The 57,671-nt window shown below is 70.3% G+C and carries 52 protein-coding genes, 2 rRNA genes and 1 pseudogene (2 of these 55 cut by a window edge); 46 read left to right on the top strand and 9 right to left on the bottom strand.

The genetic code is table 11. The features are described from left to right. On the bottom strand, positions 1-231 hold the 5' end (the start) of the coding sequence (gene panB / locus ASG91_RS14830; protein WP_056923419.1) for a 3-methyl-2-oxobutanoate hydroxymethyltransferase. Its footprint begins 669 nt before the window's first position; 231 of the gene's 900 nt are visible here — the first part of the coding sequence; the start codon lies at positions 229-231; its stop codon lies beyond the left edge, outside the window. A 288-nt stretch (positions 232-519) separates the two neighbouring features. On the opposite strand from panB, the gene ASG91_RS14825 reads away from it, so the two are divergent. Then, positions 520-2,832, top strand: a complete 2,313-nt coding sequence (locus tag ASG91_RS14825; protein WP_056923418.1) for an immune inhibitor A domain-containing protein — start codon at positions 520-522, stop codon at positions 2,830-2,832. A 218-nt stretch (positions 2,833-3,050) separates the two neighbouring features. After that, a complete protein-coding gene (locus tag ASG91_RS14820) occupies positions 3,051-3,434 on the top strand; it encodes a hypothetical protein (RefSeq protein ID WP_056923417.1) in 384 nt (127 codons plus the stop codon). Positions 3,435-3,508: 74 nt separating this feature from the next. Here the strand turns inward: ASG91_RS14820 and ASG91_RS14815 are convergent, their stop codons facing one another. After that, on the bottom strand, positions 3,509-5,857 hold the full coding sequence (locus ASG91_RS14815; RefSeq protein ID WP_056923416.1) for an immune inhibitor A domain-containing protein: 2,349 nt from the start codon (positions 5,855-5,857) through the stop codon (positions 3,509-3,511). Between the two features lie 355 nt (positions 5,858-6,212). Between ASG91_RS14815 and ASG91_RS14810 the strand changes: the two genes are divergently transcribed. Beyond that, complete coding sequence (locus ASG91_RS14810; protein ID WP_056923415.1) at positions 6,213-7,763, top strand: NAD(P)/FAD-dependent oxidoreductase; 1,551 nt, start codon at positions 6,213-6,215, stop codon at positions 7,761-7,763. 7 nt (positions 7,764-7,770) lie between these two features. Here the strand turns inward: ASG91_RS14810 and ASG91_RS14805 are convergent, their stop codons facing one another. Next, complete coding sequence (locus ASG91_RS14805) at positions 7,771-8,280, bottom strand: hypothetical protein (RefSeq protein WP_157606373.1); 510 nt, start codon at positions 8,278-8,280, stop codon at positions 7,771-7,773. A 1,832-nt stretch (positions 8,281-10,112) separates the two neighbouring features. On the opposite strand from ASG91_RS14805, the pseudogene ASG91_RS21260 reads away from it, so the two are divergent. From ASG91_RS21260 to ASG91_RS14790, 3 genes and pseudogenes are all read left to right on the top strand, one after another. Further along, positions 10,113-10,307, top strand: a pseudogene (locus tag ASG91_RS21260) (HNH endonuclease); the annotation flags it as partial. Positions 10,308-10,375: 68 nt separating this feature from the next. Then, complete coding sequence (locus ASG91_RS20730) at positions 10,376-10,708, top strand: hypothetical protein (protein ID WP_157606372.1); 333 nt, start codon at positions 10,376-10,378, stop codon at positions 10,706-10,708. Between the two features lie 113 nt (positions 10,709-10,821). Beyond that, on the top strand, positions 10,822-11,142 hold the full coding sequence (locus tag ASG91_RS14790) for a hypothetical protein (RefSeq protein ID WP_056923411.1): 321 nt from the start codon (positions 10,822-10,824) through the stop codon (positions 11,140-11,142). A 52-nt stretch (positions 11,143-11,194) separates the two neighbouring features. On the opposite strand, the gene ASG91_RS14785 is transcribed toward ASG91_RS14790, so the two are convergent. Then, positions 11,195-11,515 (bottom strand): hypothetical protein, encoded by a 321-nt coding sequence (locus ASG91_RS14785; RefSeq protein ID WP_056923410.1) that lies wholly within the window; start codon positions 11,513-11,515, stop codon positions 11,195-11,197. 1,756 nt (positions 11,516-13,271) lie between these two features. Between ASG91_RS14785 and ASG91_RS14775 the strand changes: the two genes are divergently transcribed. Further along, positions 13,272-13,757: a hypothetical protein gene (locus ASG91_RS14775; protein ID WP_157606371.1), complete on the top strand. Its 486-nt coding sequence runs from the start codon at positions 13,272-13,274 to the stop codon at positions 13,755-13,757. A gap of 66 nt (positions 13,758-13,823) precedes the next feature. Here the strand turns inward: ASG91_RS14775 and ASG91_RS20725 are convergent, their stop codons facing one another. Beyond that, on the bottom strand, positions 13,824-14,354 hold the full coding sequence (locus tag ASG91_RS20725) for a hypothetical protein (protein ID WP_157606370.1): 531 nt from the start codon (positions 14,352-14,354) through the stop codon (positions 13,824-13,826). A 173-nt stretch (positions 14,355-14,527) separates the two neighbouring features. Continuing rightward, on the bottom strand, positions 14,528-15,133 hold the full coding sequence (locus ASG91_RS14770; RefSeq protein WP_056923407.1) for a TetR/AcrR family transcriptional regulator: 606 nt from the start codon (positions 15,131-15,133) through the stop codon (positions 14,528-14,530). A gap of 53 nt (positions 15,134-15,186) precedes the next feature. Between ASG91_RS14770 and ASG91_RS14765 the strand changes: the two genes are divergently transcribed. Next, positions 15,187-15,657, top strand: a complete 471-nt coding sequence (locus ASG91_RS14765) for a cupin domain-containing protein (protein WP_082594215.1) — start codon at positions 15,187-15,189, stop codon at positions 15,655-15,657. A 312-nt stretch (positions 15,658-15,969) separates the two neighbouring features. On the opposite strand, the gene ASG91_RS14760 is transcribed toward ASG91_RS14765, so the two are convergent. Then, positions 15,970-16,239 carry a hypothetical protein gene (locus ASG91_RS14760; RefSeq protein WP_056923405.1) on the bottom strand — a complete coding sequence of 90 codons (270 nt, stop codon included), beginning with the start codon at positions 16,237-16,239 and terminating at the stop codon, positions 15,970-15,972. A 284-nt stretch (positions 16,240-16,523) separates the two neighbouring features. On the opposite strand from ASG91_RS14760, the gene glnA reads away from it, so the two are divergent. The 11 genes from glnA (at position 16,524) to ASG91_RS14705 (ending at position 28,461) form a co-directional block, all read left to right on the top strand. Then, positions 16,524-17,861 carry a type I glutamate--ammonia ligase gene (glnA, locus tag ASG91_RS14755; protein WP_056923404.1) on the top strand — a complete coding sequence of 446 codons (1,338 nt, stop codon included), beginning with the start codon at positions 16,524-16,526 and terminating at the stop codon, positions 17,859-17,861. 75 nt (positions 17,862-17,936) lie between these two features. Further along, entirely contained in the window at positions 17,937-20,966 is a 3,030-nt protein-coding gene (locus tag ASG91_RS14750) for a bifunctional [glutamine synthetase] adenylyltransferase/[glutamine synthetase]-adenylyl-L-tyrosine phosphorylase (protein ID WP_056923403.1), read from the top strand. Between the two features lie 18 nt (positions 20,967-20,984). Then, positions 20,985-22,274 carry an MFS transporter gene (locus tag ASG91_RS14745; protein ID WP_056923402.1) on the top strand — a complete coding sequence of 430 codons (1,290 nt, stop codon included), beginning with the start codon at positions 20,985-20,987 and terminating at the stop codon, positions 22,272-22,274. A 9-nt stretch (positions 22,275-22,283) separates the two neighbouring features. Further along, entirely contained in the window at positions 22,284-23,630 is a 1,347-nt protein-coding gene (hisD, locus tag ASG91_RS14740) for a histidinol dehydrogenase (RefSeq protein ID WP_056923401.1), read from the top strand. A 7-nt stretch (positions 23,631-23,637) separates the two neighbouring features. Next, positions 23,638-24,774 (top strand): histidinol-phosphate transaminase, encoded by a 1,137-nt coding sequence (locus tag ASG91_RS14735; protein WP_056923400.1) that lies wholly within the window; start codon positions 23,638-23,640, stop codon positions 24,772-24,774. Then, a complete protein-coding gene (gene hisB, locus ASG91_RS14730; RefSeq protein WP_235543654.1) occupies positions 24,771-25,412 on the top strand; it encodes an imidazoleglycerol-phosphate dehydratase HisB in 642 nt (213 codons plus the stop codon). The genes ASG91_RS14735 and hisB overlap by 4 nt, the downstream gene beginning before the upstream one ends. After that, positions 25,409-26,035 (top strand): hypothetical protein, encoded by a 627-nt coding sequence (locus ASG91_RS14725; RefSeq protein ID WP_157581868.1) that lies wholly within the window; start codon positions 25,409-25,411, stop codon positions 26,033-26,035. The genes hisB and ASG91_RS14725 overlap by 4 nt, the downstream gene beginning before the upstream one ends. Continuing rightward, complete coding sequence (gene hisH / locus ASG91_RS14720) at positions 26,032-26,670, top strand: imidazole glycerol phosphate synthase subunit HisH (RefSeq protein WP_056923398.1); 639 nt, start codon at positions 26,032-26,034, stop codon at positions 26,668-26,670. Before ASG91_RS14725 ends, hisH begins: the two co-directional genes overlap by 4 nt. Further along, a complete protein-coding gene (locus ASG91_RS14715) occupies positions 26,667-26,990 on the top strand; it encodes a hypothetical protein (RefSeq protein WP_056923397.1) in 324 nt (107 codons plus the stop codon). The genes hisH and ASG91_RS14715 overlap by 4 nt, the downstream gene beginning before the upstream one ends. Continuing rightward, entirely contained in the window at positions 26,987-27,721 is a 735-nt protein-coding gene (gene priA, locus ASG91_RS14710) for a bifunctional 1-(5-phosphoribosyl)-5-((5-phosphoribosylamino)methylideneamino)imidazole-4-carboxamide isomerase/phosphoribosylanthranilate isomerase PriA (protein ID WP_056923396.1), read from the top strand. Before ASG91_RS14715 ends, priA begins: the two co-directional genes overlap by 4 nt. Continuing rightward, the gene (locus tag ASG91_RS14705; RefSeq protein WP_056923395.1) at positions 27,718-28,461 is read left to right on the top strand and encodes an SseB family protein; all 744 of its coding nucleotides are present in this window, start codon (positions 27,718-27,720) and stop codon (positions 28,459-28,461) included. The genes priA and ASG91_RS14705 overlap by 4 nt, the downstream gene beginning before the upstream one ends. A 16-nt stretch (positions 28,462-28,477) precedes the next feature. Here the strand turns inward: ASG91_RS14705 and ASG91_RS14700 are convergent, their stop codons facing one another. Next, complete coding sequence (locus ASG91_RS14700; protein WP_056923394.1) at positions 28,478-28,810, bottom strand: DUF952 domain-containing protein; 333 nt, start codon at positions 28,808-28,810, stop codon at positions 28,478-28,480. Positions 28,811-28,921: 111 nt separating this feature from the next. On the opposite strand from ASG91_RS14700, the gene ASG91_RS14695 reads away from it, so the two are divergent. Together ASG91_RS14695 and ASG91_RS14690 are read left to right on the top strand one after the other, a co-directional pair. Beyond that, positions 28,922-30,154, top strand: a complete 1,233-nt coding sequence (locus ASG91_RS14695) for an MFS transporter (RefSeq protein ID WP_235545661.1) — start codon at positions 28,922-28,924, stop codon at positions 30,152-30,154. Between the two features lie 90 nt (positions 30,155-30,244). After that, positions 30,245-31,339, top strand: a complete 1,095-nt coding sequence (locus tag ASG91_RS14690) for a hypothetical protein (protein ID WP_056923393.1) — start codon at positions 30,245-30,247, stop codon at positions 31,337-31,339. Positions 31,340-31,439: 100 nt separating this feature from the next. Here ASG91_RS14690 and ASG91_RS14685 read toward each other — a convergent pair whose 3' ends face one another. Then, complete coding sequence (locus ASG91_RS14685) at positions 31,440-31,748, bottom strand: DUF1844 domain-containing protein (RefSeq protein ID WP_157582461.1); 309 nt, start codon at positions 31,746-31,748, stop codon at positions 31,440-31,442. A gap of 383 nt (positions 31,749-32,131) precedes the next feature. Here ASG91_RS14685 and infC point away from each other — a divergent pair, with 383 nt between their 5' ends. The 25 genes from infC to ASG91_RS14560 form a co-directional block, all read left to right on the top strand. Then, the gene (infC, locus tag ASG91_RS14680; protein WP_235545660.1) at positions 32,132-32,857 is read left to right on the top strand and encodes a translation initiation factor IF-3; all 726 of its coding nucleotides are present in this window, start codon (positions 32,132-32,134) and stop codon (positions 32,855-32,857) included. Positions 32,858-32,948: 91 nt separating this feature from the next. Next, complete coding sequence (rpmI, locus tag ASG91_RS14675) at positions 32,949-33,143, top strand: 50S ribosomal protein L35 (RefSeq protein ID WP_056923390.1); 195 nt, start codon at positions 32,949-32,951, stop codon at positions 33,141-33,143. An 80-nt stretch (positions 33,144-33,223) separates the two neighbouring features. Next, positions 33,224-33,610 (top strand): 50S ribosomal protein L20, encoded by a 387-nt coding sequence (gene rplT, locus ASG91_RS14670; RefSeq protein WP_056923389.1) that lies wholly within the window; start codon positions 33,224-33,226, stop codon positions 33,608-33,610. Positions 33,611-33,668: 58 nt separating this feature from the next. Further along, on the top strand, positions 33,669-34,460 hold the full coding sequence (locus ASG91_RS14665) for an RNA methyltransferase (RefSeq protein ID WP_235545721.1): 792 nt from the start codon (positions 33,669-33,671) through the stop codon (positions 34,458-34,460). A 10-nt stretch (positions 34,461-34,470) separates the two neighbouring features. Next, positions 34,471-35,589: an ATP-binding protein gene (locus tag ASG91_RS14660; RefSeq protein ID WP_056923387.1), complete on the top strand. Its 1,119-nt coding sequence runs from the start codon at positions 34,471-34,473 to the stop codon at positions 35,587-35,589. Between the two features lie 346 nt (positions 35,590-35,935). Next, a complete protein-coding gene (gene pheS, locus ASG91_RS14655) occupies positions 35,936-37,042 on the top strand; it encodes a phenylalanine--tRNA ligase subunit alpha (RefSeq protein WP_056923386.1) in 1,107 nt (368 codons plus the stop codon). After that, on the top strand, positions 37,042-39,603 hold the full coding sequence (pheT, locus tag ASG91_RS14650) for a phenylalanine--tRNA ligase subunit beta (RefSeq protein WP_056923385.1): 2,562 nt from the start codon (positions 37,042-37,044) through the stop codon (positions 39,601-39,603). The genes pheS and pheT overlap by 1 nt, the downstream gene beginning before the upstream one ends. Then, positions 39,600-40,334 carry an SDR family NAD(P)-dependent oxidoreductase gene (locus ASG91_RS14645; RefSeq protein ID WP_056923384.1) on the top strand — a complete coding sequence of 245 codons (735 nt, stop codon included), beginning with the start codon at positions 39,600-39,602 and terminating at the stop codon, positions 40,332-40,334. The genes pheT and ASG91_RS14645 overlap by 4 nt, the downstream gene beginning before the upstream one ends. Before the next feature lie 77 nt (positions 40,335-40,411). After that, positions 40,412-41,197, top strand: coding sequence for a trans-aconitate 2-methyltransferase (locus ASG91_RS14640; RefSeq protein ID WP_056923383.1), 786 nt, complete (start codon positions 40,412-40,414; stop codon positions 41,195-41,197). Positions 41,198-41,263: 66 nt separating this feature from the next. Beyond that, a complete protein-coding gene (gene argC / locus ASG91_RS14635) occupies positions 41,264-42,334 on the top strand; it encodes an N-acetyl-gamma-glutamyl-phosphate reductase (protein ID WP_056923778.1) in 1,071 nt (356 codons plus the stop codon). Then, a complete protein-coding gene (locus ASG91_RS14630; RefSeq protein ID WP_157581876.1) occupies positions 42,331-42,741 on the top strand; it encodes an ACT domain-containing protein in 411 nt (136 codons plus the stop codon). Before argC ends, ASG91_RS14630 begins: the two co-directional genes overlap by 4 nt. Next, positions 42,738-43,889, top strand: a complete 1,152-nt coding sequence (gene argJ / locus ASG91_RS14625; protein ID WP_056923382.1) for a bifunctional glutamate N-acetyltransferase/amino-acid acetyltransferase ArgJ — start codon at positions 42,738-42,740, stop codon at positions 43,887-43,889. Before ASG91_RS14630 ends, argJ begins: the two co-directional genes overlap by 4 nt. Beyond that, positions 43,886-44,875, top strand: a complete 990-nt coding sequence (argB, locus tag ASG91_RS14620) for an acetylglutamate kinase (RefSeq protein ID WP_082594214.1) — start codon at positions 43,886-43,888, stop codon at positions 44,873-44,875. Before argJ ends, argB begins: the two co-directional genes overlap by 4 nt. Then, positions 44,875-46,140, top strand: coding sequence for an acetylornithine transaminase (locus tag ASG91_RS14615; protein WP_056923381.1), 1,266 nt, complete (start codon positions 44,875-44,877; stop codon positions 46,138-46,140). The genes argB and ASG91_RS14615 overlap by 1 nt, the downstream gene beginning before the upstream one ends. Further along, positions 46,137-47,072, top strand: coding sequence for an ornithine carbamoyltransferase (gene argF / locus ASG91_RS14610; RefSeq protein WP_056923380.1), 936 nt, complete (start codon positions 46,137-46,139; stop codon positions 47,070-47,072). The genes ASG91_RS14615 and argF overlap by 4 nt, the downstream gene beginning before the upstream one ends. Positions 47,073-47,076: 4 nt before the next feature. Beyond that, positions 47,077-47,589, top strand: coding sequence for an arginine repressor (locus tag ASG91_RS14605; RefSeq protein ID WP_056923379.1), 513 nt, complete (start codon positions 47,077-47,079; stop codon positions 47,587-47,589). Beyond that, positions 47,586-49,037, top strand: coding sequence for an argininosuccinate lyase (gene argH / locus ASG91_RS14600; protein WP_235543662.1), 1,452 nt, complete (start codon positions 47,586-47,588; stop codon positions 49,035-49,037). The genes ASG91_RS14605 and argH overlap by 4 nt, the downstream gene beginning before the upstream one ends. A gap of 104 nt (positions 49,038-49,141) precedes the next feature. Continuing rightward, complete coding sequence (locus tag ASG91_RS14595; protein ID WP_056923377.1) at positions 49,142-49,432, top strand: hypothetical protein; 291 nt, start codon at positions 49,142-49,144, stop codon at positions 49,430-49,432. Between the two features lies 1 nt (position 49,433). Beyond that, positions 49,434-50,249, top strand: coding sequence for a hypothetical protein (locus ASG91_RS14590; protein ID WP_157581879.1), 816 nt, complete (start codon positions 49,434-49,436; stop codon positions 50,247-50,249). Between the two features lie 66 nt (positions 50,250-50,315). After that, on the top strand, positions 50,316-52,247 hold the full coding sequence (locus ASG91_RS14585) for a fumarate reductase/succinate dehydrogenase flavoprotein subunit (protein ID WP_056923375.1): 1,932 nt from the start codon (positions 50,316-50,318) through the stop codon (positions 52,245-52,247). After that, positions 52,244-52,996, top strand: a complete 753-nt coding sequence (locus ASG91_RS14580) for a succinate dehydrogenase/fumarate reductase iron-sulfur subunit (RefSeq protein ID WP_056923374.1) — start codon at positions 52,244-52,246, stop codon at positions 52,994-52,996. The genes ASG91_RS14585 and ASG91_RS14580 overlap by 4 nt, the downstream gene beginning before the upstream one ends. Next, entirely contained in the window at positions 52,960-53,619 is a 660-nt protein-coding gene (locus ASG91_RS14575; protein ID WP_056923373.1) for a DNA-3-methyladenine glycosylase, read from the top strand. Before ASG91_RS14580 ends, ASG91_RS14575 begins: the two co-directional genes overlap by 37 nt. A 62-nt stretch (positions 53,620-53,681) precedes the next feature. Then, complete coding sequence (gene tyrS, locus ASG91_RS14570) at positions 53,682-54,944, top strand: tyrosine--tRNA ligase (RefSeq protein ID WP_056923775.1); 1,263 nt, start codon at positions 53,682-53,684, stop codon at positions 54,942-54,944. Positions 54,945-55,649: 705 nt separating this feature from the next. Continuing rightward, positions 55,650-57,175: ribosomal RNA gene (locus tag ASG91_RS14565) — 16S ribosomal RNA — on the top strand. 363 nt (positions 57,176-57,538) lie between these two features. After that, positions 57,539-57,671, top strand: a 23S ribosomal RNA gene (locus ASG91_RS14560) (it continues 2,981 nt past the right edge of the window). Together the 16S and 23S rRNA genes form the textbook arrangement of a ribosomal RNA operon.

Here is a 57,671-nt window from a genome sequence, read left to right as displayed (position 1 = left end):
GCCGACGAGCAGCACGGGGATCCCGGCCTCGTCGAAGATCTCGGCGGAGTACATGTCGTAGGCCGTGAGCATGGCCCACTTCTCGCCCCGCTCCTTCATCGCGCGCAGGTGGGGGATGCGCACGCGGCGCTGCGGCGCGGCCTGGGCCCCGGTGCCGTAGGGCGCGGTGACCTCCCCGGCTGCGACGGTGGAGCCGGGGACCGGCGCTGAACTCGGAGGCTGCTCGCTCATGCAAGGACCCTATCGACGGGTCGGGCCGCCGGGAGGGACCGCCCGAGCGACCCCACGCTGGGAAACCCCACCCTTTCCCGGCGAGCGGGACAGTTGCGGCCTTGTCGGGCACCGGTTCGCTGGGGCGCTGATTTTGCGGGGCTCGTGCGTGCAGGGTGAGCCTTCTCCATCGTTCGGGGGTTTCTTTACCAAGTTCTTAACCGTCGAACCATTGGTCTGTTAGCGCAACCGTGTTTGGGTCGCCCTTGTGTGTCCGAACAAGGACCGCCAATTTCAACTGGAGGATTTGTGAAGAGACGTCATCTGAGCGCTCTCTCGGGTGCGGCCATCGCCGCCGTCACCCTGAGCCTCGTTTCCGCTCCGGCGCAGGCGACCCCCGCGCCGAAGGACTCGGAGCCCAAGGCTGCCAACCGGGAGCACGACCTGCCGAACCCCCTGGGCGACGCTGCTCGCGCCCTCCGCAAGGAGGCCGTCGACAAGCTCGTCAAGGGCGAAGCCACCACCGAGATGCGTGGGGGCCAGCGGGTCATCAAGCTCGCGGGCAACGCCAAGGCTCCGAAGGGGAGCAAGGAGGCGAGGGACCGTTTCGTGTCCTACCCGGTCGAGCGCGAGGAGGACATCTTCACCGTCCTCACCGACTTCGGCACCCAGACCAAGACCGGCTTCGACGCCACGCCCGGCCCGGTGCACAACAACATCCCGGCGCCCGACCGCGTCTGGGACGGCAACGCGACGGACGACAACTCGACGTACTGGACCGCGGACTTCAACCGCGCCCACTACGAGGACATGATGTTCGGCGACGGTGAGTCGTTCAAGGACTTCTACCTCAAGCAGTCGAACGGTCGTTTCGTGGCCAAGGGTGACGTCTCCGACTGGGTGACCGTGCCCTTCAACGAGGCCCGCTACGGCAAGAACAACAACGCCGACGGCTACTGGAACTACGTCAAGGACACCGCGACCGCTTGGTACAACGCCCAGAAGGCGGCCGGCAAGAGCGACGCCGAGATCACGACGTACCTCAAGCAGTTCGACAAGGTCGACCGCTACGACGCGGACCAGGACGGCAACTTCAACGAGCCCGACGGTTACATCGACCACTTCCAGGCCATCCACGCCGGTGAGGGCGAGGAGGCCGGCGGTGGTGCCCAGGGCACCAACGCCATCTGGTCGCACCGCTGGTACGCCTACTCCACCGACGCCGGCAAGACCGGCCCGGAGGGCGCGAAGCTCGGCGGTGTGCCGCTGGGCAACTCCGGCATCTGGATCGGTGACTACACCACCGAGCCCGAGAACGGTGGCCTCGGTGTCTTCACCCACGAGTTCGGCCACGACCTCGGTCTGCCGGACTACTACGACACCGCGGGTGGCGACAACGGCACCGGCTTCTGGACGCTGATGTCCGGTGGCTCGTGGCTCAACCACGGCACCGACTCGATCGGCACCACGCCGGGCTACATGGGCCCGCTCGAGAAGCTGCAGCTCGGCTGGCTCGACTACAAGACCGTGCCCTACGGCACGGACATGACGGTCAAGCTCAACCCGGCCGACCAGCCCAAGGGCACGGCGTCCTACCAGGCGCTCGCGGTCACGCTGCCGGACAAGACGGTCAAGACCGACTACAACACCCCGCACGGTGGCTCCTACGAGTGGTGGGGCGGGGCGAACGACAGCCTCAACAACACCCTCACCCGCACGGTGGACCTCACCAACGCGACCACCGGTTCGGTCTCGGCCTGGCTGCAGTACAACATCGAGCAGGACTACGACTACCTGTACGCCGAGGTGAGCACCGACGGTGGCGCGACCTGGAAGGACGCGGCAGCGCCGATCTCCGGTCCGTCCGACAACGCCGGCCTCACCCCGTGGGCGCAGAAGTCGTGGGACCTCACGCCGTACGCCGGCAAGAGCGTCCAGTTCCGCTTCCGCTACGCCACCGACGGCGGTCTGCACTTCGAGGGCCCGTTCCTCGACGACCTGGCCATCACCGTCGGCGGCACCACCGTCACCGACGACGTCGAGGGCGGCACCAACGGCTGGACGGCCGACGGGTTCACCCGCATGACCGGTTCCACGTCCGAGGTCGTCAGCCACTACTACCTGGCTGAGAACCGCACCTACACCGGGTACGACAACACCCTCAAGACCGGCCCGTACAACTTCGGCTGGGCCAACACCAAGCCCGACTGGGTGGAGCGGTTCCCGTACCAGAACGGCCTGCTGGTCTGGTACGTCGACGGTGAGTTCACCGACAACAACACCTCGGGTCACCCCGGTGGCGGCCAGTCGCTGCCAGTGGACGCACGTCCCGCCCCGTTGACGTTCGCCGACGGCGTGAAGCTGGGCAACCGGCGTCAGCCGTGGGACGCCACGTTCGGTCTCGAGCGGACCGACGCGGTGACCTTCCACCGCAACGGCACCGCGCTGAACGTCCCGTCGCAGCCGGCCATCCCGGTCTTCGACGACAGCGACCCGAACAAGTACTGGTCCGCAGCCAACCCCTGGTCCTCGGTCAAGGTTGCTGGCTCCGGCACGGTCATGAAGGTCAACAAGTCGGAGGACGGCGGCAACCAGCTGCAGGTCCAGGTCAGCTTCAAGTGACCTGACGCGCTGACCGAGGTCAGTGCGCACGACACGGCAGGGCCCCGGGATCCACGATCCCGGGGCCCTGCTTCGTCGCTCCACTGGTGCGATCCGCCGCGCGGGGACAAACTCGAAGGAGGTCGCCGACCTGCGGCGACACGACAGAGCTCGACTACACCCAGCTCGACAAACCCAGTTCGACAAACCCAGTTCGACAAACCCAGGAGGACTGACTGATGGCAGACAGCTTCGAGGTGGTGCAGAGCGGCTCGGAGGACGAGCTGACCGAGGAACAACGGCACGAGGTCGTGGCGGCCCAGCTGCGCGGCGAGGCGAAGGCGGCTGGCCAGGGCCCCGAGGCCGTGGTCGCCGCCGTGGCGTCCGAGCTGGAGGAGATCGGCCTGGAGCCGGACGCCTCCGAGCTGCATCGGCGCTACGAGGAGATCGACCCCGAGATCCCCGAGCTGACCGATGCCGACGACGACGTCCCACCGGCCGACCAGGGGACCGGCGCGGCCACGGCGGCAGCGTCCGACGACCCGACCACGGACGGTCCCGTCGCGGCCGGGGTCGACGCCGGCCGCGAGCACGGACCGGTCGACGACCACACACCGCGCTAGCCCCGGCCACGGGGAAGGGCCCCGTCAGCCGGCTGGCTGACGGGGCCCTTCGTGGTGCTGGCGGACCAGCAGACCTACTTGGGGGCCACCGTGATGTTGAGGTGACCACCGCTGGCGACGCCGTTGACCGTGACGGTCGTGCCTGTCTCGGGGACGTCCACGCCGTACCAGCCGGGCTGGTAGCGACCGGCGTGCGCGCCGGTGGCGGCGTGCTCGTCGGCGTTGAACCACCAGGTCTTGGTGTCGTCGAACCTCGGCACCGCCGGCTTGGAGGCGATCGTCCCGGCGACGCTGTTGTTGTGCAGCGTGATCGCGTCGGTGCGCTCGAGCCCGAAGGTCGAGTCGTACGCCGCGATCCGCGGGCGCATCAGCGTGCCGTCCGGCCAGTGGCTGAACTGCGGGTGGGCATCCACCGGCAGGATCAGTCCACCGCCCGGGTGCTCGCCGACGTTGTTGTCGCCGAACGACTCATCCCAGTAGTTGATGAGCATCCCGTTCTGGTACCGGTAGGTCTCCACCCAGTCGGGCTTGGTGTTGAGGAACCCGAAGTTGTAGGCCGTCTTGAGCGACGCGTCGTAGCCGTCGTACTGGCGGTTCTCCAGCACGTAGGCGTTGAAGTGGAAGCTCTCGGCCTTTCCGGTGGTGCGGATGAAGCCGTCGAGGACCCAGCCCTCGTCGGTCTCGGCGTTGCCCACGGTGGTCCCGTTGATGGCGACGTCGTCCACGGCGATGCCGTAGCCGATGACCGCGGGGTCCGTGGTGTAGCGCCACCGCAGGGCGTTGGTGCCGGCCGGCAGGGTGGCCGTCAGGTCGACATAGGCACCCGTGGCGAAACCGGTCGACGTGCCGGTGATCCCGGTGTGCGACGGGTTGTTGCTGTTCGGGTCGGTGGTGCTGGACCGGTTGGTCAGCACTGGCGTCCACGAGGTGCCACCGTTGCTCGAGGCCTCGAGGAAGGCGTAGTCGAAGTCGTCCTCGGTGCTGTAGCGGACCTTGGCCGTGAGCGACCCGGCGGTGATCCCGGTCGTCTTGGTCATGGTGTGCGTGAAGTCGTTGCCCTGTCCGCTGTAGAAGAACTGCGTCCCGGACGCGGGCACACCCACGTCGTCGACCCGCTTCTTGTCCGGCAGCACCACGAAGACCGCTTGCGGTGACTTGGACGCCGGGGTGTTCGGGCCGAGCTTGTGGGTCGACTTCACCCCGGCATGGGCCACCTCGTAGAACGGGCCCTTGGTGCCCTGGGCACTCAGCCAGCCGAGCTGGAACTTCTCCCAGTTGCCGAGGTCGGTCGGGGCGTCGCCGATGCCGTCGGGGCTGCCGTCACCGATGTTGGCGCCCGAGGACATCAGGCTCCAGAACGCGGTGTTGTTCTCGGCGCCACCGGTGTTGCCCGAGGTGTCGTACAGGTCCGGCAGGCCGAGGTCGTGGCCGAACTCGTGCGCGAACACGCCGAGGCCACCGTTCTCGGGCTGGATCGTGTAGTCGTAGACCCACACGCCCGTCGGGTTGTTGGGGACCAGCGCGCTGGACACGATGCCGCCGTTGGAGCCGACGTTGACACCGACACCGAGCGGGCCGCCAGCCTGGATGTTGGCCCCGGAGCGGTGGCTCCAGATCGCGTCAGAACCCTGGTTCGGGTCACCGGCGGCCTGGTCGCCACCGGCGTGGACGATCTGGAAGTGGTCGATCACCCCGTCGGGCTCGGCGAAGTTGCCGTCACCGTCGATGTCGTAGCGGTCCTGGTGGTCGAAGGTCTTCAGGTAGTCCTGGATCTGCGCCATCGTCTGGCCACTGTCCAGCTGCGCCTTCACCCACACGGCGAGCGCGTCGCGGACCAGCGCCTTGCTGGTGTTGCAGACGATGTCGCCGCAGTAGTCCCGGCCGTAGAGGGCCTCGTTGAACGGGACCTTCACCCACTCGGTGACGGTGCCGTCGACGGAGTAGCGGCCCGAGGACTGCGTCTCGTAGTACTTCTTCATCCGGTTGAAGTACATGTCCTGGTAGTGGGCCTGGTCGTAGTTCGCCTGCCACAGGGTGGAGTTGTCGACGCTGCGATCCGGCTCGGGGATCTCGTTGTGCAGCGGGCCGGTCACGTCCGTGGTGCTGCCGTCCGGCGGCGGGCCCTGGAAGATCGGGTTCGGGAACTGCTGGTTTCCGAACTCGGCGATGACGACGAAGATCTTGTCGGTGCCCTCGTTGGTGAGCTCGACGTACTGACCCTTGCCGAGCTTGGCGACCGATCCCTGCATCGCCTTGTCGCCCTTGAGCTTGCGCTGGAGGGCGGTCTGTCGCAGGGCATCCTGCTTGATCGCCAACGGCGTGCGCAGGTTGTCGCTGCCGTGCTTGATCTTTCCGCCAGCCTTGTCCGTGGGTGGAACGGCTGCGGCAGAGCCGGTGCTGGCGACGAAGCCGGCGAGCACCATGCTGCCAATGGCGACCAGGCTGTAAGCCCTGCGCCTTCCTGAGTGGACCGTGTGTGTCACGTGGACCCTGCCTTCTATCGGTGGGAACTCCTCCTGGTGCCCGGTCGCGACGCTCCTCAAGAACGCGGGGTGGCCCGGACTTTCACAGTGAAGACCTGCCTGTCCGAAATGTGATCACCCCACAACCGGTTTGTTATCCATTCGTGATCTCACGCTCCCGACCACCGTGTCGCCGTGCGGCGGCTGGGGCCGCTCCGCGGGCCCTGGTGACAGATGTCATGGCGCTCGCGGCGTGCATCCGCCGCCGACGCAGGGTGGCGTGCAGGCCGACCACGCCGGCCCGTAGGCTCGCCCGGTGGACTACGACGACGTCGTCATCGGTGCGGGGCACAACGGGCTCACCGCCGCGGCATACCTCGCCCGTGCAGGCAGGCGCGTGCTGGTGCTGGAGGCGGCCGACCACGTCGGCGGCGCCGCCGTGTCGGCCCGGGCGTTCCCGGGAGTGGACGCGCGGCTGTCGCGCTACTCGTACCTCGTCTCACTGCTGCCGCAGCAGGTCATCAGCGACCTCGATCTCGACGTCCGGCTGATCCGGCGACGGTTCTCGTCGTTCACCCCCGTCCCGTCGCAGCCCAGTCGGGGGCTGCTCGTCGACCACGGGGACACCGAGGCGACCGCGGCCGGCTTCGCGCAGCTCACCGGCAGCCCGCGGGAGTATGCCGCGTGGCAGCAGTTCTACGGGCGCGTCCAGCAGCTGGCCGAGCGGGTCTTCCCAACCGTGCTCGAGCCGCTGCGCACCGAGGCGGAGGTGGCCTCCCTCGTCGGCGACGACGACCTGTGGGACGCCTTGGTGCGCCGGCCGCTGGCCCAGGTGCTCGAGGACGAGTTCTCCGACGACACGGTGCGCGGCATCGTCGCCACCGACGCCCTCATCGGCACCTTCGCGCGGATGGGTGGCGCCGACCTGCGCCAGAACGTCTGCTTCCTCTACCACCTCATCGGTGGCGGCACGGGTGACTGGGACGTCCCCGTCGGCGGCATGGGCGCGGTCACCGACGGGCTGGCCCGCGCCGCTGTCGCGGCCGGCGCCGAGATCCGCACCTCCACCCGCGTGCTGGCGGTCGACCCGGACGGCGAGGTGCACTTCGACGGCGGTTCGGCGCGGGCGACCACGATCCACGCGGCGTGCGCGCCCGCGGTCCTCAACTCGTTGCTCGCGGCGGCCGGCGCCGACCCGGTGCCCACCGAGGAAGCGCCCGAGGGCGCGCAGCTCAAGGTCAACATGCTGCTCTCGCGCCTCCCGCGGTTGCGTGACGAGTCCGTCGACCCCGCCGCCGCGTTCGCCGGCACGTTCCACATCAACGAGGGCTGGGCGCAGCTCGACGAGGCGTATGCCGCCGCTGACGCGGGGCGCGTGCCGCAGCTGCCGCCGTGCGAGATCTACTGCCACAGCCTGTCGGACCGGTCGATCCTCGGCCCTTCGCTGGCGGCGACGGATGCCCAGACGCTCACGTTGTTCGGGCTGCACCTTCCGGCCCGGCTGTTCCGCGGCACCAGCGAGGAGCACGACGCGGCCAAGGACCTCGCGCTCGCCCGGACGCTCGAGTCGCTCAACTCGGTGCTCGCCGAGCCCATCCAGGACGTCCTACTCCGCGATGCCGACGGGGCCTACTGCCTGGAGGCGCGGACGCCGGTCGAGCTCGAGGCGGACCTCGGCCTCCCGGGCGGCAACATCTTCCACCGGTCGCTGCAGTGGCCGTGGGCCGAGAGTGCGTCCGAGGTCGGCAGCTGGGGCGTGGAGACGGTGTACCCGACGGTCCGCATCGCCGGTGCCGGCGCCCGCCGTGGTGGGGGAGTCAGCGGCATCCCGGGCCACAACGCCGCGATGTCGGTGCTGAAGGGCTGAGCAGTCGTCAGGCCCCGGGGACCCGGCCGCCTGCCTGGCTGCCACGCAGTGACTCGAGCAGTGCCCGCAGGAACCCCGGGTGGACCCGCGTGAGCATGAGTCCACCCTCTCGTGACAGCTGCACACCGATGGTGTTGAACCACTCGTTCGCGGCGTAAACCGCCGCACCGATGAACGCCGGCATGAGCAGGATGCCCGAGTTGGGGCGTCCCTGGATGGTGGCCACGATGGCGAAGGTCACCCCTACGACGAAGAGGACGACAGCGGCACGGCGGACGCGGCGATGGCGACGCCACACGGCGGCCTGCATGGGGACCTGGATCTCATAGCTCTTCGAGCTGGCCATGCTCGCGACCAGCCACGGGAAGAACCCGAAGATGATCATGAACCAGGACCAGGTGGGCGCCGCGCTTCCCTTGATGGTCAGCACGTCGGCGGTCGGGGTCCCGGTCTTGACGCACACCGGCGGAAGCGGGACGACGCGGAAGGTCGACTCGGACACCTGGACGCTCGGCACCTGGCAAGGCTAGGTGCCGAGCAGGGCCGCAGACGGGCGATCCGGCAGATCCGGGGCATTCGGTTGGCCGGGGCATTCGGTTGGCCGGGGCATTCGGTTGGCCGGGGCCGTTCGGTTGGCCGGGGCCATTCGGTTGGCCCGGTTGATCGTGCGCGGGGGCTGGGATGCCTCGGGGGTTGTCTCGCTGGGGCGCGGTCGGCGTCGTCGTGAGCCGTTGTGTTGAGGAGCGCAATCTCCTTTGGTCCCAACCGTTTTCCCCGATGTCGTCTTCTGGCGGCAGTCCGTTCGTTGTCCACAGACCGCTTCCGGTCAGCGCCTCGGGCTGTCGGTGCCGCCGTATAGGATCGAACATATGTTCGAGAGCGTGCAGGACGTGCAGGGGGCCGACCCGGCCGTCCTCGCTGGTGCGCTCTTGGCCCTGACTGACGACGAGATCGCGGACCTGCCGGTCGAGCAGGCGGAGGCGCTGGCCCTGGCGTCGCAGCGGGTAGTGAGTGCGGTGACCGCGCGGCAGCGGTCGGCGATGGAGACCGTGGCCCGGCGGTGCGACGAGCGGGCCGAGCTCGACGCGGCCGACGTGGTCGCGGCCGGCCCGCGGCGGCAGCGGTTGTCCGGGCACGCGGTCGCGGCGGGGTCGCTCGCGGCGTTGCTGCACGTGTCGCCGCGGACCATGTCGACCCGGATCGACCAGGCCCGCCGGGTGGTGTGCGCGCTGCCGCAGGTGCAGGCCCTGGCCTGGGCGGGTGACCTCGAGCCCTACCGGGTCGACGCGGTCGTTGCGGAGTCCGCGGCCGCGCCGCCGGAGCGGTTGCACGAGTTCGAGGCCCGGGTGCTGGAGGGCGGGATCACCGAGGTGTCGTGTGCGGCGCTGCGCCGCCGGGCCCGCCGCGCGGCGGACCGGTGCGCGCCCGACGACGCCGACCGGCACGCCGCGCTGGCCCGGGGCCGCAGCGACGTGCGGGTCCGCCCGGGGGAGTGCACCGGCATGACCCGGCTGGTGGCCGACCTACCGACGCCCATGGCCCTGCAGGTCTGGGGTGCCGTCGATGGGCTAGCGGGTGAATACGCCCGCGCCAACCCCGGGCAGCGGATCGGCGCGCTGCGGGCCGATGCGCTGGCCGACCTGATCGCCGTCAACGCCACGATCAGCACCACCATCGAGCTCGTCGCCCCGATCACCAACCAAGGCCCGGACGGCGACCACCACCACGACACGGAGCAGGGCAACGGCCACCACGCCGCCCGTCCCGACCTCGGCGTGTCGGCCGAGTGCCTCGACGAGCCCACCGACCCGTGGTCCCCCGAGCCGGGCGACGAGCCCACCGATCTCGGCGGCTGTGAAGAGCTCGACGACGGGGTGCTGCACGACCACGACGGCACCGTGTGGTTCGTGTCCTCCCACACCGAGGTGCCGCTGCTCGGGTCGCTGCTCCCCTCGGACGTGGTCGACCTGCTCAACGACCCGGACGTCACCATCCGCCTGGCCCGCAGCGACTCGGTCACCGGCGCGACCCGCTGGCAGGACCCGACCACCTACCGCCCCGGCGCCAGGACCNACGACCCGGACGTCACCATCCGCCTGGCCCGCAGCGACTCGGTCACCGGCGCGACCCGCTGGCAGGACCCGACCACCTACCGCCCCGGCGCCAGGACCGCCCGGGCGGTCCGGTCCCGCGACGGCACCTGCCGGTTCCCCGGCTGCGCCACCGCCGCCCGACGCTGCCAGCTCGACCACGTGGTCCGACATCCCGACGGGCCGACCACCGTCACCAACCTGCAGACCCTGTGCGCGACCCACCACGGGTTCAAACACCACGCCGGCTGGCAGGTCNCACGTGGTCCGACATCCCGACGGGCCGACCACCGTCACCAACCTGCAGACCCTGTGCGCGACCCACCACGGGTTCAAACACCACGCCGGCTGGCAGGTCTCCATGGACGAGCGCGGGATCTGCACCTGGACCGCCCCCGACGGCCGCACCCACACCACCCACCCGATGGACCGCCACGGCCACCAGGCCGCCTGACCACTTACCTCATCGTCCTCTCATGCCGATGAGCGAGTGTTCTGGACGATCCGCGGCAGGCTCCCCGTGTGAACCTGCCAACTGCCACACCGTCGTCGTTCCGCGAGGTGATGCGGCGCATTGCCAAGCTGATTGAAGATCGCGGTGCGGTACCTGCGACAGTCCAACCGACGATCGAAGCGGTCATGAAGATGTGGCAAGGAAACGGACTTCAGCTTCCTATTCTGAGCGAGGCGAAGGTCGAGCTGTGGTCGTACCTAGAGGAGAAGAACGGCGACTCGACCACGATCGATGGCATCGGTGATCGAACGGTCCGGGCCGCGCTCTGCCTTGTCGACCCGCCAGGTGACGACGAGGCCGACAAGCTGGAGTGGGCGCAGACAATGCTTCCCCCGTCGTAGGGCGCGGTGTGCCCGTTGCCTGGGCTGGGGCTCAACGAGGTCCGAAACGCCCTCTCTTGCCGCGCTGCGGGAAACCGGCTGCGCGGCGTCCGTAGGCAGGGAATGCTTTGTGCATGCCCGACCGCGTGATGTTTGTCCAGCTGAAGACGGGCCACAACACCGACAAGGGGCCTGCGTGGATCAGCGTCGTGTCGTTCAACCGCTCGTGGAAGACGGCACGCTGGCACGGGAAGACCCTTCATCGCGGGACAGGCATGTTTGACGCCAACTTCTACGACATCGAGACCGAGGAGGAGTACTGGATCTCCGGGCCACACCGCGACCGGGGAGACACCCGGTACAGCGCCATCAAACCCACGATCGACGACGACGCCCGAGACGCCTACGAAGCGTTCCTCAAGGGGGCTCCACTGCCGGGACGCGAACGCGGCTAACCATCCGCTCATGCCGCTGACAGGTCGATTCGCAACTGTCAGTGAGACGACGTCACTCGCTCGGCGTCAGCCGACGCGTTGCTTCTGCGACTCGGTCGGCATACCGAGGGTCGAAGGGCTCCCGCAGTTCTCGCTCCAGGAGGGCCGACAGGTTCCAGAGGGCAATCTGCTCAGCCTCGTTCCGCGGCGCTGCCACTCGCTCCTCGTCCTCCCAGCGATGAAGGAGGTCGAACAGGATCAATGCTTCGTCAGCGGTTAGCGAGATCGCCACATCCGTATCGACCATGCCCGCCATCATGCCCAACGAAGCGCACTCATCTGCCGCGATCAGCGCGGTCGTGCCGATGAGCGGGCGCGCTACCTGGTGCGCCACCAGGTGCGCCGAGCTCGCAGTTTCACCCCTGGGGGTCGTATCGGCTCAGGCATGTACTCGACGTGGTACGTCGGACCAAGTTCGTCCTGAAGGCGCGTGACCAGCCGCTCACCGTCTGCCACGAATGCCTGGGCTTCCTCTGCTGTTGCGAAGCCGCCCGAATCGGGCCAGCCCCCCAAGAGATCTACGAACGCCCTGCCCCAACGAACAACGTGGGCCCGCAAGCCATCGCTGACACCAAGTGCGTCGAGGTCAACCTCGAAGTCGTCCGGGCCAGCGGTCGCTGACCTCGACGAGCGGGCCTCCCGCCTGCCGCCCTTTACTCCTGCCGCTTCGGCTCTTCGCCTCGGGCTCCCCTGGGAGCCTGTTGTCGGGATGAAGGAACGGTAGCGGAAACGTCCGCTCATGCCGCAAAGTGCGCGATTCAGGGACCCGGGGTCTGTTCCTCCTGAGACACTCGGCGCATGTGGAGTCAGGTGCTGTACGCGCTCGTGGCCGCGGTTCTTCTGTACGCCCTGATCAGCGTGGTGCTGAAGGTCATCGAGCAAAGGCTGCGACCTACGAGTGGCCCCGCCGTCGATGGCAAGCCAGGGACCGGCGACGTCCGATCTCAGCGCCCCAACTAGGCGGCCCGCAGCGCCCGCTCATGCCGCAGTGCGCACGTGTGCCGATGAGCGTCCAACAGACGCAATTTTCGGCGCACGCAGTCAACTACTGCGCGTAGCTCAGGCAGACCCGATCCGGGTCCTGCTGATGCGGAATCCATCCTCTGACTCTGAAACGCCAGCTTGTCGGGGGACGTACGGCTAGATTGTGCGGGCACAGACGGCAACTGACCCACGCAGGGGGCTCAATTGAAGAGTTTGGCGCCGCGGGGCTTGGCGGTCGCAGTGGCGTTGTTCGTCGGGGGGTGTTCAGCTAGTAGTGCTGCACCGGAGGGGCCTTCATCCATTGCTTCCCTGCCTTCGGGCGTGATGACCGATGCCGTCGGCGCCGAACTCTTGTCACAACAGATGGAGGCAAGGCTCAACGATGCGGAGGCCACGGCTGGTGCTTGCGAGCAGATCGTTGGTCACATGAGCTTTCTCGCTGGGGCGCGAGAAAACGGCTTAGCCATGGACGCCATCGGGGACGGTTCAGACGCGGCCACAACGGCATACCCCCACCATCCGGAGTTTGCCGCGAGTGTCAGTGCCTTGGCCCAGGACCTAATCGCGTCCGCCACGGCATCAGGTACCTCCACCCGCTCGATTCCCTCCGCCGACGAGGTTGTGCAGAGCAGGGCGCCGGCAGCATGTCTCGAGCTCGCAACAAGAGCGGCGTCGAAGTAGGCGGCAACAATGGCCTGGTGCTGCATGTTCTATCGCCTGCAGCCACCAACGCTACGTCCCGCGCAACGTCCGCTCATCTGCCGCGGAGCGGATGGTCGATCATGCCGATGACAGCGCGTTCCCGGCTACGCTGCGGGCGTGGATGCGGGCCGGGAGTATACGAGCGTCCAAGTCGACGCCTGGATGCCGCTGAGTATTAAAGCGGGCGCGAAGGAGCACTGCGAGAGTTGGGCACGCACGGCTGGGAGGCGTTCGCGGTTACCCCACCGACGCCGCCGCTAGGTGATGAGCCTGATCCGGACCAGAGCGTCTACGAGATTCTGCTGAAACGACGTAAGTAGGCCGTTCCAGGCGTCCGCTCATGCCGCGATCCGCTTGTGCCGAATTGAGTGCAATCCGGAGACGGCTTCTGTCATCCTGCCTGAGTGCAATCTGACGGAAGGGTGCTGCCCGATCTAAGGGAGACGTTCGTCCTCTACCGGCTCGGGTTTGTGCGCACGGATGATCTACCGGATCTTGCGGCCAGATGGCTGGCTGCTGACGTTGAGGACGGTGACTCCGTCCGACTACTCGCGGGCAACGACCCGCACGATCCCGCAATGCTGGACACTCTCATCGGCGACTCGGTCTCCGAAGCTGGCGTGATCATCCCTTCGGATTCAACAAACTTGCGGGACATCGCAGTCGATTGGGTCACCTCAACTTGGCGACACACCGACGACACCCGCTGGGCCGTCTCTACCCTGGCCCGGCTGGGCGAGACCTACCCCGGGTTCGACCTCGGACTCTGGATCGGTCTCGACGACGAGTGGAACGGCGAATGGGGACGGCTTGATCCAGACCTCAAGGCAGCCGCAAAGAACGAGCTGAACTACTTCACCCACGGAGGCGCGACAGCGCTCGACTCCTGATTGCACTCTTATGCCGCGGTCCGCTCGTGCGGATGAGCGGATGCTCGCGGCTCCCGTTGGTCGGCGTCAGTTCAAGCGAGTCGTTCGGTCGGGCTCACGTCGAGTCCGAAGCCACGACCCTCGGCGGACAAGGGTTTGACCGCCGATCAGCCTGATTTTGGCTGCGACGACTCGCTCGCCGCGTACCCACTCCATCCGTTCCATCGGGCGGAGAAGCTGAGTTGCCAGCCAGATTCCAGCGGTGTCGGCGAAAGACTCGGGCTCTCCGGAGATGCCCTGAATCTCTAGGTCGGTGTCGTCGCCGCCGTTGTCCAACAGGTGGTTGTCGCCCCACTCACCCTGCAATCGAAGTCCGTGTGGTGTTGGCGGCCAGTAGCCAACATGGAGTGACGTCAGTCCGACCTCGCCAGCCAGCAACGGACAATCCACCACCACAAGAAGCGGGACCAACGCTGTGAGACACCAGGTCCTCTCAGGACCCAGTCCGGCGACCGCCCAGCCTGGTGCCAGTTCGCGCAGACGCGCGAGAAATCGGGCCTCATCGTGGGTTCGGCCTTCATCCCCCGGAAACCAGCTCGCAGCGGTCACGTTCTCCACCTCCCCATCCAGGAGAAGGTACTTGCCACGGTGGGGCCTTCGTCGGCCGGCACACTTCTTGTGACCTGTACGGCGCCCGCCACGTGCCCGTTCAACGTCCTCGGACAACCGCCCGTCGCCCAACGCCCTCATCTGCCGCGATCCGCACGTGCCGAGATCAGTGCACGGGTCTGTCATGTCGGCGGTGTTTCGAGGGCCTGCTTCACGAGGGCGTCGACCATCCATTGCTGGAGGGTGCCGACTTCTGCGGGCGCGAGTCCGGCGACGTCGCTCAGCCAGACGCGGGTCTCGATGCCACATGCGGCGCGGAGTGCCAACGCAAGCCGGTGGACGCCTTCTTCGCCGATCGACTCCGCGATGGGCGCGAGCGCCTCCACGAACCACGGAATGGCGCGGCCCTGGCGCAGCGGCAGCTCGTGCGGCACCTCGCCCAGCGAGAGGCGCAGCATCGCACGCTGCTGCGGCTCAGTCTCCTGCACGCGGCCGATGACGAACCCGGCAACGACGGCCACGCGTTCGTCCAGGGCTGCCGGCGGCGGGTCGGGAAGGACCGACGCGGCTGCGGTCTCCGGGAATGCCGCGGCGAGAAGTTCGGCCTGTGACGCGAAGTAGCGGTATGCGGTGGGGCGAGAGATCCCGGCAGCCTCGGCGACCTCCTCGACGCGGGGCGTGTCGCCCGCGGTGATCAGCTCGCGCGCCGCAGCGATCAGTTGGTCGCGGGTCCGTTGCTTCTGCCGCGTGCGACCCGACTCGAGGTAGTCCGTTGACACGGCGTTCATGATATGCCAATCTCGTTACGAGACTCAAGTCTCATGAATGATCGGAGTGTCAGATGACTGAAATGACGACGCTCGTGCCGGTGATCCGACGGGCCGGCGAGGGCGAGAAGCGATGGTTCTTCGGCGGTGGCGTCATGACCTGGAAGCTCGGCAGTGCCAACGCGGACATCCATCTGATCGAGGTAGACATGGTCGAGGGCAAGTGGACCCCGATCCACACCCACCCCATCTCGGAGTCCATGTGGGTGCTCGACGGGCACATCCAGTACCGCATCGACGACGACGAACATCAGCTCGGCGCCGGCGACTTCGTCATGGTGCCCGCGGGCGTACCCCACGCCTTCATCGTCAAGAGCGCAACGGCCAAGGTGCTCGGCATCCAGCCAACATGCGAGTGCGAACCCTTCTACCGCGGCGCCAGCGAGCCCTTCGAAGGATCGGCGTGCATCGTGGACATGGCCCGCATCGCGCAGAGCGCTCAGGAGAACGGAGGCATCCAGATCGTCGGCCCCCCACCGTTCTAAAGGGAGGACGCTTCTCAAGAGAGGACGCTCCGATTCGCCGCAGTTCGCGTGGCGGCATAGCGTCCGCTCATCCCGCGCAGGGGACGATCGCATGCGCTGACAAGCGCTCGTCCTGACGTAGTCGAAGCGCGAGAACCAGTCCAGCCACCTGCTTGGCGAGGGTCAGTGCTGGCGCGTCAGGCGCAGCAATCGATCACCGAGGCGCAGGCCGTCCTGAGGGAGCCGTCTCGACCGGGCCTCGCCGCCGCCCTTGCCTGGCCTCGGAGGCGTGAGGCGGTCGAGGTCGAGGTCATGGTCGAGGTCATGGCGGGGTCAGTCCATTCCAGGGTCGAGGGCGCCGCGGTATGCGGCCCGGTAGAGGCGGGCGGCGGTGACCATGCGCCCACCGTCGGGGGTTATGCACACGGTGCGCATGGCGGGTGACGCGTCGAACGGGGATGCCTCGGACCCGGAGGCGGCGGCGCGTCCGGCGTCCTCGGCGATGGCAGCCATGAGGTCGAGGTCGAGCAGCGGGGGCACGGTGAAGGCGACGGTGGTGAGGTCGAGCGGGACCGTCGGCGCGGTGTCGACAGGTGCGGTCATCGGGGGGACCTTTCACGGGCGGGGTCGGTGCAGGACCCGCCGGAGTCCGGGGCGATGCTCGGACGGTAGCAGGGCTCCGGGTGGGCCGCAGCGGACTGCGTCGAGTCGCGGATGAACGGTTCGTCCTCGATGGGCCTTCTCCCGCCTGGGCGTCGTCTCGCCCGCTCACGTCGCTGTCAGCGCGGGTGCCGGCAGAACCGAGGCCCGCGGCATACCGTCATCGACGCAGCCAACCCGCGTGGCACGTAACGCCGGGGAAACACAACTAGGGCAAGATCCGACACATGGATCGTCAGCAGGAGTTCGTCCTTCGCACCATCGAGGAGCGCGACATCCGCTTCGTGCGGTTGTGGTTCACCGATGTGCTCGGGACCCTCAAGTCCGTCGCCGTCGCCCCCGCCGAGCTCGAGGGGGCCTTCGCCGAGGGCATCGGCTTCGACGGCTCGGCCATCGAGGGCTTCGCCCGCGTCTACGAGGCGGACATGCTGGCCAAGCCCGACCCGGCGACGTTCCAGGTGCTCCCGTGGCGCGGTGAGAACCCGGGGACCGCGCGGATGTTCTGCGACATCACCCTGCCCGACGGTTCACCGAGCCACGCCGACCCGCGGCACGTGCTGCAGCGGGCGCTGAGCCGGGCCAGCGACCTGGGCTTCACCTTCTACACCCACCCCGAGATCGAGTTCTACCTGCTCAAGGCCGGGTTCAAGCCGGGCGACAACCCCGAGCCGGTCGACCAGGCGGGCTACTTCGACCACGTCCCGCACGGCACCGGCCACGACTTCCGGCGCGCGGCGATCACCATGCTCGAGTCGATGGGGATCTCCGTCGAGTTCAGCCACCACGAGGGCGGCCCCGGCCAGAACGAGATCGACCTGCGCTACGCCGACGCGCTGTCCACGGCCGACAACATCATGACCTTCCGCACCGTCATCAAGGAGGTGGCCCTCGAGCAGGGCATCTTCGCCTCCTTCATGCCCAAGCCGTTCGCGGAGCACCCCGGCTCCGGCATGCACACCCACATGTCGCTGTTCGACGGCGACAGCAACGCCTTCTACGAGGCGGGCGCGCCCTACCAGCTGAGCAAGGTCGGTCGGCAGTTCATCGCCGGTCTCCTGCGGCACGGGGCGGAGATCACCGCCGTGACCAACCAGTGGGTCAACTCCTACAAGCGGCTCTGGGGTGGCGGTGAGGCACCGGCCCACCTGACCTGGGGCCACAACAACCGATCGGCGATGGTGCGGGTCCCGATGTACAAGCCGGCCAAGGGCCAGAGCAGCCGGGTGGAGGTCCGCACCCTCGACGCGGCCTGCAACCCCTACCTCGCCTTCGCGCTGATGCTGTCGGCCGGGCTCAAGGGCATCGAGGAGGACTACGACCTGCCCGCCGAGACCGAGGACGACGTCTGGGGCCTGACCTCCTCCGAGCGCCAGGCGATGGGCATCGAACCGCTGCCCACGTCGCTCTACGAGGCCATCCGCGTCATGGAGAAGAGCGAGCTCGTCGCCGACACCCTGGGCGAGCACGTCTTCGACTTCTTCCTGCGCAACAAGCGAGCCGAGTGGGACGACTACCGCGGCGAGATCACCCGGTTCGAGCTCGAGCGCTACCTGCCCGGGCTCTGACGCCCGGACACCGCAGCCACCGGCCCGAGTGCCACCGGCCCGAATGCCATGCCGACCAGCAACTAGGCTGACCCGGTGACCTCAGGCCGCCTTGTCTCGCAGACGGCCACCTTGGCCCGCCTCGGGTTCGCCGACCCGCCGCGCGCCGTCCAGCTGCTCGGGGACCCTGCCCTCGCCGGTCTGGTCGACCCGCTCGACGACCTCTTCAGCGACGGCCTGCCCGACGCCCTCGGCGTCGTCGCCGACCCCGACCTCGCGCTCCTCAGCCTGGTCCGGCTGATGGAGTCGCTGCGTGCCTCCGCACCCCGTCGCCGCGACGACGAGTCCGGCGTCGGCGCCCAGGTGTCCGGTCTGGTCGCGGCCCTGCGCCACCGCGGACCCGCGCGCGACCGGCTCCTGGCGGTGCTGGGCGCCTCGACCGCCCTCGGCGACCACCTCGTGGCCCACCCCGAGCACTGGAGCAGCGTCGCCCAAGCCCGGCCACTGACGCCGACCGAACGCGTCGAGGAGCTCGTCGCCGCGGTGAGCGCACCCGGTGCGCACACGGCATACGACGCGCTGCGGATCGGCTATCGACGGCAGCTGCTCGCGATCGCGGCCCTCGACCTGACGTCGGGGGAGCCCGAGCGGGCCCTGCCCGAGGCGGCCGCCGCGCTGGCCGACCTCGCCGAGGCGGCGCTGGAGGCGGCGCTGGTCATCGCCCGCACCGAGGTGGGGGAGCAGGCCGAACTGTGCGACTTCGCCGTGATCGGGATGGGCAAGACCGGCGGCCGCGAGCTCAACTACGTCAGCGACGTCGACGTCATCTTCGTGGCCGAGCCCCGCGAGGGCGTCGACGAGGCCAGCGCCATCGCCGCCGCGACCGGCCTGGCGACCCACCTGATGCGGGCCTGCTCGACCAGCACGGGTCAGGGCACCCTGTGGCCGGTCGACGCGGCCCTGCGCCCGGAGGGCAAGAACGGCCCCCTGGTGCGGACCATCGACAGCCACCGCACCTACTACGAGCGCTGGGCCAAGACCTGGGAGTTCCAGGCGCTGCTCAAGGCCCGCCCGGTGGCCGGTGACCGCGAGCTCGGCGCGGCCTACATCGCGGCCGTCAACCCGCTGGTCTGGCGCGCGGCGTCGCGCGACAACTTCGTCGAGGACGTCCAGGCCATGCGCCGCCGCGTCGAGCAGCACGTGCCGTCGGGGGAGGCCGCCCGTCAGCTCAAGCTGGGGCCCGGTGGGCTGCGCGACGTCGAGTTCAGCGTCCAGCTCCTCCAGCTCGTGCACGGTCGGTCCGACGACTCGCTCCGCTCGGGCACCACGTTGGAGGCGCTCGACGCCCTCGCCCGCGGCGGCTACGTGGGGCGCGAGGACGCGGCCACCCTCGACGCCTCGTACCGGTTGTTGCGGACCCTGGAGCACCGGATCCAGCTGTTCCGCCTCCGGCGCACCCACCTCATGCCGACCGCCGACAGCGACCTGCGCCGCCTCGGACGGGCGCTCGGCCACCGCTCCGACGCCGCCAAGGCGGTCGTCGCGCAGTGGCAGCAGCAGGCCCGCGAGGTCAGGCGGATCCACGAGCGACTCTTCTACCGACCGCTCCTGGCCGCCGTGGCCCGGCTCAGCTCGAGCGACGCCCGGCTGGCTCCCGAGGCCGCCCGGGAGCGGCTCGCCGCCCTCGGCTTCCGCGATCCCGCGGGCGCCATGCGCCACCTCGAGGTGCTGACCGCGGGGGTGAGCCGCCGCGCGGCGATCCAGCGCACCCTGCTCCCGGTGATGCTGGGCTGGTTCGCCGACGAGGCCGACCCCGACGGGGGACTGCTGGCGTTCCGCAAGGTGAGCGAGGAGCTCGGCTCGACGCACTGGTACCTGCGCCTGCTGCGCGACGAAGGGTCGGCCGCGGAGCGGCTCGCCCACACCCTCGCGCGCAGCCGGTATGCCGCGGACCTCCTCGTCGGCGCACCGGAGTCGGTTGCCATCCTCGGCGACGCCGGCGGCCTCACCCCGATCTCCCGCGAGGACCTCATCCGCCGGATGCGGGCCGCGGCCGGGCGGCAGTCCGACCCCGACAAGGCGGTGCGGGCCGCGCGCAGCATCCGGCGGCAGGAGCTCTTCCGCATCGCGGTGGCCGACCTGTCCGGCAGCCTCGACCTGGACGGTGTCGGGACTGCCCTCACCGACCTGACGGCCGCCCTCGTCGAGACCGCCCTGCAGGTCGCGATCCAGACCGTCGAGTCCAAGCACGGCCCGCTCGTCACCGACATCCTCGTGGTCGGCATGGGCCGGCTCGGGGGCGGCGAGATGGCCTACGGCTCCGATGCGGACGTCCTGTTCGTGCACGACCCCCACGAGGGCGCGAACGACGCAGCCGCGCAGGAGCAGGCCCTCGAGACCGTGCAGGAGCTGCGTCGCCTCCTCTCCTCGGCCGGTCCCGACCCGCAGCTGGGTCTGGACGCCGACCTGCGACCCGAGGGGAAGAACGGACCCCTCGTCCGCAGCCTGCCCAGCTATCGCGCCTACTACGGTCGCTGGTCGCTCACCTGGGAGTCGCAGGCGCTGCTGCGCGCCACCCCGCTGGCCGGTGACCTCGAGCTGGGAGAGCGCTTCGTCGAGCTGATCGACCCGCTGCGCTGGCCCCGCGAGGGGCTCACCGGGCCGCAGGTCAGGGAGATCAGGACCCTCAAGGCACGCATGGAGGCGGAGCGGCTGCCCCGGGGCGCCGACCCCAAGAGCCACTTCAAGCTCGGGCGCGGTGGGCTGTCCGACGTCGAGTGGACCGTGCAGCTCATCCAGATGCGACACGCCCACGCGGTCCCGGCCCTCCGGACCACGAGCACCCTTCCGGCGCTGGACGCTGCGGAGGAGGCCGGGCTGATCGAGGCCGACCAGGCTTCGGCGCTGCGCGACGCGTGGTCGTTCGCGTCGCGCCTGCGCAACGCCTCGGTGCTGTACCGGGGCCGGCCGGTGGACAGTGTGCCGTCGGACCTGCGGGTGGCCGACGGGGTGAGTCGGATCCTCGGGGGAGAGCCCGGGAGCGGGGCAGACCTCGCGGAGAACTACCGGCGCGCAGCCCGCCATGCGCGGACCGTGATGGAGCTCAACTTCTACGGCTCCGCCTAGGAAGGTACGGTCGGGCGCATGGCCAGCGGGACGGACAACACGGTCACCGTGGCCTCGTTCGCCGAGGTGCTCCGCGCCCCGCTCGCCCGCCCGGTCCTCGCGGCGGCGATGCTGTCGACGTGGGGCGACCACATCGCTCGCATCACTGCCGCGGCAGTGGTGTTCAGCTGGACCGGATCGGCGCTGGCCACGGCCGCGACGTTCGCGGTCGCGCTGGTGGCCAGCCCGCTGGGAAGGACGCTGCTCGCGCCGATCCGGGGCCGGGTGACCCCCCGCGCCTGCCTCATCGGCAGTCACCTGATCGCAGCGCTGCTGGTCGGTGTCCTCATGGTCGTGGTCGCCACCACCCGGTCCGTCCTGCTGGTCCTGACGCTGGTGGCCCTGATCGGGTTCGTCGCGGGCCTCGCGGTCCCCGGCAGCCGGCTGCTGCTCACCGCCATCGTCCCCGACCGGCGCCTCCACACCCGCGCCGTCGGGCTGAGCACCCTTGCGGTGCAGGTGAACCAGGCCATCGGGCTGGCCGTCGGTGGAGCCGCCATGAGCCTGATCGGTGGCACCAAGGCCCTCGTGCTCGACCTGCTGACGTTCGTCGTGGGTGCGGTGGTCCTGATCACGGTGAAGCCTCCCCAGCCCACGCTCGGGCCCGGCGCAGCCCCGCTGCCCAGCCGGCTCGCCGACCTCCGCCGTGGCTGGCACCAGGTCCGCGGCAGCCGGGCCCTGACCGCCGTGCTGGGGCTGTTGGTGGCGAACGCCCTGGCCATCGCCGCGCCGGCGGCCGTGGCCCTGCCGTATGCCGCGCAGCAGGACACGTCGTCGACCTGGGGAGGCCTGCTGATGGCCGCGCCGATCCTCGGCGCGGTGGTTGGCCTGCTGCTCATCGGGCGGCTGCCGGCGGAGCGCCAGGCCTCGCTCGTGCTCCGCCTCGCGCTGCTGACCCCGCTGCCGCTCCTCGTCACGATCCTCGAACCACCACTGCCGGTGGTCTGGCTCGCGTGGTTCGGCTGCGGTGCCCTCCAGTGCCACCTCCAGCCGCTGCAGTCCGCCTTCACCCGACTCGCCCCCACGGCCGGGCGCGGCGGGGTCCTCGGGCTGGCCGGCGTCCTGTCGGTGGTCGTGACCGGGGCGGGCTTCGTCGTCGCGGGCTGGATCTGCGAGCGGACCACCCCTGCCGCCACCGTTGGCATCTGCGCCGTCGTGACCTTGGGCGTCCTCGTCCTGCTGGCCGCCAAGTGGCCCCTGGACGTGCTGCCAGGGAGCGCGAGACCGGGGGCTGAGACCGCACCGGGACGCCCCACGCGCCCCACCTAGACTTGCCGCATGCTCTCCACGATCGACCTGCGCGGACGGGAGCTGGGCGTCCGCGAGCTGCGCCACTTGCTGCCCCGCGCCGAGTTCGACGTCGCCGCGGCGGTCGAGACGGTCCGGCCGATCTGTGAGGACGTCCGTCACCGAGGCGCCCAGGCCCTCTACGAGCTGGGGGAGCGGTTCGACGGCGTCCGCCCGACCGCCCTGCGGGTGCCCACCGAGGTGCTGCAGGCCGCCCTCGCGGAGCTCGACCCGCAGGTCCGCGCCGCGCTCGACGAGGCGATCCGGCGCGTGCGCCTCGTGCACGAGGACCAGCGACGCACCACCACGACCACCACCGTCGTGCCGGGTGGGGAGGTCAGCGAACGCTGGGTGCCGGTCGACCGGGTCGGTCTCTATGTCCCGGGCGGTCGCGCGGTGTACCCCTCCAGCGTCGTCATGAACGTCGTGCCGGCCCAGATCGCCGGCGTCGGCTCGCTGGCCGTGGCCAGCCCGCCGCAGCGCGACAACTCCGGGGTCTTCACCGGCTACCCCCACCCGACCGTCCTCGCCGCCTGCGCGTTGCTGGGCGTCGACGAGGTGTATGCCGTGGGCGGCGCCCAGGCGGTCGCGGCCTTCGCCTTCGGGTTCGAGGACGAGTCCGGTGCGAGCGGTGCCGCCGTGCTCTGCGAGCCGGTCAGCCTCGTCACCGGACCGGGCAACATCTACGTGGCCGCGGCCAAGCGCTACCTCAAGGGCGTCATCGGCATCGACTCCGAGGCCGGACCGACCGAGATCGCGATCCTCGCCGACGACACGGCGGTGCCCGCCCACGTCTCGGCCGACCTGGTGTCCCAGGCCGAGCACGACCCGCAGGCCGCCTCGGTGCTCGTCACCGACTCGGTGGCGCTCGCCGACGCCGTGCGCGCCGACCTCGAGGACCGGGTGGCGAACACCAAGCACTCCGAGCGGGTCCGCGAGGCGCTCACCGGCCCGCAGTCGGGCGTCGTGCTGGTCGACGACCTCGAGGCCGGCCTCGCGGTGGTCAACGCCTACGCCGCCGAGCACCTCGAGCTGCAGGTGGCCGACGCCGCCGCCGTCAGCGAGCGGGTCCGCAACGCCGGCGCGATCTTCGTCGGACCACACTCGCCGGTCAGCCTGGGCGACTACGTCGCGGGGTCCAACCACGTGCTGCCCACCGGCGGCTGCGCGTGCCACAGCAGCGGGCTGTCGGTGCAGTCGTTCCTGCGTGGCGTGCACGTCGTCACCTACTCCCGGGCGGCGCTGGAGGAGGTGGCCCACCACGTGGTCACCCTGGCGCAGGCCGAGGACCTCCCGGCCCACGGCGAGGCGGTCCAGGTCCGGTTCGGGCAGGGCTGACCCGACCATGACCCAGACCCCCGACGACGGTGGCATCACCGCGCTGCTCCGTGACGACCTTCGCGGTGAAAAGCCTTACGGCGCACCGCAGCTCGACGTGCCCGTCCGACTCAACACCAACGAGAACTCCTACCCCGTCCCGCCGTCCGTCGTGGCCGAGATCACCGCTGCAGTCGCCGCGGTGGCGGCCGACCTGAATCGCTACCCCGACCGTGAGTTCACCGAGCTGCGGACTGCCCTCGCGGCATACCTGTCGTCGTCTGGCACCTCCGTCGACCCGGCGCAGGTCTGGGCCGGCAACGGCTCCAACGAGGTGCTGCAACACGTGGTGCTCGCCTTCGGCGGCCCCGGTCGCACGGCCCTGGGCTTCACCCCCGCCTACTCGATGCACCCGATCATCAGCGGCTCGGTCGGCAGCACGTGGGTCAACGGGCTGCGCGGAGCGGGTGGCACGCCCTTCGACCTGACCGTCGAGTCCGCGGTCGCCCAGGTCCGCGCCCACGACCCCCACGTCGTCTTCCTCTGCTCACCGAACAACCCCACCGGCACTGCCCTGGGGCTCGAGGTCGTCGAGGCCGTGTATGCCGCGGCGGAGCGTGCCGTCGTCGTCGTCGACGAGGCCTACGAGGAGTTCGCCCGCCCCGGCACGCCGAGTGCCCTGACCCTGCTCGAGGGCCGTCCCAGGCTCGTCGTCACGCGGACGATGAGCAAGGCGTTCGCGTTCGCGGGAGGGCGGCTCGGCTACCTCGCCGCCGACCCTGCCCTGGTCGACGCCCTCCGACTCGTGCGGCTGCCCTACCACCTGTCCGCCCCCACCCAGGCGATCGCGCTGGCCGCGCTGCGTCACGCGCCCGAGATGCTCGCGACCGTCGAGGTCATCAAGGAGCAGCGCGACCGGATCGTCGCAGAGCTCGCCCGGCTCGGGCTCGACCCGGTCGCCAGTGACGCCAACTTCGTCCTGTTCGGCGGTCTCGACGACGCCGCGCAGACCTGGCGGGCGCTGCTGGACCGGGGAGTACTGGTCCGCGACGTGGGGATCCCCCACTATCTTCGTGTCACGGCCGGGACCCCGGCCGAGACCGGTGCGTTCCTCGCCGCCATGGCGCAGGTCGCCCGACCTGAGCAGGACAGGAGCGCCCCGTGACGCAGGACAACGGAACCTTCGACAGCGTGGCCGGTGACCGCACCGTCTCGCTGAGCCGCTCCACGTCCGAGTCCAGCGTCGAGCTGGAGCTCAACCTCGACGGCACGGGGCAGTCCGACATCTCCACCGGTGTCCCCTTCTACGACCACATGCTCGCGTCGCTCGCCAAGCACTCGCTCATCGACCTCCGGGTCAAGGCCAGCGGCGACGTGCACGTCGACGCCCACCACACGGTCGAGGACGTCGCCATCGTGCTCGGCGACGCCCTGCGCGAGGCGCTGGGCGACAAGCGCGGCATCTCCCGCTTCGGCGACGCGACCGTCCCGCTCGACGAGGCCCTGGTGCAGGCGGTCGTCGACGTCGCCGGTCGCCCCTACGTCGTGCACACGGGCGAGCCCGAGGGCCAGGCCTACGTCGTGATCGGCGGCTCCTACGTCGGCTCCTTGACCCGCCACGTCTGGGAGTCCTTCGCCGGCCGGGCCGGGATCGCGCTGCACGTGCGGGTGCTGTCCGGGCGCGACCCCCACCACATCGTCGAGGCCCAGTTCAAGGCGGTGGCGCGGGCCCTGCGCGCCGCCGTCGCGCGCGACCCCCGGGTCAGCGGCATACCCAGCGCGAAGGGCAGCCTCTCCACGTGAGCGCGCCGTGGCAGCCCGCGCAGGAAGCGCGCGGACTGCTCCTGGTGAGCGGCGAGACCGGGCCGGTGTCGACGTGGGTGCGCCGAGGGTTGGTGGCCTGCCAGGTCATCCCGCTCGGGTCGTGGACCGCCGTGGTGCCGACCGAGTCGTCGTCGCGCGCCGAGCCGCCCTACGACGACGCCGTCACGGTGCTCGCGGCGCGACCCGTGCCCCGTCGCCTGCGCAGCGCCCTGGGTTTCTTCACGATCGACGGACGTGCCGTCGTGACCGTCCAGGGTCCCGGCTGGCGCACCGGGGTCCGGTGGCTGGTCTGGGAGCCCGGCGCCGGGCTGGTCCGGGCGCCCGGCCTCGAGCTGGCCCGACCCGCGGACCTGCTGGCTGCGGCCGGCCGCAAGGGTGATCCTCGCGCGGTGACCGACATCGTGGGAAGCCGCGACGGGCGGGCCGACGTGGTCCTCACCGACCTGCTCTCCGTGCTGGGTCTCCCGGGCTCCGACCTGGTCGGGCCCAAGGTCGGGCTGCGTGGCCAGGTGGTGGCCCCGACCGCCCAGTCGGTGGCCCGGTTCGACGCCCGGATGGCCGAACAGGCCCGTCATCGTTCCGAGCTGGAGGAGAACTCATGAGCCGGGTGGTCGTCTTCGACTACGGCAGTGGCAACGTCAGGTCCGCGGTCCGCGCGCTCGAGCACGTCGGCGCCGACGTCGAGCTGACCGGCGACCGGTCGACCGCGCTCGCGGCCGACGGGCTGTTCGTGCCCGGGGTCGGCAACTTCCACGCCTGCATGGCCGGACTGCGCGCCGCCGACGGTCCCGCCGTGATCGACCTGCGGCTCTCGGGGGGCCGACCGGTGCTCGGCGTCTGCGTCGGCATGCAGGTGCTCTTCGACGGCTCCGACGAGCCGAGCGGCTCCCCCCAGGAGGGGCTGGGGGAGTGGCCGGGGTCGGTGTCCCGCCTGAAGGCGGAGGTGGTGCCCCACATGGGCTGGTCCGACGTCGACGTCGCCGCCGGCTCCACCCTCTTCGCGGGCGTCGAGTCCGAGCGCTTCTACTTCGTGCACTCGTATGCCGTGCAGGCCTGGACGCTGGAGGAGCCCACCGGCGCCTTCGCCGCCGTCGCACCCAAGGTCACCTGGGCCGACCATGGCGGCCGCTTCGTCGCGGCGGTCGAGAACGGCCCGCTGTGCGCGACGCAGTTCCACCCCGAGAAGTCCGGGGATGCCGGCCTGTCCCTCCTCGAGAACTGGGTGCGATCGCTGTGAGTGCCCCCAGGAAGTCCACCAGGAAGTCGACGACCCGCAAGGCGACGACACGGAGGGCCACGAGCTCGACCCGACGGCGTCGCACCACGACCACGACGCGGCGCACCCGGCCGAAGGTCGCGACGACGGTCGGCGCCGCCCTCGGGACCCTCGTGGTCACCTTGCTGCTCGACGCGTCCTGGCCGGTGCGGATCGGCCTGGTGCTGCTCGCCCTGCTGCTCGTCGGCGGCTACCTCTACCTGCAGGGCCGCCGCCACGACGCGACCGAGCCCCCGACCTCATCCACCCCACCCACCCCATCCACCGAGGACACCCCATGAGCGCCCCCCGGCTCGAGCTCCTGCCCGCCGTCGACGTCCAGGGCGGTCGCGCCGTCCAGCTGGTCCAGGGGGTGGCGGGCAGCGGGGGTGAGTTCGGCGACCCGTGGGAGGCCGCGCTCGCGTGGCAGGAGCAGGGCGCGGAGTGGCTGCACCTCGTCGACCTGGACGCGGCCTTCGGCCGGGGCTCCAACCGGGAGCTGCTCGCCGACATCGTGGGCCGGCTCGACATCCGGGTGGAGATGAGCGGCGGGATCCGGGACGCCGCATCCCTCGACGCCGCGCTGGCCACCGGGTGCCGCCGGGTCAACCTCGGCACGGCGGCGCTCGAGGACCCGGAGTGGACTGCCCGTGCCATCGCCGAGCACGGTGACCGCGTCGCGGTCGGGCTCGACGTGCGGGGTACCACCCTCGCCGCCCGTGGGTGGACCAAGGACGGCGGAGACCTGTGGGAGACCCTCGACCGGCTGGACCGGGAGGGCTGCGCCCGCTACGTCGTCACCGACGTCAACAAGGACGGCATGCTCAAGGGCCCGAACCTCGACCTGCTCCGCGACGTGTGTGCCCGGACCGACCGACCGGTCGTGGCGTCCGGGGGAGTGTCGACGCTCGACGACATCGAGGCGATCCGCGGGTTGGTGCCGGAGGGTGTCGAAGGGGCGATCGTCGGGTCCGCGCTCTACCGCGGCGCGTTCACCCTCCCCGACGCGCTCGACGTGGCGGGCCGGCCGTGAGCCAGAGCGGTCCGCGCGACTCGGCCGGCACCCCGTTCGGGGGCCGGGAGCTCAGCAGCACCGGCTTCGACGACGACACCGGTGCGGCCGACCCCGCGTTGGCCGGCGCGCTCGGCGACCCCGGCGACGAGGTCGGCCTGATGGCCGCGCTCGGCGCCGCCCGGCTGCTCGTGCCGATCGTGGCCGAGCCGGTCTCGGTCGACACCTCCGGTGAGCACTCCACCGGGGGCCTCACCGTGGAGAAGCAGACCGACCTGGCCGCCGTGACCCTCGTGGCACCGGATGGCACCCGCGCCCTGCCCGTCTTCTCCTCGATGGCCGCCATCGCGGCGTGGGACCCCCGGGCCAGGCCGGTGCCGGTCACCGCGGCGCGCGCGGGTCAGGCCGCGGTCAGCGAGCGGTGCGACGTCATCGTCGTCGACGTCGCCGGACCGGCCACGGTCGCCCTGCGACCGAGCATGGTCTGGGCCTTGGCCCAGCAGCGCGAGTGGTTGCCGGCGCACGAGGACGAGGTGGTCCGGCGCTCGGTGGCCACGGCCGTGCGTGAGCAGGACGCGGTGCTGTCACACGAGGTCGGCCCCGGCGCCCCGGGCGAAGGGGTCCTGCGGATCTCGCTGACCCTGCGGCCCGGTCTGGACGCGGCCGCGGTCCAGGCCGTCGCCACCGCGGTGGGCGAGCGGCTGGCGACCGACGGCGAGATCCGGGCCCGGATCGACGGACTGGCCTTCGCGATCTCCTGACGCCGGCCCGCGGGGCTCAGTCGCCATGGGGCGGCGGCAGCTCGGTGACGCGCACGACGGCATCGACCGGCAGGGCGGCATACAGGTGCGGGAAGGTCTCCCCGGTCTGCGGGTTGCCGACCTCGACGACGGGAGGCTCGGTGAGCCGGGCCTCGTCGATCTCGAGCAGCAGCAACGGGCCGGCGAGGTCGCCGTAGTAGGCCCGGCGCACCACCGGCCACTGCTGGTCCGACGAGCAGTGGATGAAGCCCTCCTCCTGCATCGTCCGACCGCGGGTGGACTGCGCGTAGGAGCCGGTGGCGACGGCGTCCTCCCAGTGCGTGGGCTCGGCCAGGTGGTAGATCGTCACGCGGCGAAACTACCGCGCGGCTGACAGGAGCACCGTGACCTGACCACGGTGTCCACTGACAGGAGCAAAAGTCGTTTGGCCGGTGTCGGTGGCTGGTGCGAGAGTAGGGGGGTGCTGCTCGCCAACGCCCGCTACCGTCGCGTCCTCGCCAGTGCCGCGCTGCGGCAGGCGCTGGTGCTGGGCTTCCTGGTGCGCATGCCGATCTTCGCCGGTGGGGTGGTGCTGACCCTCCACGTCGTCAGCCACCTCGGTCGGCCCTATGCCGCGGCCGGGCTGGTGTCGGCCGCGGCGACCATCGCCATCGCGGTGAGCGGTCCGTGGCGCGGCAAGCTGCTCGACCGGCGGGGCCTGCGCCGGGTGGTCGTGCCCTCGATCGTCGTGGCGGCGGTCTGCTGGTCGATCGCCCCGTTCGTCTCGTACTGGTGGCTGCTCGCGCTCGCCGCGCTGGCGGGGCTGTTCGTGATCCCGTCGTTCTCGATCATCCGCCAGGCCGTCATCGCCGCCGTCGACGAGGACGACCGGCGCACCGCGATCTCACTCGACTCCGTCGCGGTCGAGCTGTCCTTCATGGTCGGACCGGCTGCCGGGGTCTGGGCCGCGACCGTGTGGCCCACCCAGTGGGTCCTGTTCGCCATCGAGATGCTGGGCGTGCTGGCCGGGGTGCTCCTGTGGTTCGCCAACCCGGTGCTGCACGACGAGGCCGAGGCCGCGGTGGACGACGAGGGGGTCAGTGTCGAGGTGCCGCGAGTCGTGCGCTCGCAGTGGTTCAAGGCCCGCTTCCTCGTCATCTGCCTCGCCGCAGCGGCGACCACCCTCGTCCTCGGGGGGACCGACATCGCGATCGTCGCGGCCCTGCGCGACTTCGACGCCCAGCCGTCGATCGGGTGGGTCCTGGCCGTCTGGGGGTTCGGCTCGCTGCTGGGCGGGCTGGTCTACGGCGGGCTGCACAAGTCGGTGTCTGCCTTCTGGCTGCTCGGTGGGCTGGCGCTGGTCAGTGCACCCATGGCCCTGGCGCTCGGAGTCGGGTCGCTGGCGGCGCTGTCCTTCGTGGCCGGCCTCTTCTGCGCCCCCACCATCACGGCCACCGTCGACCAGGTCAGCCGGGTCGTGCCGGGCGCCGCCCGCGGCGAGGCGATGGGCTGGCACGGCTCGTTCATGACCGGCGGCATGGCGCTGGGCGCGCCGCTCGCCGGCTTCGCGATCGACCACCAGGGCTGGCAGGCCGGGTTCCTGCTCGTCGCCGCCGTGGGGCTCCTGGTCGCCCTGGTGGGCGCGCTGGCCACGTCGGGGCGGGCGACCGAGCGTCGGGCCGCGCACCGCCTGCGCGCCACCGCCGACGCCTGAGCAACCCCGGGCGGGGAGTGCTGCCCATGTCGGGACGGCGGTCCTGCGGATAGCCTGCGGCGACACAGGCAACGGCCGACTGGGGGCAGCGTGGACGACCGGAAGGGCATGCGCGAGGACCGCGTGCGTGACATCGCCGCGCGCCTCAGGACGCACGCGCGGTGGTTGGACGAGGCGACCGCCGACGTCCAGAAGGCCGTCGCCACCCTGCGACCGGTGTGGACCGGCCCCGACGCGGCGGCCTTCGTGCGCCGGTCCGGAGCGATGGTCCACGACGTCGAGTCGGCCGCCGCCGGGGTCCGCCAGCTCTCGGCCGAGCTCTTCGCCGAGCTGCAGGCCCAGGTCGAGGCGAGTGCCGTCTCGGACGGGCACGGGGACGGTCCGTCGGTGCCGCTCGACCAGACCACCGAGCAGGACGGCCCCGACATCCCCCTCGACCCCGACCTGCCGGTGCGACCCCAGGACCTCCTGTGGGCGCTGTTCGGGGCCGACTCCCCGTGGACCCCACAGGGCCTGGCCATCGACGCCGGCGGCGGCCTCCTCCTCACCACGCTCTACAACGCCCACGACACCGCCGACGGGCTGCTCGTCATCCAGGACGCCGCCACCGGTGAGGTCCTCAACACCGTCCGGCTCGCCGGGATCGACCACTACGGCGGGGTGGCCGTGCACGGTGACCACGTGTGGGTGTCCGGAGCCGGGCAGGTCCAGCTCTACTCACTGTCCGAGCTGAGCGCGGCCGACAACGGCAGCACGGCGCCGGTCCACGACAGCTTCCCGGTCGACGGCTACAGCACCGTGACCTACCACGACGGCCAGCTGTGGACCGCGCAGTTCAACGGGCACGGGAGCGACCGGATCTACACCTACGACGTGGGCGCGGACGGCAGCGTCTCGGCCATCCCGAGCTCGGTGATGGGTGGGGAGCAGGAGATGCAGGGCATCGCGGTCAACGACGACTACGTCTACGTCTCGCAGTCCGAGGGACGCGACGCGGAGCACAGCACCCTCACCCGGATCGACCGGGCCACGGGGGAGCGGGAGTCGATCGAGATCCCGTCGACGATGGCCGAGGGCATCGCGCTGCACGGCAACCAGCTGGTCCAGACCTACGAGTCGGGCGCGGCGCAGTACGCCGACGGCCGTGGCCCCCGGTCGACGACGACGGTGCGCGACCTGGACTGAATTCGGTGACGACGGCGACGACGGCGACGCAGGGTCAGACGACCGAGCCGGTGAGCTTCTCGCCGGGGCCCTGGCGATGCCGAGAGCTGGGTGACGCCGGTCAGACGACGGAGCCGGTGAGCTTCTCGCCGGGGCCCTGGCCGGGCGGGTCCTGGATGACCGAGGCCTCCCGGAACGCCAGCTGCAAGGACTTCAGCCCGTCGCGCAGGGGAGCGGCGTGCTGGCTGCCCAGGTCGGGGGCGCTGGCCGTCACCAGCCCCGCCAGCGCCGAGATCAGCCGCCGTGCCTCGTCGAGGTCGAGGTGCTCGGCCGCATCGGGCCCCTCGGCGAGCCCGCACTTGACCGCCGCGGCGCTCATCAGGTGGATCGCGGCGGTGGTGATGACCTCCACCGCCGGCACCTCCGCGATGTCCCGCGTGGCCCGCTCGGTCGCCTGCTCGTGACCTGCGGCTTCGCCGTCGTGGTCGGCAGCGGCGGGATTGGGAGATTCGGTGCTCACGCTGGTAGCCTTTCAGATCGACCGGCCGTGTCCATCGTCGGGTGACCTGAGAGGGTGGCCCAGCAGCGGGCCCGGTGTGCAAGTGAAGCAGCACCTGCTTCCACCCGCGTCAACCGCAAGGTTGCCGGGTCCACGGAGTCACCGAGGCGTATGCCGCGGGCGCGAGCCACGCGGCATACCTCCCCTCGGGGGCGAGTGACGGACAGGTGAGGCTTCCCGCGCAACGGCGACGGGGAGCCTTTCTTCGTTGCAGCGGCCGCCCTCGTGACATCAACAGCAGCACCTTCACGGCAGTGAACTTCCAACAGAGGAGCACCAACATCAGCGAACCTCGCATCAACGACCGCATTCGGGTACCCGAAGTGCGGTTGGTTGGCCCCAACGGAGAACAGGTCGGCATCGTGCGCGTCGAAGACGCACTGCGTCTGGCTGCCGAGGCTGACCTCGACCTCGTCGAGGTCGCCCCGATGGCCAAGCCTCCGGTCGCCAAGCTCATGGACTTCGGCAAGTTCAAGTACGAAGCGGCACTCAAGGCACGCGAAGCGCGCAAGAACCAGGTCAACACGGTCATCAAGGAGATCAAGCTCCGCCCGAAGATCGACCCGCACGACTACGGCACCAAGAAGGGCCACGTCGAGCGGTTCCTCAAGGGTGGCGACAAGGTCAAGGTGACGATCATGTTCCGCGGACGCGAGCAGTCGCGCCCCGAGCTCGGGTTCCGCCTCCTGCAGCGCCTCGCGGAGGACGTGCTGGAGCTGGGCACCGTGGAGTCGGCCCCCAAGCAGGACGGCCGCAACATGATCATGGTGCTGGCCCCGACCAAGAAGAAGTCCGAGGCGATGGCAGAGCAGCGCCGCGCCCGGACCTCGCACGAGCCGGCCAGCGGTGGGGAGCAGTCCGCCGCCCCCGAGCAGGACGCTGAGCAGGCCCCGGAGCAGAGCCCCGAGCAGACCAGCCCCGAGCAGACCACCCCTGACGCAGCCCCTGCGGCAGCGGAGGCCACGGCCGACCAGGCCTGAGCACGACCTGCACGACCGAACGACGCACGAACCACCGAACAGTCGGTCGCCTCACGAGGCGAGCGCATCGACAGCAAGGAGATCGGCAGCCATGCCGAAGATGAAGACGCACTCCGGTGCCAAGAAGCGGTTCAAGATCACCGGCACGGGCAAGGTCATGCGCGAGCAGACCAACGGCCGCCACTACCTCGAGCACAAGTCCTCGAAGTACACCCGCTCGATCGCGAACGACGTCGAGGTGTCCAAGCCGGACGCCAAGAAGGTCAAGAAGCTTCTCGGCCGCTGAGCCGAGCCCACCCCCACCAGCACAGCCGGGCTCAGCACAGCAGTTCCGGACGCTAGACCTACACAGCAAGGAGAACTCACGTGGCACGCGTGAAGCGGGCGGTCAACGCCCAGAAGAAGCGCCGGGTCGTCCTCGAGCGCGCCAGCGGTTACCGCGGGCAGCGTTCGCGGCTCTACCGGAAGGCCAAGGAGCAGGTCACCCACTCCCTCGGGTACGCCTACCGTGACCGTCGCGCCCGCAAGGGTGACTTCCGTCGCCTCTGGATCCAGCGCATCAACGCCGGCGCCCGCGCGAACGGCATGACCTACAACCGGTTCATCCAGGGCCTCAAGGCCGCGGAGATCGAGGTCGACCGTCGCATGCTGGCCGAGCTCGCCGTCAGCGACGAGGTCGCCTTCACCGCCCTCGTCGAGATCGCCCGCGCGAACGTGCCGGCGACCACGGAGACCGCGGCCGCGTCGGCCTGATCGACCAAGCACCTCCGAGCGCCGGGACATGCCCCCGCCGACCCACCGCGAGCCACCTGTGATGACCAACCCAGGGGCCGAGCGCGTGAAGTCGGTCAAGGCACTGTCCCGGCGCTCAGTGCGTCTGCGCACCGGACGGTTCCTCGCGGAGGGGCCGCAGTCCGTGCGCGAGGCCGTGGTCCACCACCCGGAGCAGGTGGTCGACCTCTACCTCACGGCGCAGGCCCGGACCCGCCACGCCGACATCGTCGAGGCGGCGACCGAGGCCGGGCGCTACCTGCACGAGGTCAGTGACGAGGTGCTCGCCGCCATGTGCGACACGCCCACCCCGCAAGGGCTCGCAGCGGTCTGCACCACGACGACCGCGACCCTCGACGAGGTGCTCGCGTCCGGGCCCCGCCTGCTGGTGCTGCTCACCAACGTGCGCGACCCGGGCAACGCGGGCACGGTCATCCGCGGTGCCGACGCCGCGGGCGCCGACGCGGTGCTGGTGAGCGACGCGTCGGTCGACGTGCACTCGCCCAAGGTGGTGCGGTCCACGGCGGGCTCGTTGTTCCACCTGCCGCTGGTCACCGGGCTGCCGATCGAGGAGACCGTGGGTCGGCTCCGGGCCGCCGGGATCAGGGTCCTCGCGGCCGACGGAGCCGGAGACGTCCTGTTGCCGCAGGTCGACCTGACCCCGCCCCACGCGTGGGTGATGGGCAACGAGGCCTGGGGTCTGGCGCCCGAGGTGCGCGACCTGTGCGACGAGGTCGTCCGCGTCCCGATCTACGGCAAGGCCGAGTCGCTCAACCTCGCCATGGCCGCCACGGTGTGCCTCTACGCGTCTGCAGCAGCACACAACCGTTAAGGTCGGCGGCATGGACTTCCAGCCCGGCATGCTGATGGACAACGAGTCCGCAGGCACTGCCGCCGAGCTGATCCCCGACGGCCTGGTCGCCGCGGACGGCGACGGCCGGATCCTGTTCCTCAACACCCGCGCCACCCGCATCCTCGGTCGTCCGCGGGAGGAGCTCGTCGGCGCAGACATCCGCGAGGCGGTCGACCTGCAGGACAGCGACGGCACGTCGTGGTGGGCCGTCACCGACCCGTGGGGTGGGCTGCGGATCCGCACCGGGCACCGCGAGAAGCTCCTCATGCTCCGGCACAACGGTCGGGAAGTGCTGGTGACCGCCAAGTACCTGCGACCCGGGCGCAACCAGCCCGTGAACCGGGTCAACATCCTCATGCGTGACGCGTTGTACCGCCGCCGCGCCGAGGCCGAGAACGCTGCCGTCATCTCGACGGTCGCCCACGAGCTGCGTTCGCCGCTCACCTCGGTCAAGGGTTTTTCGTCCACGCTGCTGCGCCGGTGGGACCGCTTCAGCGACGACCAGAAGCGGCTGATGCTCGAGACCATCGAGGCCGACGCCGACCGCGTCACCCGGTTGATCACCGAGCTGCTCGACGTGTCGCGGATCGACTCCGGCCGCCTCCAGATCCGCCCCCTGCCGATCGACGTCTCCGCCGTCTTCCGCCGGCACGTCGAGCGGGCGGTGGCCAGTGGCCTCGACCGAGACCGCTTCGCGATCGAGGTCTCCGACGAGCTGCCCGAGGTGTGGGCCGACCCGGACCGGCTCGACCAGATCCTGTCGAACCTCATCGAGAACGCCTTCCGCCACGGCGAGGGAGTCGTGACCCTCGCGGCCCAGCGCTCCTCCGACGACGGGCAGGCCGCGCTCGAGGCCAGGGGTCACCACGCCGCGGGCGTCGACCTGCTGGTCGCCGACCAGGGCAAGGGCATCGCCTCCGACCACCGCCACCTGGTGTTCAGCCGGTTCTGGCACGGCTCCGGGCGCGGCAGCACCGGGCTCGGGCTCTACGTCGTCAAGGGACTCGTCGAGGCGCACGGCGGACGGGTCCAGGTCGAGGACGGACACGCCGGTGGCGCGCAGTTCCGGATCAGCCTGCCGTCCGAGCCGCCCGACTACCTGGCCTGAGCGGCCCGGCTGCCTCGCCCGAGCCGCCCATCCGGTGAAACCGGGTTGCGCCGCCCCGGTGGGCCGGGTCAGGCTGGCGACGTGAGCAGCGAGCTGGAGCGATTTACCGTGCCTTCGGGCGCGGTCGCACCGCTGCACTGAGGGCACACCCGGCGACGCCTCTGCGTGCGTCACCACGCCGCCCACGCGGCATACCTCCTGCACCCAGCACTCGCCCCGAAGGCTGAACCCGGACCCCGGGCCGCATCCGTGCGGCCCATAGACTTTCGGCGCACCGCCTTCGGTGGGCCCGCCTGCGGCACCGCCAGTGTGCCGAGCCGACGAGCTGACGAGCAGAGTGGAAGAGATGTCAGGACCCAACAAGCAGTACGACCCCGTCGAGGTGGCTGCACTCGACCCGGCCGAGGTCGAGCAGGCCGTGGCGGACGCCCGGCAGGCGATCGCGGCGGCGGGCACCCTCGACGAGCTCAAGGCCGCCCGCCTGGCGCACCAGGGGGAGAAGAGCCCGCTCGCGCTGGCCAACCGCGAGATCGGTGCCCTTCCGCCGAGCGCCAAGGCTGAGGCCGGCAAGCGCGTGGGCCAGGCCCGGGGGCAGGTGTCCCAGGCGCTGGCCGCCCGCCAGGCCGAGCTCGAGGCCGACCGCGACCGGCGCATCCTCGTCGAGGAGACCGTCGACCTCACGGTGCGCGTCCCGCGACGGCCGCTGGGTGCCCGGCACCCGATCAGCCTGGTCTCCGAGCGGGTCGAGGACATCTTCGTCTCGATGGGCTGGGAGATCGCCGAGGGCCCCGAGGTCGAGTCGGAGTGGCTGACCTTCGACGCCCTGAACATCCCGGCCGACCACCCGGCCCGCCAGGAGCAGGACACCTTCTTCGTCGAGCCGGCCGGCTCCGGGCTGGTCCTGCGCACCCACACCTCCCCGGTGCAGGTCCGCACCATGCTCGACCGCGAGCCGCCGATCTACGTGCTGTGCCCGGGCAAGGTGTTCCGCACCGACGACCTCGACGCCACGCACACGCCGGTGTTCCACCAGTTCGAGGGCCTGGTCGTCGACGAGGGCATCACGATGGCCCACCTCAAGGGCACGCTCGACGCCTTCGTCCAGCGGCTGTTCGGTGAGGGCATCGTGACCCGCCTGCGGCCCAACTACTTCCCCTTCACCGAGCCCAGCGCCGAGATCGACTGCCGGTGCTGGATCTGTGGCGGCTCGGGCTCGCTCGACGGCGAGAAGTGCCGCACCTGCGGTGGCACCGGCTGGATCGAGCTGGGCGGCTCCGGCATGGTCAACCAGCGGGTGCTGCGCGCGGCCGGCGTCGACACCGACCGCTACACCGGTTTCGCGTTCGGCCTGGGCATCGAGCGCTCGCTCATGCTGCGCCACAACGTCGGGGACATGCACGACATCGTCGAGGGAGACGTCCGTTTCTCCCAGCAGTTCGGAATGGAGATCTGATGCACGCGCCCGTGTCCTGGCTGCGCGAGCTCGCCGACGTCCCCGCGGACGCCACCGGTGAGGACATCGCCGCCGCCCTCGTGCGGGTCGGCCTCGAGGAAGAGGGGCTGCACGGTGGCGACATCTCCGGACCCCTCGTCGTCGGGCGGGTCCTGTCCGTCGAGCCCGAACCGCAGAAGAACGGCAAGACCATCAACTGGTGCACCGTCGACGTCGGCGAGCACGGCCAGCGGCTCACCGAGGGCAAGCCGCAGGAGATCGTCTGCGGCGCGCACAACTTCGGCGTGGGCGACCTCGTCGTCTGCGTCCTGCCCGGTGGGGTGCTGCCCGGGGGCTTCCAGATCTCCGCGCGCAAGACCTACGGGCACGTCTCCAACGGCATGATCTGCAGCCAGGCCGAGCTCGGCCTGGGTGACGACCACTCGGGGATCATCGTGCTGACCGAGCTGCTCGGTGCGGACGCCGCCGCAGACCTGAAGCCGGGTGACGACGCCATCGCGCTGCTCGACCTCGCCGACGAGGTCGTCGAGGTCAACGTCACGCCCGACCGCGGCTACTGCTTCTCGTTGCGCGGCATCGCGCGCGAGTACGCGCTGTCAACGGGGGCGGCCTTCCACGACCCGGCCGAGGCCCCCGACCTCGTCGTCCCCCAGGCCAACGACCACGGGTATGCCGTGCACCTCACCGACGACGCCCCCCTGGGTGGGCGGGCCGGGTGCGACCGCTACGTGGCGAGGGTGGTCCGGGGTGTCGACGTCACGGCCGCCAGCCCGGCCTGGATGCGGAAGCGGCTGACCCAGGTGGGCATGCGCCCGATCTCGCTGGCCGTCGACGTCACCAACTACGTGATGATGCTGCTCGGCCAGCCACTGCACGCGTTCGACCTCGACACCCTGTCCGGGTCGGTCGGGACCCGGAGGGCGCGGGCGGGGGAGAAGCTCACGACCCTCGACGACGTCGAGCGGCTCCTCGACCCCGAGGACCTGCTGATCGTCGACGGCGCCGACACCCCCCTCGCCATCGCCGGCGTGATGGGCGGTGCGACCTCGGAGGTCACCGGCACGACGACCAACGTCCTGATCGAGGCGGCCCACTTCGACCCGATCACGGTGGCCCGCTCGTCGCGTCGCCACCGCCTCACCACCGAGGCGTCCAAGCGGTTCGAGCGCGGGGTCGACCACGCCGTGACGGCCGCCGCGGCGCAGCTCGCGGTGGACCTGCTGGTCGGCCACGGTGGCGGCACCGCCGACGAGGGCGTCACGGACGTCGACCTGAGGGTCGCGGCCGAGCCGTTCGAATTCGACACGACCCTGCCCACCCGCTACATCGGGCTGGACTACCCGCGGGCCGAGGTCCTCACGACCCTGCGCGCCATCGGGTGCGAGGTCGTGGAGCCCGCCGGGGACGGAGCCGGGGACACCCACGTCGCCGTGCTGCCGCCCTCGTGGCGACCTGACCTGACCGACGGCCCCGAGCTGGTCGAGGAGGTCGCGCGGGTGCGCGGCTACGACCAGATCCCGTCGGTGCTCCCGCAGCCCAAGGCGGCCGGGCGCGGGCTGACCCACGGCCAGCGGATCCGCCGGGTCGTCGCCACGACGCTGGCCCACCAGGGCCTCGTGGAGGTGCTGAGCTACCCGTTCGTCGCGCCCTCGCTCTTCGACCGGCTCGCGTTGCCGGCCGACGACGAGCGTCGCGCCGCGGTGCGGCTGGTCAACCCGCTCTCCGACGAGGCGCCACTGATGCGGACGTCGGTGCTCGACACCCTGCTCGACACCTTGCGTCGCAACGTGGCGCGCGGGTCGCGCGACGTCGCGGTCTACGAGATCGGTCTGGTCACCCGGGCCAGCAGCGCACGCACCAGCGCTCCCGTGCCCGGCATCGAAGCCCGACCGGACGACGCCACCCTGGCCGCCATCCTCGGGGCCGTGCCTGCGCAGCCGCGCCACGCGGCATACGCGGCTGCTGGTGAGCTGGAGCGCGGCGGTCCGTGGGGGCCCGGTCGGCAGGCCGAGGCCGCCGACGCCGTCGCGTGGGCCCTGGCCGTGGGTCGCTCGGTCGGGCTCGAGCTGGTGGTCAGTGCGACCGACCGGGCGCCCTGGCACCCCGGTCGGTGCGCCCAGCTGGCTCTGGCCGACGGGACGGTGGTCGGCCACGCCGGCGAGCTGCACCCCAAGGTGACCAGCGCGCTCGAGCTGCCGCCCCGCACCGTCGCGGGCGAGCTCGACGTCGACGTCCTCGTGGCCGCCACCGGTGTCCCGCTCGACGCGCGGGCCCTGTCGACCTACCCGCTGGCCCACACCGACGTGGCCCTCGTCGTCGACGAGCAGGTCGCGGCGGGCGACGTGGAGAGCGCGCTGCGCGCCGGAGCCGGCGAGAGCCTCGAGTCCGTGGTGCTGTTCGACGTCTACCGCGGTGAGCAGGTGGGGGAGGGCCGCAAGTCGCTCGCCTACCGCCTCACCTTCCGGGCCGCCGACCGGACCCTCACCACCGACGAGGTGAGTGCCTTGCGTGACCGCGCCGTCGCGGAAGCCGCGACCCGCACCGGCGCGAGCCAGCGGTGACCGATCCGGTTGCGGTCGTGACGGGTGCCTCCAGGGGCATCGGTCACCACCTCGCCGCGGCCCTCGAGGACGCCGGGTATGCCGTCGAGCGGGGTTCGCGCGCCGTCGCCCCCGTCACCGACCCGGTGGCGGTCGAGCGCTGGGTGGGGGAGATCATCGGTCGCCACGGTCGGGTCGACCTGTTGGTCAACAACGCCGGGGTGATCGACCGCGAGGTCGGGCTGCTGGACAGCGACCCCGAGCAGTGGTGGGAGACGATCGAGGTCAACCTCCGCGGTCCTTACCTCATGACGCGCGCCGTGCTGCCGCACATGGTGGCTGCCGGTGCGGGGCGGATCGTCAACATCAACTCCGGCGCGGCCTACCGCAACTACGACATCGCGACGGCCTACAACGTGGGCAAGGGGGCACTGGCCAGGCTGACCGCCGCCACGGGCCTCAACGCCGACCGCGGGGTCCGCGCCTTCGACCTCGCACCGGGGGTGGTGCGCACCGACATGACCCAGGCGATGGACGCGCACCGCGACCGCACCGAGTGGACCGAGCCCGCCGTGGTGGCCGACCTGCTGCTGGCCATCGCCCGCGGCGAGCTCGACGACTGGAACGGCCGGATGGTCCGGGCCGGGATCGACACCCTGGAGTCCTTGAAGGCGCGAGCGGCCCAGGGCCTGGCCGAGTCCGATCGCACGCTCGGCCTCCTGCGCTGGGGCGACGACGACCCGCTGACCTGATCCTGCCGTGCTCGGTTGGCGTTGGGCCTCCCGGAAGGTCTCCTCGCCACTAGGGTGGCGGCGGACGAGGAGGCGCCGTGAACACCATCGAGCACCGCGTGGAGACCGCTGGCGAGCAGCCGGACTACTCGGGGCGTGAGTTCACGCCCGAGGAGATCGAGGCGGGTGCGCACCGGGCCTTCATCGGCGGCATCTGGGGCACCCACGGCGAGCGCCAGCTGACCTACCTGCGCAGCCAGGGCCTGCTGCCGCAGCACCGCCTGGTCGACATCGGCTGCGGCCCGTTCCGCGCAGGCCGGCACTTCATCGACTACCTCGACCCCGGCCACTACTTCGCCGTCGAGGCGAACCACAGCCTGATCCAGGCCGGCTACGACGTGGAGCTCAGTGCCGACCAGCGCGCCCGGCTGCCGGTGGCCAACCTGCGCGCCAACGACCGGTTCGACGTCGACTTCGGGGTGCGGTTCGACTACGCCATCGCCCAGTCGGTGTTCACCCACGTGTCCCTCAACCACATCCGGCTGTGCCTGCACCGCCTCGCGCCGGCGATGCGCGAGGGCGGCTCCTTCTATGCCACCTTCTTCATGCGCCCGGCGTCGACCCCCATCGACCTGGTCATCCCCTCCAAGAAGGGCAAGCCGTTCTTCAACGAGAAGAACGTCTTCTGGCACTACTCGGACGACCTCGCGTGGGCCGCGAGGTTCGGGCCGTGGGAGTACCACTACCTCGGCGACTGGGGCCACCCGGCCGGACAGAAGATGGCGCGGTTCGTCCGGACGGGGGACCGGGTCGTCACGGCCTCGGGCAGCCCGACCTTCGTGCGGCGGGGCCGGCGCTGGCTGGCGCGACGCATCGAGCCCTAGCCCGCCGTGGTGGGCTGACCGCACCGCAGCGTGCATGACTCTGCACGATCGTGTATGTTTATGCACATGGTCAAGGCAGCAGTCGCTGGAGCGAGCGGGTACGCCGGAGGGGAGCTCCTGCGGCTCCTGCTCGGCCACCCCGACGTCGAGATCGGGGCGTTGACGGCGGGGTCGAGCGCGGGGCGCCGCCTCGGTGACCTGCACCCGCACCTCACCCCGCTCGCGGAGCGCGTGGTCGAGGACACCACCCTCGAGGTCCTCGCCGGTCACGACGTCGTCTTCCTCGCGCTCCCGCACGGACACTCCGCCGCGCTGGCCGCCCAGCTGCCCGACTCGGTGACCGTCATCGACTGCGGCGCCGACTTCCGGCTCCGGGACGAGCAGGCGTGGACCACCTTCTACGACACCCCGTATGCCGGTGCCTGGGCCTACGGTCTGCCCGAGCTGCCCGTGGGTGGTGGCCGCCAGCGCGAGGCGCTGCTGGGGACCCGGAGGGTCGCCGTGCCCGGGTGCTACCCGACCGCCGTCTCGCTCGCCCTCGCGCCCGGCTTCGCCGCCGGTCTGCTGGACCCGCACGACGTCGTGGTCGTGGCGGCGTCCGGGACCTCGGGCGCCGGGAAGTCACTGAAGCCGCACCTGCTCGGCGCCGAGGTGATGGGCGCGATGTCCCCCTACGGAGTAGGCGGCACGCACCGGCACACCCCCGAGATCGAGCAGAACCTCACCGCGGCCGCGGGTCCGGGCGGACCCGGCGTGCAGGTGTCGTTCACGCCGACCCTGGCGCCCATGCCGCGGGGCATCCTCGCGACCTGCACCGCCCGGCTGCGCGCGTCCTCGGAGGCCGGCGACGCACCGGTCGACGCACGCGGCATACGGGAGGCGTGGGAGAAGTCCTATGCCGACGAAGCCTTCGTCCACCTGCTCCCCGAGGGCCAGTGGCCGTCGACGGCGAGCGTGCTGGGCAGCAACAGCGTCCACGTCCAGGTCACCATCGACGAACGCGCTGGGCGCCTGGTCGCGGTGGCTGCGGTCGACAACCTCACCAAGGGAACGGCAGGTGCTGCGGTGCAGTGCATGAACCTCGCGCTCGGTCTGGCCGAGACGACCGGACTTCCGGTGGCAGGGGTGGCGCCATGAGCCTGCCACTGCACCTGATGCGGCACGCGGTCGAGGTCGGGTTCGCCCGCCTGCCCGCCGGTGAGGAGCCGTCCTGGGACTGGCGGACCGGGCCGCTCGCCTCGATCACGTACACCGACAGCGAGACCTCGATCGTGTGCGCCCACGAGTCGGTGCCGTCGGGCACCAAGGTGCAGGGTCCGCTGGTGGCCTTCGAGATCGCCGGACCCCTCGACTTCTCCACCGTCGGGGTGCTCTCGGGCCTGCTCGAGCCACTGGCCAAGCAGGGCATCAGCATCCTCGCCCTGTCGACCTACGACACCGACTGGATCCTCATCGAGGCCGACCGCGCCGATGAGGCCATGACGATCTGGAAGCGCGACGGCAACACCGCCGCGCCGGCCCGACTCGGTGGGGCGACCCCATGAGCGTGACCACGCCCCGCGGCTTCCGCGCCTCCGGGGTCACCGCAGGCATCAAGGCCAGCGGCACCCCCGACCTCGCCCTGGTGGTCAACGACGGACCCGACCACCACGCCGCCGCCGTCTTCACCAGCAACCGGGTCGAGGCGGCGCCCGTCACCTGGTCGCGGCAGTCGTCGCTCGACGGACGGGTCGACGCCGTCGTCCTCAACTCGGGTGGGGCCAACGCGTGCACCGGCGCGCAGGGTTTCGCCGACACCCACGCGACGGCGGAGAAGGTCGCCGAGGTCCTCGGACTCTCCTCCCACGACGTGGTGGTCTGCTCGACCGGGCTGATCGGCGAGCTGCTCCCGATGGACAAGGTGCTCGCCGGTGTGGAGTCCGCGGCCACCGCGCTCTCCACGGAGGGTGGGCCCGACGCGGCCATCGCGATCAAGACGACCGACACCGTCCACAAGGTCGCCGTCGCCGAGCGCGCCGGCTGGTCGGTCGGGGGCATGGCCAAGGGCGCGGGCATGCTCGCGCCCGCGCTGGCCACGATGCTCGTGGTCGTCACCACGGATGCGGTGGTGACCGCCGACCAGCTCGGCGACAGCCTGCGCTCCGCCACGGCGACGACCTTCGACCGGATCGACTCCGACGGCTGCCAGTCCACCAACGACACGGTGGTCCTGCTGGCGTCCGGCGCCTCGGGGGTGCCGGTCGATGCCGACCAGCTGACCGACGCCGTCACGGAGGTCTGCGCGAGCCTGGCCCGCCAGCTCATCGCCGACGCGGAGGGCGCCCACCACGACATCGCGATCGAGGTGCGCACCGCCGCCTCGGAGGCCGACGCCCTCGAGGTCGCCCGGTCGATCGCGCGCAACAACCTGTTCAAGTGCGCGGTCTTCGGCAACGACCCCAACTGGGGCCGGGTGCTGGCCGCGGTCGGCACGACCGGCGCCGAGTTCGACCCGCACGCCCTCGATGTCTCCATCAACGGAGTCGAGGTCTGCCGGGCCGGGGGAGTCGGCGCGGACCGGAGCCTGGTCGACCTGACCGCGCGCGAGGTGCACGTCGTCGTCGACCTGCACGCCGGCGGCGAGGCAGCGACGATCTGGACCAACGACCTCACCCACGACTACGTCCACGAGAACTCGGCCTACTCCTCATGAGCACTCCAGCCACCCCGTCCGGCGCCATCGACACCACCACCCCCGCCGCACCCGCGCGACGGTCGACCAACACCGTCCGCGGGCACATCGGCGCGGCGGCGCTGCGGGTCGCCCAGGGCAAGGCCCAGACCCTCGTCGAGGCGCTGCCGTGGCTTGAGCAGTTCCGTGGCGCGCTCGTCGTGGTCAAGTACGGCGGCAACGCCATGGTCGACGACGGCCTCAAGGCCGCCTTCGCCCAGGACGTCGCCTTCCTCCGGTATGCCGGCCTGCGCCCCGTCGTCGTGCACGGTGGCGGGCCGCAGATCGCCACCATGCTCGACCGGCTCGGGCTGCACAGCGAGTTCCGTGGTGGCCTGCGGGTGACCACCCCCGAGGTGATGGACGTGGTCCGGATGGTGCTGACCGGCCAGGTGGGCCGCGAGCTCGTCGGCCTGCTCAACCAGCACGGACCCGTCGCCGTGGGGTTGTCGGGGGAGGACGCCGCGCTCTTCGGGGCCCGTCGTCGCGGCACCCACGTCGACGGCGAGGAGGTCGACCTCGGCCTGGTCGGTGACGTCGAGACGGTCAACCCCGGAGCCGTCCAGGACATCCTCGACGCCGGGCGGATCCCCGTCGTGTCGACGGTGGCCCCCGACCTCGACGTGGACGGCCAGGTCCTCAACATCAACGCCGACACCGCTGCCGCGGCGCTCGCGGTGGCCCTCAAGGCGCACAAGCTAGTCGTGCTGACCGATGTCGAGGGGGTCTACGCCGACTGGCCGGACCGGGACTCGCTGCTGTCGTCGCTGACGGTCTCGGGCGCCCAGGAGCTGCTGCAGCGGGTCGACGCCGGCATGATCCCCAAGCTCGAGGCGTGCATCCGGGCGGTCCGGGGCGGGGTGCCGCAGGCCCACGTCATCGACGGCCGACAGCCCCACTCGCTGCTCCTGGAGGTCTTCACGTCCGAGGGGATCGGCACCATGATCGTCGCGGACGAGGAGTCCTGATGGGAGCGCGCAACGACGAGCTGCTCGAGCGCTACCAGCGTTCGGTGATGGGGGTCTTCGGATTGCCACCTCTCGTGCTGTCGCACGGCAGCGGGTGCCACGTCTGGGACGTCGACGGCAACCGCTACCTCGACCTGGTCGGCGGCATCGCGGTGAACGCGCTCGGCCACGGCCACCCGGCCCTGGTCGCCGCGATCAGCAAGCAGGCCGGTGAGGCGATCCACGTCTCGAACCTGTTCACCTCCGAGGGCCAGATCGCGCTGGCCGAGCGGCTGGTGGCGCTGGCCGGGGCCCCCGAGGGCTCGGCGGTGTTCTTCGCCAACTCCGGCGCCGAGGCCATCGAGGCCGCCATCAAGCTGAGTCGTCGCACCGGCCGCAGCGGGATCGTCGCGGCCGAGGGCGCCTTCCACGGCCGCACCACCGGAGCCCTCGCGCTGACCCACAAGCTCGCCTACCGCGAGCCCTTCGAGCCCCTCATCCCCGGCGTCACCCACGTCCCGTTCGGCGACGAGGCCGCCCTGCGCGCCGCCGTCACCTCCGACACGGCCGCGGTGGTCCTCGAACCCGTGCAAGGTGAGGCCGGCGTGCTCAGCCCGGGCACGGCATACCTGCGGCTCGCCCGTGAGCTCACGCACCAGCACGGTGCCCTGCTCGTCCTCGACGAGATCCAGACCGGCATCGGCCGCACCGGCAGCTGGTTCGCCTTCCAGCAGGCCGGGGTGCTGCCCGACGCCATCACGCTCGCCAAGGGGCTCGGCGGGGGAGTGCCGATCGGCGCGCTGGTCGCCTTCGGCCCCGAGGTCGCCGGCCTGCTCACCGCGGGCCAGCACGGCAGCACGTTCGGCGGCAACCCGCTCGCCGCCGCAGCGGGTCTCGCGGTGCTCGACACCATCGAGGAGCAGGGGCTGCTCGCCCACGCTGCCGAGGCCGGTCAGCACCTGGTCGACTCGGTGACCGCCCTGGGGCACCCGCTGGTGGCGGAGGTGAGGGGAGCCGGGCTGCTCCGCGCCATCGTCCTGACCCAGCCCGTCGCCGCCCAGGTCGCCGCGCTGGCCCGGGAAGCGGGCTTCATCGTCAACCCGGTGGCTCCCGACGCGCTCCGGCTCGCCCCGCCGCTGGTCGTCACCACCGACGAGCTCGACTCCTTCGTGCACGCCCTGCCCGCCCTGCTCGACGCCGCGTCGGCCGCCGCCGTTCCCGACGCCCCGACCCCGGCCACGACCTCCGCCACCCCCCACGAGCCAACCCCCGAGGACGCGTCATGACCCTGCGACACTTCCTGCGCGACGACGACCTGACGGCCGAGGAGCAGGCCCTGGTCCTGCGGCGTGCCGTCGAGCTCAAGGCTGCGCCCTTCTCGCGCCGCCCGCTCGAGGGCCCGCGCACCGTGGCCGTCGTGTTCGACAAGCCGACGCTGCGCACCCAGGTCTCCTTCGCGGGGGCCATCACCGGCCTGGGCGGCTACCCGCTGGTCGTCGACGGCAACCTCGCGCAGATCGGCACCCGCGAGTCGGTCGCTGACACCGCCCGCATCCTCGGCCCCCAGTCGGCCGCGGTCGTCTGGCGCACCTACGGGCAGGACCGGATCGAGGAGATGGCCGCCCACGGGGGAGTCCCGGTCGTGAACGCCCTGACCGACGACTTCCACCCCTGCCAGATCCTCGCCGACCTGCTCACGGTCCTCGAGCACAAGGGGACCCTGGCCGGTCTCACCCTCGGCTACGTCGGCGACGGCGCCAACAACATGGCGCACTCCTACCTGTTGGGGTGCGCACTGGCCGGGATGCACGTGCGCATCGGCACCCCCGCGGCCCACCAGCCGGCTCCGGCGATCCTCGCCAGCGCCGAGGAGCTCGCAGCGGCACAGGGCGGCTCGGTCCTCGTCACGGACGACCCGGTCGCCGCGGTCGAGGGGATCGACGTGGTGGTCACCGACACCTGGGTGTCGATGGGCATGGAGGGGGAGAAGGGCGACCGGCAGGGAGCGGAGAGCCCCTTCGTGCCGTTCGCCGTGACCCAGTCCCTCATGGCGAAGGCGTCCCCCGACGCGATCTTCCTGCACTGCCTGCCGGCCTACCGCGGCTACGAGGTCGAGGCCGAGGTGATCGACGGCCCCCAGTCGGTGGTGTGGGACGAGGCCGAGAACCGGCTGCACGCGCAGAAGGCGCTGCTCTCCTTCCTCCTCGAGGGGGCCTGAGCCGATGAGCCTCGCCGCCACCCGGACCGGTCGCCAGCAACGGATCGTCGCGATCCTCGGGCGCACCGAGGTGCGCTCGCAGAACGAGCTGCTCGACCTGCTCGCCGACGACGGCATCGACGTCACCCAGGCGACCCTGTCGAGGGACCTCCTCGAGATCGGTGCCGTCAAGGTCCGCTCGGGGCGCACCCTCGTGTATGCCGTGCCGGGAGAGGGCGGTGACCGCACCGCCCGCCCCGCGCCGGACGGCACGCAGCTCACCGCGCGGCTCCGCCGGGTCTGCGAGGAGCTGCTGGTCACCGCCGAGCCCTCGCACAACCTGGTCGTGCTGCGCACGCCACCGGGAGCGGCGAACTACCTGGCCTCGGCCATCGACCACGCCGCCCTGACCGGGGTGCTCGGCACCATCGCGGGCGACGACACCATCATGGTCATCACCACCGGCGCAGCCGCCAGCCGCAAGGTCGCCGGCGACCTGCTCGGCCGCGCCAGCACGACTACCGAGGAGAACGAGTGAGCCCCGCTGTGGAACCAGACCTGAGCCAGGCGAAGGTCAGCCTGTGGGGCGGACGCTTCGCGGGCGGGCCGGCGGACGCGCTCGCCGCCCTGAGCAAGTCGACCCACTTCGACTGGCGGCTCGCGCAGTACGACATCGCCGGGTCACGGGCCCACGCCCGGGTGCTCCACGCGGCCGGGTTGCTCGACGACGCGAACCTCGCCGCGATGCTGGCCGGCCTGGCGACCCTCGCCGAGGACGTCGCCTCCGGGGCGTTCCGGCCCGGTGACGACGACGAGGACGTGCACACCGCGCTGGAGCGCGGCCTGATCGAGCGGGCCGGGTCCGACGTCGGTGGACGGCTGCGGGCCGGCCGCTCACGGAACGACCAGATCGCCACGCTCTTCCGCATGTACCTGCGGGACCACGCCCGCTCGGTCGCAGGGCTCGTGCTCGACGTGGTCGACTCCCTGGTCGACCAGGCCACCCGGCACGCCGACGTGCCGATGCCCGGCCGCACCCACCTCCAGCACGCCCAGCCGGTGCTGCTGGCCCACCACCTGCTCGCCCACGCCTGGCCGCTCCTGCGCGATGTCCAGCGGCTGCAGGACTGGGACGTCCGGGCGGCGGTCTCTCCCTACGGGTCGGGCGCCCTCGCGGGCTCGTCGCTCGGGCTCGACCCCGAGGCGGTGGCCGCCGACCTGGGGTTCACCACGTCGGTCGAGAACTCCATCGACGGCACGGCGTCCCGGGACTTCGTGGCCGAGTTCGCCTTCATCGCGGCCATGACGGCGATCGACATCTCCCGGCTCGCCGAGGAGGTGGTCCTCTGGGCGACCAAGGAGTTCTCGTTCGTCACGCTCGACGACGCCTACTCGACCGGGTCGAGCATCATGCCGCAGAAGAAGAACCCCGACGTCGCCGAGCTCGCGCGGGGCAAGGCGGGCCGCCTGGTCGGCGACCTCACCGGTCTCCTCACGACCCTCAAGGCCCTGCCGCTGGCCTACAACCGCGACCTCCAGGAGGACAAGGAGCCGGTCTTCGACGCCGTCGACACCCTCGAGGTCCTGCTGCCGGCGTTCAGCGGCATGGTGGCCACGATGGTCTTCGACACCGAGCGGCTGGCCTCGCTCGCCCCCCAGGGCTTCTCGCTGGCGACCGACATCGCCGAGTGGCTGGTCCGCGAAGGAGTGCCGTTCCGCGTGGCCCACGAGGTCGCCGGCGCCTGCGTGCGGGCGTGCGAGGAGCGGGGGATCGAGCTGTGGGACCTCAACGACGCCGACCTCGCCGGCATCTCCGAGCACCTCACGCCCGGGGTCCGCGACGTCCTCAGCGTCGAGGGCTCGCTGGCGTCCCGCAACGCCCGGGGCGGCACCGCCCCGGATCGCGTCGCGGAGCAGCGCGACCGCGTGGCCGCGGCGGTCTCCGAGGCCCGCGCCTGGGCGGGTGCACCGATCCGGGTGCGCTGACGGCATACCCGTCCGTCCGCTTCCGAGAAATCTCGGGAAGCACGCGATAGGTTCGTGATGCGGGTCACTGACGACCCGCATCCGCCTTGCGAAGGGACGGTGTCATGGGCGTCAGCGACGACCTCACAGCGGCTGCAGGTCACGTGGCCGGGCTGCGACGGGCGGTGACCGCGCTCTCGAAGGAGCTCGGCAACACCATCGACGTGCAACGACTGCGCGACGATGTCGTGCGGCTCGCGGACGACGTCGACCTCGTGGCGCGGGGAGCCGGGGTCGGCTCCCAGGACCGGGCCGGTGCGCCGGGCGAGATCGTCTTCATCACCGACGAGGAGTACGACCCCTCGCTGTGGTCCGATGCCGAGGACGAGGGCGTCGGCCCCTCCCGGGGCCACTGAGGTGTCGAACGTCCCCTTCAGCGGAGGCGTCCATGCCCCCGGTCGGGCCCGCATCGCCGCGCGCACCCTCCGCGAGGACCGCTGGTGGCTCCAGCCCTTCGTCACGTTCGTCTGCTTCTCGGCCTGGCTGCTCTACGGCCTCGTGCGCGCCAGCCTGCAGCGGGACTACTTCGTGGCCGACTACGGCTACCTCACGCCGTTCTACTCCCCGTGCCTGTCGACCTCCTGCGTGCCGGGCTCGACGCACTTCGGCACGCCGTTCGGCGAGTGGCCGGCACTCATCCCGTTCGCGGCGCTGACGCTGCCGTTCCTGCTGCTGTTCCGGCTCACCTGCTATTACTACCGCAAGGCCTACTACCGCTCGTTCTGGAACTCGCCGCCGGCCTGCGCGGTGCCCGAGGCGCACCGGGAGTACTCCGGTGAGACCCGCTTCCCGCTCATCATGCAGAACCTGCACCGCTACTTCTTCTACGCCGCCGTGGTCATCAGCCTGATCAACACCTACGACGTGCTGCACGCGTTCCGCGGCAGGGACGGTGGTTTCGGGCTCGGCCTCGGCACGCTCATCCTGCTGGCCAACGTCGTGCTGCTCTGGTGCTACACGCTCGGCTGCCACTCCTGCCGCAACATCGTCGGTGGTCGCCTCAACCACTTCAGCAAGCACCCGCTGCGCTACAAGGCGTGGGGCCTGGTGGGCAAGCTCAACGCCCGCCACATGCTGTTCGCGTGGGTGACCCTCGGCAGCCTCGTGGTGACCGACGCCTACATCGCCCTCGTCTCGGCGGGCACGATCGGCGACTTCCGCATCATCAACTAGCCCACCAGCCCACCAGCCCAGCCCACGTGACCGGCCCACGGGCCACGGCAGACCCAAGGAGTGCGAGTGACCGACCTCGAGAGGCACGACTACGACGTCATCGTCATCGGGGCGGGTGGTGCCGGGCTGCGTGCCGCGATCGAGGCGAGGGAGCAGGGTCTGCGGACGGCGATCATCTGCAAGAGCCTCTTCGGCAAGGCCCACACCGTGATGGCCGAGGGTGGCATCGCCGCGTCGATGGGCAACGCCAACGAGAAGGACAACTGGCAGACCCACTTCCGCGACACCATGCGCGGGGGCAAGTTCCTCAACAACCCGCGGATGGCCGAGCTGCACGCCAAGGAAGCGCCGATGCGGGTGTGGGAGCTCGAGACCTACGGCGCGCTCTTCGACCGCACACCCGACGGCCGCATCAGCCAGCGCAACTTCGGTGGCCACGAGTACCCCAGGCTCGCCCACGTCGGTGACCGCACCGGCCTGGAGCTGATCCGCACCCTCCAGCAGAAGATCGTGAGCCTGCAGCAGGAGGACCACCGCGAGACGGGCGACTACGAGAGCCGGCTCAGGGTGTTCGCCGAGCTGACCGTCACCGACATCCTCAAGGCCGACGGCGCCGTGGCCGGGGCGTTCGGCTACTGGCGTGAGTCGGGCCGGTTCGTGCTCTTCTCCGCACCGGCCGTCATCCTGGCCACCGGTGGCATCGGCAAGTCGTTCAAGGTCACCAGCAACTCCTGGGAGTACACCGGCGACGGCCACGCCCTGGCGCTGCGCGCGGGCGCTTCCCTCGTCAACATGGAGTTCATCCAGTTCCACCCCACCGGCATGGTGTGGCCACCGTCGGTGAAGGGCATCCTCGTCACCGAGTCGGTGCGCGGCGACGGGGGTGTGCTGCGCAACTCCGAGGGCAAGCGCTTCATGTTCGACTACGTCCCCGACGTCTTCCGTGGCCAGTACGCAGACACCGAGGAGGAGGCGGACCGCTGGTACAAGGACCCCGAGAACAACAAGCGACCCCCTGAGCTCCTGCCGCGGGACGAGGTCGCCCGCGCCATCAACAACGAGGTCAAGGAGGGGCGCAGCTCACCGCACGGTGGCGTCTTCCTCGACGTCTCGACGCGGCTCCCGGCCGAGGAGATCAGACGTCGGCTGCCGTCGATGCACCACCAGTTCAAGGAGCTGGCCGACGTCGACATCACGGCGGAGCCGATGGAGGTCGGTCCCACCTGCCACTACGTGATGGGTGGCGTCGAGGTCGACGCCGACACCGCGGCCACCTCCGTGCCGGGCCTGTATGCGGCGGGTGAGGTCGCGGGCGGCATGCACGGCTCCAACCGGCTCGGCGGCAACAGCCTCTCGGACCTGCTGGTCTTCGGCCGTCGCGCCGGCGTCGGTGCCTCGGAATACATTGCGGCGCTTGGTGACTCACGACCGGCGATCCAGGACGCAGACGTCGACCGGGCGGCGGAGGTTGCCCTGGCGCCGTTCCGCGACGCCTCGGAGAACCCCTACTCGCTCCACCAGGAGCTCCAGCAGAAGATGAACGACCTGGTCGGGATCATCCGCCGCGAGGGCGAGGTCCGCGAGGCGCTCGACATGCTCGACGACCTCGACGAACGCGCGAAATCCGTTGGGGTGGAAGGACATCGGCAGTTCAACCCCGGCTGGCACCTGGCCCTCGACCTGCGCAACATGCTCGCCGTGTGCCGCTGCGTCGCGTTGGCTGCCCTCGAGCGCACCGAGTCGCGCGGTGGGCACACCCGAGAGGACTTCCCGGGCATGGACCCGGAGTGGCGGGGAGTCAACCTGATCTGCACGCTCGACGGGTCCGACGCCGTCCAGCTCAGGCGCCAGCCGGTCCCCGAGATCCGGCAGGACCTGCTCGAGCTCTTCGAGCGCACCGAGCTGTCCAAGTACCTCACCGCACCAGAGCTGGCCCGCCTCGACGCGGGTGGCTCCTCGACCCAGCAGGGCAGCGCCGACGGGAGTGACCGCTCATGAGCTACGACGCCAGGTTCAAGGTGTGGCGCGGCGACGCCGCCGGAGGAGTCCTGCAGGACTACACGGTGGAGGTCAACGAGGGTGAGGTCGTCCTCGACATCATCCACCGGTTGCAGGCGACCCAGGCGCCCGACCTCGCGGTGCGCTGGAACTGCAAGGCCGGCAAGTGCGGCTCGTGCAGCGCCGAGATCAACGGCAAGCCACGGCTGCTCTGCATGACGCGGATGAGCACCTTCACCGAGGAGCAGGTCATCACGGTGACGCCGCTGCGCACCTTCCCGGTGATGCGCGACCTGGTGACGGACGTGTCCTTCAACTACCAGAAGGCGCGCGAGGTGCAGGCGTTCAGCCCGCCGGCCGACCTCCAGCCGGGTGACTACCGCATGCAGCAGGTCGACGTGGAGCGCAGCCAGGAGTTCCGCAAGTGCATCGAGTGCTTCCTCTGTCAGGACGTCTGCCACGTCGTCCGTGACCACGAGGACAACAAGACCAGCTTCGCCGGGCCCCGCTTCCTCATGCGGGTCGCCGAGCTCGACATGCACCCACTCGACACCGCGGACCGCCGCCAGGCGGCCAAGGAGGAGCACGGGCTGGGCTACTGCAACATCACCAAGTGCTGCACCGAGGTCTGCCCCGAGCACATCAAGATCACCGACAACGCGCTGATCCCCCTGAAGGAACGCGTCGTCGACCGTCACTACGATCCCGTCGTGTGGCTGGGCAACAAGATCCGTCGCCGCTCGAGCTAGGCCACCGGCTCGAGCGCGACTTCTTCTCGGAGGACGTCCTCGACGTCGCCCCGGCGCTGCTCGGGGCGACCATCTCGCACGCGGGCGTCACGCTCCGGCTCACCGAGGTCGAGGCGTATGCCGGCACGGCCGACCCGGGGTCGCACGCCTTTCGCGGCCCGACGCCGCGCACCGAGGTGATGTTCGGCGCGGCAGGCCACCTCTACGTCTACTTCACCTACGGCATGCACTGGTGCGCCAACCTCGTGTGCGGCCCTGAGGGTGAGGCCAGCGCCGTGCTCCTGCGTGCAGGGGAGGTCGTCGTGGGGGAGGACGTCGCCGCCGCCCGTCGGACCGGGGTGGTGCGGCGCGACTGGGCACGGGGACCGGCCCGGCTCGCGACCACCCTCGGACTGCGCGGTGAGCAGACCGGCCTCGACGCCTGCGCACGGGGCGGACCGGTCGCGCTGCACGCGGCCCCGCACCCCACCCCGGCCCGGGCCATCCGCACCGGCCCGCGCGTGGGGGTGTCGGGAGCCGGCGGCGAGGCGGCGGCATACCCGTGGCGGTTCTGGCTGGACGGCGAGCCGACGGTGTCGGTGTACCGACCGGCAAAACCCCGTGCACGCAGGCACCCGGCATGAGGCAGGCTGTGGACGTGCCGCGACAGCGCGGCACGTCGTGCGACGCGAAGGAGCGACCCACCGTGAGCAACATCCTCGACGAGCTGAAGTGGCGAGGACTGGTGGCCCAGACCACCGACGAGTCCGCGCTGCGCGACGCCCTCGCCGACGGGCCGATCACGGCGTACTGCGGCTTCGACCCCACCGCTCCGTCCCTGCACTTCGGCAACCTCGTGCAGCTCGTGGTGCTGCGCCACCTGCAGCGAGCCGGCCACCGGGTGATCTGCCTGGTGGGTGGCTCGACCGGTCTCATCGGCGACCCACGACCGTCGTCGGAACGGGTCCTCAAGACCAAGGAACAGACCGCCGAGTGGGTCGCGAACATCGAGCGACAGGTGCGGCCGTTCCTGTCGGTGGAGGGCGACAACCCCGCGGTCTTCGTCAACAACCTCGACTGGACGGAGCCGCTGTCCGCCCTGGACTTCCTGCGCGACATCGGCAAGCACTTCCGCGTCAACCAGATGGTCAAGAAGGACGCGGTCGCCGCGCGGCTCAACTCGGAGGAGGGCATCTCCTACACCGAGTTCAGCTACCAGCTGCTGCAGGGGCTGGACTACCTCCAGCTGTTCCGCGACTACGGCTGCACGCTGCAGACGGGTGGGCAGGACCAGTGGGGCAACCTGACGGCCGGCTCGGACCTGATCCACCGGGTGGAGGGGAAGTCGGTCCACCTGCTCACCACCCCCCTGCTCACCGACGCGGCAGGCAACAAGTTCGGCAAGAGCGAGGGCAACGCGATCTGGCTGTCCCCGGAGATGACCAGTCCCTACGCCTTCTACCAGTACTGGATCAACACCGAGGACGCGTCGGTGGTGACGCTGCTGAAGGTCTTCACCGACCGCACCGCCGACGAGATCGCGGCGCTGGAGCAGTCCCTGGCCGAGAAGCCCTTCCTGCGGGAGTGCCAGAAGGCCCTGGCGGCCGACGTCACCACGCTCGTGCACGGGCCGGCGGCCACCGCCGCGGTGCAGGCCGCCTCCGAGGCGCTCTTCGGCAAGGGTGACGTCACCACCCTCGACGCAGGCACGCTGGGCGACGCCACGGCGGAGCTGCCCGGGGGAGAGGTCTCGGTGGGGATGTCGGTGACCGACGCCCTCGTGGCGGTGGGCCTGGTCGACTCGCGCAACGCCGCCCGTCGGGTGATCGGTGACGGCGGCGCCTCGCTCAACAACGCGAAGCTGACCGACCCCGAGCAGGCGCTCGAGGAGGCCGACTTCCTGCACGGACGGGTCGCGCTGCTGCGTCGGGGCCGCAAGTCGCTGGCCGCGGGCCGCCGCGCCAGCTGACCCCGCAGGTCGCTGACCTGCGGATTTGTGTTTTGCGGTGAGCCCCGTCTAATGTTCTCGACGTCAGCCCGACAGGGAGGAACGGACACCACCGCGGTGAACGAAAGTTCGCGCGAAGTAGGCCGGTCCCGGGGCAGACCCCACCGAAAAGCACCTGGGGAACCAGACGCTCCGGAGCGCCCGCAAGGGTGGTCAGAGGCGGGCCGAGAGGCTGCTACAGTGGGCGCTCCACAGAAAAGCATCCGGTTCGCCGGAGGGCATCTGAGCGGCCCGGAAGGGCTGCTGGACGCCGGCTAGCGAGTTCTGGAAACGCTGAGTTTTTGGAACACCGTCAGCCTGCTACAGTGGAACACCTCGCGGAGAGCCAAGCGCGCTCAATCCACCGCTTCCAGCAGGAAGCGCAAGGATTTGACGCCCAAGAGCGAAGCGAGTAACTTTGAAGGGTTGCCCCGAACGCCGGCCGGAAGGTCAGCGGATGGTGCGCGTCCGAACCTTGAGAACTCAACAGCGTGTCAAAAATCGATGCCAATTACCTCGTCTCGAGGTGGCAGCGAACCAGGCCAAAGGTCTGGGGATGCCGTCACGTCGAACGAAAATCCTTTGGTTGACAATGAATTTCTAGCAATAGCTAGTTGTTCTTGCTCAGTCAGTGAAACAACCCTTCTTGGGTAGCAGTTTCGTGGTCCTCGGATCACGAGCTAAACATCAATGGAGAGTTTGATCCTGGCTCAGGACGAACGCTGGCGGCGTGCTTAACACATGCAAGTCGAACGGTGAAGGTGGGAGCTTGCTCCTACCGGATCAGTGGCGAACGGGTGAGTAACACGTGAGTAACCTGCCCCAGACTCTGGAATAACCCCGGGAAACCGGAGCTAATACCGGATACGAGACGAAGCTGCATGGCTATCGTCTGGAAAGTTTTTCGGTCTGGGATGGACTCGCGGCCTATCAGCTTGTTGGTGAGGTAATGGCTCACCAAGGCGACGACGGGTAGCCGGCCTGAGAGGGCGACCGGCCACACTGGGACTGAGACACGGCCCAGACTCCTACGGGAGGCAGCAGTGGGGAATATTGCACAATGGGCGAAAGCCTGATGCAGCGACGCCGCGTGAGGGATGACGGCCTTCGGGTTGTAAACCTCTTTCAGCAGGGAAGAAGCGAAAGTGACGGTACCTGCAGAAGAAGCACCGGCTAACTACGTGCCAGCAGCCGCGGTAATACGTAGGGTGCGAGCGTTGTCCGGAATTATTGGGCGTAAAGAGCTTGTAGGCGGTTTGTCGCGTCTGCCGTGAAAATCCGAGGCTCAACCTCGGACTTGCGGTGGGTACGGGCAGACTAGAGTGTGGTAGGGGAGACTGGAATTCCTGGTGTAGCGGTGAAATGCGCAGATATCAGGAGGAACACCGATGGCGAAGGCAGGTCTCTGGGCCACTACTGACGCTGAGAAGCGAAAGCATGGGGAGCGAACAGGATTAGATACCCTGGTAGTCCATGCCGTAAACGTTGGGAACTAGGTGTGGGTCTCATTCCACGAGATCCGTGCCGCAGCTAACGCATTAAGTTCCCCGCCTGGGGAGTACGGCCGCAAGGCTAAAACTCAAAGGAATTGACGGGGGCCCGCACAAGCGGCGGAGCATGCGGATTAATTCGATGCAACGCGAAGAACCTTACCAAGGCTTGACATATGCGAGAACGCTGCAGAGATGCAGAACTCTTTGGACACTCGCATACAGGTGGTGCATGGTTGTCGTCAGCTCGTGTCGTGAGATGTTGGGTTAAGTCCCGCAACGAGCGCAACCCTCGTTCTATGTTGCCAGCACGTAATGGTGGGGACTCATAGGAGACTGCCGGGGTCAACTCGGAGGAAGGTGGGGATGACGTCAAATCATCATGCCCCTTATGTCTTGGGCTTCACGCATGCTACAATGGCCGGTACAAAGGGCTGCGAAACCGCGAGGTGGAGCGAATCCCAAAAAACCGGTCTCAGTTCGGATTGGGGTCTGCAACTCGACCCCATGAAGTCGGAGTCGCTAGTAATCGCAGATCAGCAACGCTGCGGTGAATACGTTCCCGGGCCTTGTACACACCGCCCGTCAAGTCACGAAAGTCGGTAACACCCGAAGCCGGTGGCCCAACTCTTTGAGGGGGAGCCGTCGAAGGTGGGACTGGCGATTGGGACTAAGTCGTAACAAGGTAGCCGTACCGGAAGGTGCGGCTGGATCACCTCCTTTCTAAGGAGCACTGGTCGCGAAAGCGATCCAGAGCCTGGTCTGTAGGCGTACGTCCTACACCAGGAGCTCAAGGGTGGAACATCGATTATTTGGCGCTGACACCGACTCGTGTCGCAAGTACAAGTCAGGTCCTCGGACCTGGCAGTGGAACGCAATCGAGAGGGTGCCGGCGCCTGACACGTTGTTGGGTCCTGAGGGCTTCGGGCGAAAGCTTGAACCTCAGGCCGGTAGATCGGCCAGGACCCTCCCCACGGATGAACCGCCGCACGGTGCTGTTGTACAGCGACCAGCGGTAGGCACCGACACCGGGGAGGGGCCGCCCGTACCTTGAGAACTACACAGTGGACGCGAGCATCTTTGTAAACTCAAGTTTATAAGGGCAAACGGTGGATGCCTTGGCACCAGGAACCGAAGAAGGACGTAGGAATCTGCGATAAGCCTCGGGGAGTCGATAACCAGACTGTGATCCGAGGATTTCCGAATGGGGAAACCCGGC

The organism is Phycicoccus sp. Soil802 (assembly GCF_001429605.1).
Taxonomy (GTDB): domain Bacteria; phylum Actinomycetota; class Actinomycetes; order Actinomycetales; family Dermatophilaceae; genus Pedococcus.
The sequence above is the reverse complement of the archived record's forward strand: the minus strand, read 5'-3'. Positions and strand labels throughout refer to the sequence as shown.

Excerpts from the sequence above, each read along its gene's own strand:
- hisD (WP_056923401.1), top strand. The coding sequence starts at position 22,284 with ATGCTCTCCACGATCGACCTGCGCGGACGGGAGCTGGGCGTCCGCGAG.
- ASG91_RS14770 (WP_056923407.1), bottom strand. The coding sequence starts at position 15,133 with ATGAACGCCGTGTCAACGGACTACCTCGAGTCGGGTCGCACGCGGCAG.
- argC (WP_056923778.1), top strand. The coding sequence starts at position 41,264 with ATGGTCAAGGCAGCAGTCGCTGGAGCGAGCGGGTACGCCGGAGGGGAG.
- argF (WP_056923380.1), top strand. The coding sequence starts at position 46,137 with ATGACCCTGCGACACTTCCTGCGCGACGACGACCTGACGGCCGAGGAG.
- ASG91_RS14660 (WP_056923387.1), top strand. The coding sequence starts at position 34,471 with ATGGACTTCCAGCCCGGCATGCTGATGGACAACGAGTCCGCAGGCACT.
- ASG91_RS14790 (WP_056923411.1), top strand. The coding sequence starts at position 10,822 with ATGCCCGACCGCGTGATGTTTGTCCAGCTGAAGACGGGCCACAACACC.
- ASG91_RS14745 (WP_056923402.1), top strand. The coding sequence starts at position 20,985 with ATGGCCAGCGGGACGGACAACACGGTCACCGTGGCCTCGTTCGCCGAG.
- ASG91_RS14820 (WP_056923417.1), top strand. The coding sequence starts at position 3,051 with ATGGCAGACAGCTTCGAGGTGGTGCAGAGCGGCTCGGAGGACGAGCTG.
- argJ (WP_056923382.1), top strand. The coding sequence starts at position 42,738 with ATGAGCGTGACCACGCCCCGCGGCTTCCGCGCCTCCGGGGTCACCGCA.
- ASG91_RS14735 (WP_056923400.1), top strand. The coding sequence starts at position 23,638 with ATGACCCAGACCCCCGACGACGGTGGCATCACCGCGCTGCTCCGTGAC.
- argB (WP_082594214.1), top strand. The coding sequence starts at position 43,886 with ATGAGCACTCCAGCCACCCCGTCCGGCGCCATCGACACCACCACCCCC.
- ASG91_RS14760 (WP_056923405.1), bottom strand. The coding sequence starts at position 16,239 with ATGACCGCACCTGTCGACACCGCGCCGACGGTCCCGCTCGACCTCACC.
- ASG91_RS14580 (WP_056923374.1), top strand. The coding sequence starts at position 52,244 with ATGAGCTACGACGCCAGGTTCAAGGTGTGGCGCGGCGACGCCGCCGGA.
- pheT (WP_056923385.1), top strand. The coding sequence starts at position 37,042 with ATGCACGCGCCCGTGTCCTGGCTGCGCGAGCTCGCCGACGTCCCCGCG.
- ASG91_RS14615 (WP_056923381.1), top strand. The coding sequence starts at position 44,875 with ATGGGAGCGCGCAACGACGAGCTGCTCGAGCGCTACCAGCGTTCGGTG.
- hisH (WP_056923398.1), top strand. The coding sequence starts at position 26,032 with ATGAGCCGGGTGGTCGTCTTCGACTACGGCAGTGGCAACGTCAGGTCC.
- priA (WP_056923396.1), top strand. The coding sequence starts at position 26,987 with ATGAGCGCCCCCCGGCTCGAGCTCCTGCCCGCCGTCGACGTCCAGGGC.
- rpmI (WP_056923390.1), top strand. The coding sequence starts at position 32,949 with ATGCCGAAGATGAAGACGCACTCCGGTGCCAAGAAGCGGTTCAAGATC.
- ASG91_RS14605 (WP_056923379.1), top strand. The coding sequence starts at position 47,077 with ATGAGCCTCGCCGCCACCCGGACCGGTCGCCAGCAACGGATCGTCGCG.
- pheS (WP_056923386.1), top strand. The coding sequence starts at position 35,936 with ATGTCAGGACCCAACAAGCAGTACGACCCCGTCGAGGTGGCTGCACTC.
- ASG91_RS14815 (WP_056923416.1), bottom strand. The coding sequence starts at position 5,857 with ATGGTGCTCGCCGGCTTCGTCGCCAGCACCGGCTCTGCCGCAGCCGTT.
- ASG91_RS14765 (WP_082594215.1), top strand. The coding sequence starts at position 15,187 with ATGACTGAAATGACGACGCTCGTGCCGGTGATCCGACGGGCCGGCGAG.
- ASG91_RS14595 (WP_056923377.1), top strand. The coding sequence starts at position 49,142 with ATGGGCGTCAGCGACGACCTCACAGCGGCTGCAGGTCACGTGGCCGGG.
- ASG91_RS14630 (WP_157581876.1), top strand. The coding sequence starts at position 42,331 with ATGAGCCTGCCACTGCACCTGATGCGGCACGCGGTCGAGGTCGGGTTC.
- glnA (WP_056923404.1), top strand. The coding sequence starts at position 16,524 with ATGGATCGTCAGCAGGAGTTCGTCCTTCGCACCATCGAGGAGCGCGAC.